Raw genomic sequence first — 57,671 nt, 5'->3', positions numbered from 1 at the left:
TAAATGTCCTGGAACAATGCTTCGCCCCTTCTAAGCTCTCTAAGCATTCGTACATTTTCTTCAGTGATAGGTAGGTTATAATATTTCAGCATTTCCTTTGCCTCATCATCATGCTTCAGAGAAAAACAGAACTTCATTCCAACGTTCGCAATCTCTCTATTTTCCGAATTATAATCCGATGCGTTTTGTGTTCCCGAATACAACCCCATGTTATGATAACGCCCTTCTCGAATGATTTTATCGGAGATACGGCCACCCTCACGATTTTTTAACATACTGGATGCTTCATCTAACATGTAAATCTTAAATACCTCACGGTCTGAATGCATCATCGATTTTGCGAATGCACCAAGCGTGACTAAAATGCTACGTGACAACTTATCTGTTACACTTTCATTTGTATGCGGGTCTCCTTTTGGAATCTGTAAGTGCTGAATCTGCACCACCTGTAACGGTCTTTCTAAGCTGATGACACGGTAATTCTGACCAGGCTTCCCAAATAATAAATCCCCAAGCTGGATACTTTCTAACGTTGCCAATCGATTTGTTAATGCATTTAATTGTTCTCGCTCAGTTGGTAATAAATTTTCATGTAATTTCATTTTTTCCAGCTCTACACGAACTAACGTTAAACATGCGTCTTTTTCCTTTGCAACAATTTCAATGGCTTTATACAAGTAATCGTACCTTGTATCATTTAAACCGACTTCTGATAAAGATGTTAAGACTTCAAGTGCCAAGCTCTTCGCATCTTCTGTTGTTGCGCTGATTCGAAATGGATCCAAACAGCCGGCATCTTCTTTTTCCTTTCCAAGTGTCCAGATTTCTAAAAATCCCATCTCTAGCTTATTAAATCCTGGTAACAACTTGCTCCATTTGCCCCTGTCCCCCTTCGGATCCACGATAAATGCTCTTCCACCGCTAAGGACAATCCAGAAGGCTAACAAGTTCATGAGAAACGACTTTCCTTTCCCGGTTTGCCCTGCAAACATGACGGATAGACTCTCAAACTCTGTAATGATGTATTCAAGTGCTTTGGCTGCCAAGTCTGGCCGAATAAAGACAGGGCGATTTAATTTTTTGGTTTTTGCAAAGTAGAAACCTTGATTGTCCCCGATTTGTGTTGTGGCACCGAACATGCCTTGTGCGAGTATGCCTGGTTCTACAAACAACTTAAAATCTTTGTTATATCGCTTGGAACCTGGTAAAAACTCATAGAAGTATGCCAGCTGATCTCCATATGGATTTACGAGTTCTATTTTCATTTTTCTATATTCCGTTTTGAGTGCTTCGATTCTCGTTTGTAATGTCTTTGCATCATGAGCATACACACAAAACAAGACGCTTAATTCATATCCTGGAGCACCTGAAGTCTCAAAACGATCTTTGACAATACGAACGCCTTTCCTTTTTCTCTCAATCGTCATATCCTTTGAGCCGCGTCCCATCATCGCTTGTTTTTGCTGATCTTCTAATTCCATTTCACTATTTGTTAATTTTTTTGTGACCATTTGATTTTCTAAGTGATGTGCACGAATACTCATTTCAACAGGGAATTTCAAAGCTTGCGATTGCAGTCTATAAATCCACTCTCCCCCTGGGAAAACAGATGCTTCTGGCATACTTTTCATAGCTAGAAAGGCTACATGCGCTGTTTCTATTTCTCCCTGTTCATTCTGCTGTTCCAGCACCAGAGAACGTCCTGGACTTTCATCAATGACACAATCTGTTAACTGGATCATCTTCTGTAAGTCTGGTCGCCTCACCCGTACTGTTTCTCCTTGTTCATTTTCCATTTCAAGTGTGGAGCCCACTTTCCATTGTTTATTGTGGACCGGTTCTGTCATACCGCGTGTAAAGTTATGTTGGAAGAGAAAACGAATAGAGGTTGGATTGGCACGTTTTGTATTTTGAAAAGCGCTACGTACTTGATGATACACAAGTTCTTCTGTTTCTAAATACGCTTCGATTTCCTCTTCTAAAATATCTGTTGCCCCTAATCCTGAAACGTTGTGCGCTGTTTGCGTGAACCCTTCTTTCATCTTTTTCAAGAATTTCACAGATTCAACAACAGGATTGATAATTTTCCGTTCCTTTTTTGCTTGGTTCATCTGAACCAGTACGTAAAAGCGGTACTCCATGCTTTCTTTTGCGAGTGATGAGTTCCGAAGGTACTTTTTCACTTGTTCAAAAAAGAAATGTCCTGTTGGTGCTGTCGGGCCTTTTAATGTTGCAATGTGCTGATCGATAATTTCATCACAATCTGTTGTCCGTGGAATGACAAGAAATTGCACATCGTATTCTTGGTGGGTAAATAAAGCGAGTTGATTGCGGTAATACGCTTTTTTTGTACTTTCATCTTTGTGATCATATCCAAATCCGTTTACTTCATATACCGAGGAACAGCGACCATCTATACTAAATGCCAAATTCTTTTCAATGTGTTTCAGTGGATTGCGTTTCATACTTTTCAACATTCTTACATTCCTCCTCTTGATTTAAAAATGTTACTGAATAGGCATGTATATCTGTATTCTTTTGATCTACTTGTTGCGTACTTTGAACATCTTCCGGTTGATACTGTATAAACGTTGTTCCTCGTACAACATGTTTGGTTAATTTGGGGATAGAAGCTAAACGACTTCTTCGATGATTTCGAAATGTAAATGTCGTACAAGATCGTACATAGGAAAAAAGGGATTTGTCATCTGTTTTGTATTGGTCCACACCCCAGATAAGAAAAATAGGGAGAACAATGTAATACACGAGATAAAATTGATCAATGAAATCGCTGAGCCACCATGTAAAAGGGGGGAGGAAGCGGAGCGCTACTAGCACCGCTTCTACCACTACAAAGTATCCCATCGCGCGCCACGTCACAGCGCGAGGAAGTCGTTTCCCCATGAGCTCATATTGTCTTCTCATGAAACTCATATAGCTTCCGAAACAATACGCTACAATTCCATTTTGTTTTGGTTCTTGCATGTTGTTTCCTCCCTTTTCTTACAGGCCGACAAGTCCACCGAGGAACGTTCCGATGGCTTTCAATGCGTCCGGTTTATTAATAAAGAACACCAATGCCCCGCCTCCTACAACTAAAGATGCGAATAATGTCCAAGCACGCTTAAATCCTAAATAAACACCAATTCCGATAAACACAATGTATAGTGCGTAAGTTCCTTGCGTTTTCGCTTCTTCAAATACGCCCTCTAAACCCATTCCTAGCATGAAATAATTCATGATATCCAACATATACATTCCCCTCTCATTTCCTTAATTTTGTAAGTCTGTCACAACAAATTGCTTACCAGTTTGCTTCACAACCAAGGTATAGGCAGCCTTCATTTTTGTTTCCGAGTGTACATCAATTAGCAATACCTCTGCTTGCACCTCATATGTTCCTTTTGTTTTTCCTGGATATACTTTGGAAGAAATGATCTTATCTAACTTCATGCTGCCTTCTAAACCTTTAATTTCTGGATTCTCAAGTACATATGCCAGTTCTTTTTGCGTTGCGGTTGTATACGATTTGAAAAATGTTGGTAAAAACTCACGAATCTCTGTTTTTGCCTTCACATCTTTCACTTCTTCTCGTTCATCTTCTGTTTCTTTTACCGTTGCTTTCTCATTGATTTTCACAATCTGTGGTAACCCATTTACGACAAATGCTTTCCCATCTGTTTGAACTGGGATGGAAACTTGTTGCATTACTTCTTTGACCTCTTCCCCACTGTTATCTGGTTTCATGCGGTGTAATTTATATTTCACTTTAAAGATTACGTTGGCTTCTTTTTGCTTCTTTTCATCTACTTTTAAAAGTGTTGCGGAAAGAAAATCTGAATCCCATTGTAAAGCATTCGTTTCTACACCAGCTTGTGAATCCACGTCTTCGGATACATATACTTTTAAACGCTCTGCACGCTTTCTAAGCTCTTCTTCTCCCCTCTTCCAGGTAAAGTACTCTTTTGTAAATAAACGTGCAAATTCAATCGATTCTGGGCGCGTCGCAAGATTTTTCTCAGGCACCACTTGTTTTGTTTCTGTTTGCGGCGTTACTTTCGCGTCTGCTTTCATCGTTTTGAAGACTGTGGTACAAGAAACGAAAAACATCCAGGATAATATCCCCCAAAAAAGCCATTTCCCTATCAATCTACCTCTATAAGAGGGAACACGTAATGCTTTACGTGATTCACCTTCTTTTCCATTTTTGGTTTTTTGAAACCAATTCCTTATCTTCTTCCACATAAACAGTTCCTCCCTTCGTCACAATTCACTTCCAAAACTCTTTCCATCACGCACTCTCCTTTTCTTTTAACAGTTCAAGAAAGCTTTCTGCCTCTTTTTTAAAACTCCACCCTTTCTCCAGTCGCGCTTGTTGAAAATTGTTGTAACAACTTAATTCGTATTCCACTTCTGAAATTGCTTTTTCTTTTGTGAGTTCTTTACAGTCACACTTCCATTCCAATTCGTCTAGATGTAGACCGATTTCTATTTCGAGTATCTTTCCATTTCCCATCACCAAAATTTTTTGTAGATACGTATCTGTCATAGATAAACAAATATCGTAGCTTTCCCCACAATCTAGTTGACTACAAATCTGATCAATAAACCGGCAATCTGCCTCTTCTACATTCCCTCGTTCGTAGGTTTCCTTATAGGTAAACATATGGTTCCATCCTTTCTTTTTACGTTTTTTGGAACATGGACAAATTCTATAAACTTTTCTTAATTTTTAAAGCCCTGAATTGATCGGACCACCTATCATTGGTCCGATATTCGCTAGTTCTTTCCCAAAAAATATTACAATGAGTAGGAATAGCCATACCCCTAAACTTAACGTACACATCCCCCATTCTTTCAGTTGAATCAAACGTACAATTGCAACGAATAGTAAAATACTTATTACAATGCTCTCCACTAGTGGATTGCCGTGCATGTAATTAGGATCCAAACCAATTATCGGCACAATCCCTCACTCCTTCATTCGTTAAGATCCACCACCAAATGCGATGGGACCACCAATATATTTTGCAACCTCTACCATTTCTTTACTAAAGAACAGGGACAAACCAACCAGACCATACCCGAAGAATTTTATGCAGCCTTCCCACTGTTTTCGCTTAATACATATCAGTACCCATACAAACGAATACAAACATATCCCTAGGCCCACACACTTTATAAGTGTAATGGGGTGTATATCCATCATACATTTCACCCCTTATCCAGTATTTTGTATAAACCAATCGCTACCACACCGAGGATTAAAACACCCTCCCACCCTTGGGTATAATAGGTTTCTATTACTTTACTTTGGATAGCTTCCCAAGCTACTCGTGATCCTGGTACTCTTTCAAAAATCCAATCTGAGAAAACGACTAATGTGATGATGCTTGCTACAAACGATATAATAAATTTGAACACATTCTTACAACCTCACTTTCTTCTCTGCATTTCGAATATTGCGATAAATGCCGCCGAATGGATCTTGTAATATCTCTTCATACCCAGTGATATACACTGGAATGTCTGGACTACTGACATCCTTCAAATAGCGAATTAATTCTTTTTCTCTACTCTCACTCCCCGCTACAAAGACTAAACGCCATAAGGGAAGTTCATATGCCATTCCTATGTGCATACGATAATCTGCTCGTTTCTCTTCTCGTTGCATAAAATCGTTGTACCGAAGAATTTTCTTTTGTAGCACCTCTTTTGAACCATACGATCGTTCCATCTCTATAAATACACACATATTTTTATCGAATTCGTTTTTCAATCCAATAAGAGCTGTTCCATCGGGCCGAATCACTTGATTCTTCCCTTTTGCATATTGAAATGTACCACGCGGCTCATTAATCCACCCTTTTAATTCAAGTTTTTCTGCTTTTTTTGAAGCGATTGTCATAGCACATTCAATATGTGATAGCATCAAACTGTGATATACAAATGACGCTGAACGTTGTGACCATTTCGATTTCCAGTGTACTTCTCCCCGTAAGCCTCTTACTACATCCACCCCTTGTGACGCTAATGTATAAACACGCTGCGGTCTTCCTGATTTCCGGGTTTGATATCGAACAGACGCACATGGTAAATGTTCGCATTTCAGATAATTCGCTTTCGTTAGTTTTCCTAAGCGATTCAAAACGGATCTCTTTTGATATCCCGTATAAATTTTCGAATGAATGTATTCGAAGTCTACATATATGTGATTGTGTATATCTACAAGTAATTGCTCATCATCTAAGTTTAATACGACATTCATACGTTTTTACTCCTTTTCCCAGCTATCAAAACCACTGATTTCATCTCCTATACCTGTTTCTGTTTTTTGATTTGCTTCTTTTGATATTTCAGGCTGCTTTTCACTTTTTATGTTCTCTATTCCATGTTTCGCTTCTACATTTGAGTTACGAAAAGGAATAACTTTTGCCATTTGCATATTTGGTTTTGTCTCTTGTATGTTTGTGTTTTGACTATTCCTTTCATCCACTTGCTGTTTCTTTTCCTGTTTTTCGCTTGTTTCCCTTACCAGCGAGGATTTCTCTTCCATTTCATCTAAACCAGATTCAATGGTTGGTTCTTCTTTTTTTAGCATCACTTTTTCAGATACAAGATATTTGCCTTTTCCGTATAAAAACGCATCAATATCTTGATCAATTTCTGAACCAGATTTTCCAGTGCTACGCTCCAATTCTTTAATTTTCGTTTTCGTCCATTCATTAGAAGCTTGAATTTCTTGCTCAATTTGATAATTGGCTACCTTTCCACTTGGTAAGTATCGTTCTAATGGCGGAACACGTATTGTACACCACACATTTTGAGCATCTCCATCTATTCGGTCCTGTGTTTGAATGGCCACCACCAGGTTGGGCAAACTTTGCAGATACTCTGTACGAAATTGTTTTTGCATAATTCCTTCTAATGTTTTAGCGGAATTAAAACCTTGCCTACATACAAAGTAATTTCCGCCTGCTTCTGTTAACATGTCTGTCAGTTCTTTGTCTAGCTGCCCTGATACTTGCTGTGTAATGACCCAAAGACCTAATCCGTGTTTCCGATCTTTCGCAATAATTTTCGGAAGAACTGGCACTTGTACGTCATGTGCTTCATCAATCACCGCTAAATGAAGTTTAGAACCATGTGGGCGCTGCTGTGCAATGCGGTGATATTGACTACTGATATAACCGACTGTAAGCTGAATATCTTCTTTACTCATTCCTGCTAAATCATAAAAAATGAGATGGCCTTGATCCATCCATTTGCGGATGTCTAATGAAAAGCCAGTTTGCCCATACATCCGTTTCAAATACAAGGTATTTCGGAATATATCTAAACGATTTAATATCGCTTGTGTGCTGTCTTCTAAAGCTTTCCCTACTTCATTTTTCCAAAAATGAGCGTAGTATTTTTTCTCTGTCCCTTGTAAATTTTGCAACACATTTGCTCGAAATAATTCATCACTAATGAATAACGGGATACTTAAAACCGTATGTTCTTGACTCCCATCACACAGTAAGGTACCAATAATCGCTCGTAATAAACGCTCTGTTTGTTGCGCTTGCCCTGGAATCATTAACTGAATCATTTCCATAATAGATTCAACAACCGTTTGGATATCTTCTCCTGGAAAGCGATGAAATAAATTGAGTGCTGGTGGATAATCTGTATCTCGAAAACGGATAAAATGAACCTTACTCCAATCAACAAGTTTCCCATCCTTTTCCGCTTTCAATAAACGATTGAGCGCCACATAAGCCAAATCTTTTGTTGGATCAAAAAGAGACTGTCCCCCGGCTTCATCTGGGTTTTCTAACCATTCATCTATGATGCTCTGCATCACTTTCATAGCAACTGTACTTTTACCAGAACCAACTTTCCCTGTAATGTAGCCATGATTCTTGAAAAACTCTTCTCGAATCTTGACTAGTCGATCTTTGATATAAGGATGCATGACATGACCAATTGTAATGCCTTCTGCTAACATATCATCTGGTATCATTGCTTCTCCTTTATCTAGGTATAAAATGTTCTTCTCTGTTTTGTTGTTTTTATCACCTGTCACATTAGGAAGATGGAGCAAGTTGAGAAGCTCCGATCCCGTCCAGACCATTTTTCCGTATACTGGATGTGGGACAATTGGCATACAACGTCTCAACCTTCTATACCGAAGCTCATTCACATCTGCCATTAAACTGGCTACCATATGACCAATATTTTTAATCACTGGTACACCTGGATGATGATTACTCGCAAAAGAAACCGAAACTTGAAAAGCCACTTCGTTCTTGGAAAAGCGTTTGTTTAATGCACGTATTTCTTCTTTCTCAAAAGCATCTAATCCATCTTTTTTCTTTTTTTTGATCGCTTTCTCTGCTCTTCTAATGCCTTTTATCAATCGATATCCATTGTCTGGAGAAAAAGCAATGTCTACCCATGTTTTTTCCTCCATCGCATTTCCCAGCATCGGTAGTACATCTCTTGTATATCGTGCTAATGACAACGTTGCCTCCAAGCGTTTTCTTTTTAATACCATTCTTCCTCCCACTGCTTTTTTCGTTGGAAATGGCATTTCTTCTTTCAGGATGGTATACACCTCACTGTTGGTATAAACGCTCTGTATGGCTTCCACAATCATCTGTAATTTATCCTCTGGCCCACCTATATAGTAACGAACACGTTCCTTACGACCTTCTGGACGGTACATGATCATACGATACCAATCCCGCCCTTTTCTAAGGCGTTCAAGTGGTTTACGTCCTGTTCCATGTACATGTCGGATCATTTGTCCTAACTTTTCTGTTGTCACTTCATCCTCGATATGTGGAATCATCATGACATAGCGATACCGTTTTTTTTCAAAATATAGATACAAGTAATGAAAGAAAATGCGAATCAAAGCATATATCATGATTCCTAGCAAAATGAGGCGACCGATCCTGTTCATTACGTCCGCTGCGATAGGTACAATTCTCATAACTTCTATGAAAATCTTATCTTTCGAAAACCAAACAAAACCTGCACCTCCTAGCATAAGAAGTGGTTTCCAGTGCTTTTCAAGTATCTGTTCAAATTCTCTATCAAACTTACTACGTGCCACCTCTTCACTTCCTTCCTATCTAGTCATTACATGACTTATGCGAGTGCTAACGTCTTTTTTTGATGTTTTTGTATTCGTTGTTCTACTGCTAGGTGAATCAATATTTGAGGCTGTATCACTGCTTGGTGAGGTTGATTGATTTGTTCTAAAAGTGCTTTATATTCGAAGAGTTCTTGCTTGATTTGTTCTATATCCATTTCTCCATTTACTGTAACTTGCTCTTTCCAAAATTCTTCCCAGCATTCATGACGATTGTTATACATACTAATTCTCCTCCCTTTTTCAGGAGGGATGCTCTCAGGAAAGAACATCCTTCCTAAACCAAATTTGTTATCATTTGTGAAAATGCTTATGGAAATTGGCTTTTGGATCTATAAGTTTCATTCCTTTTTCATTACTAGCTAATGTCATCAAAAAGCTTGAAAATGCCATCCCTCTCCCTGTAATTCCAGTCAATTCAGATGACAGTTTGGAATGATTCACGCGATTTCCCCTTAGCTGACTCAATCTACCGATATAAAAACCACGTTTGCTACGCATATGTTTAATTGGCTTCATTACATTTCTCCCTCTCATCGTTTTATTTTTTTATATCGTTAAATGGAAATGTTCTATATTTTTATAGGATAAAAAGAATAATTATTGAAAGTTGATGCTCTTGAAATCGAAATGTTTTATTGATTTTGAAAAGCATTTATAATTTTTGACTTGTATAACCAAAAAGCTACATAAACGATGATTTGAGCCCCTACAACAAGTAAAGTAGATTGATACTGTATTAGCATACTCAGTACGTCCCTCCTCATAACTCTTCTAAATTTGTAGAAAGGATTTTTATTGGTTGCTGGTGATCTTGAAACAGAACATGTTGTATATCGTTTTTCAACTGAAACCCATCTTCAGGTAATGCTAGTAAATACGATTTTTTGTATTTAATCCCATCGATCTGATAATGTACATCAAACACGCACATTGTGTCCCGCCCTCCCTTATCAGTTGAGAGTGTTCCTTATATTTCTTGTGTTGCTTTTTTACGTATTCTGTACGCGTAAACTGCTATGACACTGCCAAGGGCGACAAGTGCAGCTCCAATCCAGTACCAATATGGATTTTCTGCTTTACCGCCTGTTGTTGGTAAATGACTTTCTACTTTCTTCGGTTGTTCTTTGATTTGTTTTAATTGTTCTGGTTGTTTTTCAATAATGTGTGGTTTCTCTGGTGTTGTTACAGGCTTTTCAATCACCTGTGGTGTTTGTGGTTGCTCTGGTTGTGGGTGAGGTTGTTCTGGTTGTTCCGGTTTATGTGGTTGCCCTGGTGTTGGTGGAACTTCTTTTTTCTTGTCTTGTACTGTGTGTTTGATAATCTCGCCATCAGCTTTAATTCCAAAAGAGAAAGTCTCTTCGTTAATTAAGTAGCCGTCTGGGGCAAAAGTTTCTTTGTACGTATATGCCCCCGCTGGAAGCTTCTCAAATTTCGCAATTCCTTGCTCGTTTGTTTTTCCTTTCACGACTTCCTTGCCTTGTTCATCGTAAATTGTGAATTCTGCGCCTGGTAGCTTGTTGTTTCCGTAAGGTAAGCACCCAGCGCCTTTTTGTATTTCTACAATAGGTTTCCAAATACTCCCTCCCAAACCGTACGTACCCCTCTCGAGGTATACGGCTTTCCACCTATCCATCTAATCTTCCTGCGTGTAGGTCTCGATGGCATTTTTCACATAGAGCTAACGTTTTTCGCTGTCTGGCTATCATTTGTTGTTCCCATAGCTTTTTTCCCTTTAAGTCTTTTAACTTTCTTATGTGATGAATATGAATTTTAATTCCTTTTGACTCACACCATTCACATTTTTCAGCCAAAAGTCTTTCAGTTAGGCTAGTTCGCCATGTGTATGTTAATGTATTGGGAATTTCATCAATATTTATATTTTTATCCTTAATACTCTTGACCCATTGAAATCCATCATGATATAAGAATCGTGTTTTCATTCCGTTTTTAGTTTTATATGTAACAGCGAATTTTCCATTAATGTTATATTTTTTACGTATTTTACTGATTGATGTTTTATATTTGGCCGCGAAAGTTTTATACATGCTATATTCCATAATATATTTAAAGTTATTAAGAGTACTTACATTACAGGCTAGTTTGAAATAGTTATACAATCCTCTAATTTCAGCATTATATATACTTAAAATTTCAAGGTCGTCTTTAGTGATTAAGTAAGCCCTATGTTTAGGTTTCCATGTATTCTCTTTTGTAATAAAAAGAACATCTAAGGCTAGTAACTTCTCAAACCATATGTCTTTAGAGAGTTGTAAATGACATACTCCTAGCTGCGTTCTTCTAAGATAACCTCTTTTCGTTTTCTTTACTTGTAAGGAGCGATTTATTTTAATATCATAACTGAGAAATTTAGCTACTTTGCTACTATGCGTGATAAGAGTTTTATCTAGGGATAGCTCAAGACCAAGATGATTTCGAAGAAATTCATGTATATCTTCTTTGAGTTGTATAGCCTCTTCTTTACTACCTATTACTCCTAGAATAAAATCATCTGCATATCTGACGTACTGTAGCCTTTTATAGTTTTCATCCATTGGTTCGCCCTGAGATATAGCTCTTTTCATACTTGATATTTCTTTACATTTTTTCTTAATTTCTTGTTTCTTTTTCTCATCTAATGTATGCCAATGTTCTCTACATTTCTTTTTCAATGTCATCTCTCTGGCATGTAACGTCCCATACTGCTTTGTTTGTCGTCTTTTCTGTCCCTTATCAAAATTCCGTTTATATTTTTCAATATATGTATCTAATTCATTTAGATATATATTGGCAAGAATAGGGCTGATAATTCCACCTTGCGGAGTTCCACTATATGTATTGTGAAATACCCAATTTTCCACATACCCAGCTCTCAGAAACTTCCAGATTAGGTTAATAAATTTTTCATCCTTAATATTTCTACGCAATAGTTTAATGAGTATATGGTGATGAATATGGTCGAAAAAACTTTTAATATCTCCTTCAATAAACCATTTGACTCCATTGAAGGTATTTTTACACTGCATTAAAGCAGTGTGACAGCTTTTATTTGGACGAAATCCGTGAGAAGATGTAGAGAAATGCTTCTCGTAAATAGCTTCAAGTATGTTTTTTACTATTTCTTGTATGAGCTTATCTTCAAATGAAGGTATTCCCAATGGCCGTTTATTTCCATTTTTTTTAGGAATATATACTCGTTTAACCGGTGTAGGCTGATACGTTTGTGCTTTGAGCTGGCTAATTAACTCAGCAATTCGGTCCACATTCATTCCATCTATCGTTTTGTCATTTACTCCCGCTGTAAGATTCCCTTCTTTCGCATACATCTTCTGATAGGCCAAATAATAAAATTCTGGGTTATAGAGATTACGATATAACTTTTCAAATACGTAATGCTCTTTTGTTGCATGGGAAGATAGATTATCTAAAACTATTTTTGGATTTCTCATAGCGTCTCACACACTTTCCAATTTTGTTTTAAGATAGAATAGGCTGTTTCCCTTCGCCATGTATTAGGCTTTCCCCAACTCAGACTACTACGAAAACTCCGTTACCTTGTCAATTTTTCATGAGTCACACTTCTTGGCAGTGCCTTGAAGTCATTCTCAATAGCCTGTAATAATATTAGGCATTTTGATTTAGGTAATCCCCGTTTATCACTTTAACAACTGGCTTTCTACAATATCGGGTGTGACTTTCGCCTTTTTCCTCTTATGGAGGATGGGTGGTCCTGGATCACTAGGATTAAGAACGCGGACGGTATTCTTTTCCCTGCATAGAATTTTGTTCCAACTCTATTGAGACCATGTAACGTTTCTAACTATCTTTCGCTACTAGCGACATTATACTCCCTCGGGCTATCATTCAAGCAGTTTAGCTTTCATCCTTGTTTGTAGTATTTCACCTTGCTCTTCAGTCTTGACGGGATAGTTCGCCAACTTAGAGCTTTATCAACATGCTATTGTCCCCTTCCGATTTCTCTTTCAGGTTAGTTGATTGATGATAGGGTATACATGTGATCTTTCCCTACATTAGTGCCACCTAATGATTTGTTAAAGCGACCCTACGGGCGCACATCCGCTACATCTACTTTTGTGATTTCAAGCGTTCCTTTTGCTTGTGTATTCTTCGCAATCAGTTCTATTGTTTTACCGTTTTCCGTAATACTAAAAGGAATTGGCTCTTTCACAAGAATGTAACCAGCTGGAGACGTTTTTTCAATCCATTGATATTGGCCAAATGGTAAGTTCTCAACTTTGATGACACCATTTTTATCCGTTGTGTGCTCACTAATTGAACTTCCTTTCGCATCTGCAAGGATAAAGACCGCGCCTTCTAATTTCTTTTTACTATCTTGATCTACTTTTAGTAACTGTACATTCCCTTTGATTTGTTCATTCTTCATTTCAACAACAGCAACTTCACCCGTTTTCACTTCAAAAGACTTTGGAGTGGAATCTAGCACATATCCGACAGGTGCCTTTACTTCTTTAACAGTGTACGTCCCTAGTTCTAAGTTACCAAGTTCGGCTACACCATTCTTATCAGCTGTAATCGTTCCCATAACTTCTTGATTGCTATTTAAAACTTCAAATGCAGCACCTGGAAGTGGCTTTTTGTTTCCATCTACCTTCATGACTTTTAAGCCGCCATTCGCTTTCCAGTACACTTGTAAGTCTGTACTTACTTGCTCTTGGCCACGTTCTAACAATACCGTTGCATCCTGGATTGTATCAGTTCCCTTGTATGCAATCGCATTGTAATTTGTTAAATCTGAAACGACTTTTAAGGATAGTTCGCTACTCTTAGAGGATTTTGGTACTTGAATACGGAACTCTTCTCCTAGTTGGAATGTTTCTTTCGCTTCACCTTGTTCTGTGATAACACGCGTACCTTCTGGTGCATTGCTCATTTTCACTTTGAATGTACCCTTCTTCGCATTTGTTTGTACTGCATATGTTGTCGTTTCAAAATATTCGCCGTTTAGCTGTGCTTCTTTCTTATCTGTTGGAACTACATTCATGTATACATCTTGTGTGTCTTGACTCTGATCCGCTGCATGAATGATTGCTTTCGTTGCTTTTTCAACAGCTGCATCTTTAAATTGTAATTCTGCCGTATTGATTTGCCCCAATGAATTCCATAAGGCCAGCTGTGTTGAATAATGCGCCTGTTCCCAAGTGGACACCCCTAATTCTTCAGGACTCTTTTGTGGGTATCCATTTAACAAGACACGGTACACAATATCATTTGTTCGTCCGCTCTCAGGAAGGTCTTGACCATTAGGTGATTTCAGGCCGTATACCAGGCAATAAGCTATTTGACCACTTGCATTCTTGAGTAGTTCTGTCCGTACGTCTTTTCCATACTGTGGAGAGTATGCCCAATCCATGTTGTATTTTTCATGATTGATGACTTCCGCACTTGCTTTATTAAGCGGTATGAAGAAGCTCATGAGCAGTAAGGATACACTCATGACGAGTAGTAATGCTTGATAGGATCGTTTCAAAATCATTTTGACAGCTCCTTTAGTAGTATCAAGTTTTCAAAGAACGAAATAAACTTAATTTTCTGAAATATGAAATCGTGAAAATAAGTTAAATTTGTTTCTTTTATTGGTTGTTCATATACAATATAGATGTATAATTATTTTTTATTAAAACTTAAATCATTCTAATTTTGCTCGGTAATACGTGGAATAGAACAGCTTCTCAACTGGTTGTTCAAGTAGATTTGCAAGAAAAAAAGCTCTACTCTCAACTAGCCCTTTTTTTCCAGTCTCTATATGATACAAAGTTTTTATTGGAATATTAGAGATTCGAGAAACTTCCTTAATTGTAAGTCCTTTTGCTTCTCTAACATTACGTATTATTGTCAAAATCTCACCCCCTTAACTACATTCTATTCTCCTTAAAGTAGAATGTCAACACTGTTAGGATAAAAAAATATCCAGAAGGTGAATATATTGATCGGAGTGAAATGCATGATCCATAACTTTTTCGGAGAAAACGTTAGAATATTAAGAAATTTTAAAGGGCTAAATATGAAAGAACTAGGAGATATACTAGGTGTAGCCAGTAGTACAATTTCGAATTGGGAAAACAATAGAAAACAACCTAGTTTTGAAATGCTTCAAAAAATCTCCCTTTATTTTAATGTTAGTACAGATCGACTTTTGAATCATAAAATTGTTGATGATGATTTATTTACAGATGAACAACGCAAAGAGGTAGTAGAACGCTTAGCCCAAGACCTGTATGAAAGTTACAAAAGTATTCCCGATAGGGATAAACCTTTTTTAGAAAATGAATTACTTGAGTACGCTAAGTATTTGAAACATCGAATCGATATTAAAAATAGTATTCAAAAAAACAAATAGCCAAGATACTATTCTAAATTTCCCTGACTTGATTTAATAAACTCAATTAATTGTAATATTTCACGATAAGTGTCTAGAACTGAGTTATCCTTGTCTAATGTTTCATTAAACCAATTTTTATCTAATTGTAATTCCATATAGAAATCCCCCTATTTTTATATTGAATTTTTGAATTCACTTCCAAAATGGCACGAAATTTTTTCGCTTTTTAAAAATGTACCACCCCCAAAATGCAAGTAAGACGCCACCAAATGGTGACGTCTTACTTTTTTATATCAACTTACTTTTCACCCGCCCCCGGGGTCAACTTTCATATACATTATTTTAGAATTTTCTTGTTTTACTTCTTGTTGTGAGCTTGTTGTACCTGGTTGACAAATCGCTACCAATATCATTAAAGTATAAACAGTAGTAATGATAAATCTATTCAACAGTTCCCACCTCTTCTCTTATTAATTCACGTTTTACATATTGAGAATAGAAAATATTACCCGTGAATTCAAATGCCTCTAGAGCTTGCTTCAACCCCATTATATCACCATTTACTTTAGAATATGAGTACATTTGGAATGGAGAAAACCCATTTCCATCTTTCTTTACTTCTTCGTATAATATTTTCCCCTTTGCTTTATCTCCATGCATAGATTCATAAAAAGCTAATTCTGATTTACTAATAAACCGAAAATCAATTTTATCTAGATTAAACCCATTAGCTATATATAAATGAGCTAATGTAGTCTTAAATGCGAGATATTTTTGAGCTTTTTGTGCTACTTCAATGTTTTCACACATTGATATAGCTTTTTTTATGTACTTTTCTGCTGTTTTTATACATTCGAAAGTAAAACTCTCCCCCAAGCAACACCAAGCTGTCGCCTTAATAGTATCAATATCCATTTGAGAATTAAGAATTTCGTAGCAAGTTTTTCTACAATTTTCAATATCATTTTTCATTAAATAAATATATGCTAGTCTTTCTTTATATTTCATTTGTAAACATTTCTTTATATAAGACTGATCTATACCAACCAAGTTAACTTTAAGTTTATCTGCATATGGGATTATCGCATTATAATTCTGTTTATCATACATCGCTTCCATATAAATTATATTTAATGCAGCCTGGCAATCTGGATCTGCTGAGAAATCATTTTCATAAATTTCATCAAGAAGTTTTTGTCCTCTAGCTTCATTTTGGTTTCGTTTATTTTGTATTTGATATATAGTTATATACTTTTCTACACTTGCTGTTTTCTCATGTTTTTCTACTAATTTTTTTATTAAGTCAAATTCACCCATAGCCTGACAATAGCATAGTGCCTTGCGAATATTTAATGGCCCTGTACAAAGAAGGATATATTGGCGGATAAAATAATTTCTTTCTTCTGAATTTTCACAAATATATTGAACAAGTTCTAGAAACACTTCAAATTTAAATTCTTCTGTCTTTCTTTGTAATCCATTATTAATAGTTGTTCTACTTGTTCCAATATCTTTAGCAATTTTTCTAGTGCTCATCTTCTTTGATTCTTTAATTTTTAATAACTCTTTCATCAACCTCTCCACATGAATGCCTCCCCTTAAAGCAAAAGTTACTTCCCAGTAAGAACATTTTTTAGAAACTCATAATTTTTATGAGTTATTCTTTCTAGAGCATTAAGATAAAATTGATTCTTTATTCTAAATATGATTAATTATCATCATGGATTTTTTACTTGTGACTTAATAAAAAGTGATAGGCTATATACTGAATTGAAAAATACTTCAAACCTAATTCATTGGTCTTCTTACTATATAGATACCGTTATTTTACCATGTAACCCTTATCAATTGATGTTTATTGAGCTGTCTAAAATATTTCTCAAGTTTTTGTATATTTTCCCAATTAGCAGAACATAAGTTCTATTAATTGATAAAAAAAATAAACTTACTGTTTTTTATCATCTAATCCAACAATACATTTACAGTTAGGATAATATAACCCTCTCAAAGGGATTGATATTATCTCAATAACAATATAAAATATAACATATGAATTATAATTAAAACTTACATAGTTAATTTTGAATTAAAAAATAAATCATAAAACCCCCACAACACACCCGTTTTAGATTGGTCTATAGTTTGGCGACTCTAACCAATTTAAAACTCCAATGAAAGTAGGGGTCTTAATTCACAAATCAATATTCACTTCTATAAAAATTATAACACAAAGTGAATTTGGTGTGAATAAGAACCTCTATTTTCCTAAGATTTTTCTGTAAGTGTGTACAGAGGGAAAAATAGGAGGCCTTTTTGTGTTATTAACTAATTTTTTACTAAGTACAGCAAAACGAGAATTAAGTCCGCAATTATATCGTATCCCTAAGTGTAAGACGGGAGCTATCAATCAAGCAGTCAAAAGTGTAATCAAAGATATTGATAACATTCTTTTTGAGTGCGAGGGCAAAACTACAAAAGAATACTTCGAGAAAACGCCACGCCGATATGAAGCACTTGAAACCGTGCTTTCCTACCTTGTTCAAGAGGGATTTTCCCAAGTTAGACAAGAGCAAATTAGCCGAAAATCAGGTATTTCTGTACCTCTGATTAACTTTATTCTAAATTGGTTAGAAGATCTGGAAGTATGCCACCAAATTAAAACAAGACGCCACAATAAAATTGCGCCATCTATTTATATTTTGAGCCTACATAATAATTACTTGAAAATTATTGAGTATTTTAAGCAAAAATGGGCATTAACAATTGATGTTTTTTCTAGATTTACAGAGTTTCTGTCCAAGAAAATTAGTAAGAAAAAACATCAGGATACAGATAAAAAAGAGGATGCTCCGGTTTCTACATGCCATGGATTCGATTTATTCACTCCTGTCGAACCTGATGAAGTAGAAGTTAAGGAACAAAAAAATGGGGAGCAAGAAACGCATTCTAAAGAAGATAAAAAATTAGAACTTAGATTCCAAGAGATGGATGAACACATGAGCGATGCGCAAAAGAAGCTTTACATGTACATTCTTACCCAGGATACAAACATTTCTGAAAAAGATGCTTATATAATTGCGTTACGTATGCCACCAGATGTAGATTGGGAGGTAAAAAAGACTTTCAAAGATTGTGTGCAACATTTTGAATCGAACAAATCGCAAGTAAGTACACCTGCACACTTTATAAAAATATACACAAAGCGACTAACCGCAAATAGAGAGCGCCGAGATCGTGAAGCAAAAGAGTATCTTGCTAATACGGAATTTGGAAAGGCTTATAAGAGTACAATTGACTTTGGTCTATTTCGAGAAAGGATGGGCTTTAAGAAATAAAGTTTATTAGTTTGCTAGTTCTTAAAGCTTGTATTTACAACAAAATAAGAACCATGTAGCCTTGTTGAAAAAATTGAACCTCACAAGGCTTTTTGTCATGCAATCATGATTGCTATTTTTAAAATCTATTAATCTTATTATTTAACTTCAAGATGTTAGCGCCGTTTTCATCAAGAAAATACAAGGAATACATCATAGAATGATAGCTGAATTTCATTAGGGATTAAATAAGGAATTGAATAAGAAGAAATCTCTAAGTTCTTGTGAGAGTAAGGATAAATGCCCTAAAATAAATCCTAATGTATTTAATGTTTTTAATTCTTTTAAAACAAGATTTAATAATAAGAGTATCCTATGAAATTTTTAGATCTTTCTATCTTTGTTTCTTAATCTTATTTTTAAGTAAATAGCCGGAATTTCCACTTATATTTGTATTTCATATATAAAAGATAAACATACAATTTCATGCATCATCTTATATGAAATTCCTTTTAAAACACAAACAAACTTTCACTCACAATATGAGAGTATTCGTCTATTTTTCATACAGATCATAGTTTAGCAGATACATATATGCATGAATTTACTACAAAAGAAACTATATTTGTAAGTAAATAATACTATGAAAATGCAATGAAACTTTGATGACTATCTTGTGAATTATTAATGTTCACGGTCATCAATTATGCATCAGTTTAAAAGTATTCTCAAGCATAGAGACTATCAGGCTAATTACCATATCCAAATATAAAAGGTAAAGACTCAGCTCTCCTGTTAAGGGTATCTCGATTCAGCTATGAATCAGATTCCGTTGACAGGCAGAAAGTTTCTACAACTACATTCACGGCGCGGCGGCCCCCATTCTTTGCTTCGTGTCTTCCCTCGGATACCCACACATTATTCGTCTTTCACTTATCGTACGTGTCTATGCCTCTTGTGCCTTCTCCTGTCTAGCCCGGCCCTCATGTCTCCGCATGCGTCGCTTCTCGGTGCAGCAGAAAACCCCTCCGGCACGGCAAAAGCTGCGGTCAGCGCCACACACACAAACGAGCAGAGCTAGAATCCCCTATTGCTTGTTTGTCTGGTTTTCCGATACAATTGCGGTACACAATTTTTAGGACAAAGGAGTATATAGCCATTACATGGGATTCCACCCTTGAAGACGTGGCCGCAAGCCTTCCACAGTGAAACAATATCGGTATGATTTAACCTTGTTTACCTCTTGGGTTCAGAAACAGCTTAATTCGCCTCCAGAAGACGTGTTTCCCTCTTCCGATGTAGACGTATTGGATTGTTACTTAAAACCGCTTAGAAAGGAACGTGAGGCTTCGATTTCGAATGTGAAACGTGTCCGAGGGATTTTAATCAACTTTTTACAGTTTCGCGGTGCCGCAGATAGTTTAAAAAGCGACATAGCACCGCCCAAACTTACCTCTAAGCACTTTGCATCGGATGAGGAAATAGTGAAGTTATTACGTGTTATGCAGAGTTATAGTGGGTTAACAGAGTATCAAGCATCTGGAAGGAAGTTTATTATGGATCGTAATGTATTATTGGTTCATTTCATGTTGCATTACGGCCTATCGATTCAAGATATTATTACCCTTTCTATGCATGATATTAATTTGGGGACAAATACGATCACGCCAGGCGATTTGCATGCCTATAAGCGCTCTATTACCCTATCAAAAGAAGATATGAAGCTTGTCTTGTCGTATTACAAAAAAATCCCGAAGCTTATACGGCCACGCCAACAGACAGGGGATCCCTTCTTTGTTGCTTTTGACTTTGGACCGCAAACATTTCGCTGGGATTATGAAAAGGATCAACCAGCTGCATTGACCCGGATTGCCGTTCAACGAATGCTGCAGAAAGAAGTGAAACGTGCTGAAATTAAAGTTACACCTACTATGTTGCGAAATCGATTTATCCTAAATGCATTGCAAAATGGCATGAAACCCATTGAAATCAAAGCGTATTTAGGATTAAAAAGCGTTGAAGCATTGCATAGATACACTCAATTCTGGAATCAAGAACAAAACAAACACAATCTAATTAACTTTTAAAAGCCCTGGTGCAACCACTATATCAGGGCTTTTTGTATTGTAGAATTTATGATTCTAACAAGATGTTAACTTAATTTTAAATGTTAACATTACTTATTTTTAATCTATTTTAGTCAGGGGAAATCCCTTTATTATAAATGTTTTTGAATTAAAATACATGTTAACTTCCTAAAAAAATACTTCTAATATAAAATGAAACATGATATATTGTTAACAAAGATAACTAAAGGAGTGATTGGATAATGAAAATTTCAATGATGAATAAGGATTCTGGAAACTCTCTTGATATGAATTTAATCGATGGGTATTACATCGAAATCCCTACAAACGTTGTGGAAATCAGTAAAGAAGAAACTGAATCTCATTTCGTTGCAACAATTAACAATCCTAAAGAATTACTTTCTCGCTTATTAATTTCAACAACAATTCCTGACGAAGAGAAAGAAAGATACTTTCTAGTCGGTGATGAAGCCGCAAAACACGCGTTAGCAAACAATCATGTGAATAAACTCCACGATAAAATTACAAGTCACATTCCCTACGTTATGTTTTTATCTGTTGTTTCTTTTTATCATGCTATTAATGAACAACGTGCATCAGACGATGATACAGTTGAAATAGAATATTTCCAAACAATGCTTCCTATCTGGTTATTAAAACGCACGGCGAAATTTAGCGAAGCCCAAAATGCAATGGCTGAACGATTCGCTGGAGAACATCAAGTTACGATTCATACTCCTGGAATGGAACGAACGCTAAAAATCAACATAGAAAAGGCTGCTTGTCGAATTGAAGGTGAAATTGCACGTTTAGGTATCAAGAAAAACTTTGAATTAGAAGATCGTGAAGAAGCAAGACAGTTTGATAATAACGATACAGTATTAGTTGATATTGGCGGTGGAACAATTGACCTTGTTTTATCACCAGCTGGTTTAAAATCACCGAAAAACCGTGATTCCATGCAACCAATTGATAAATTGGCTTATCTGTCTCATATTGAAAAGTTAAGAAAAGAAAAATTCCTAGAATATTTCTCTGACTTACGTTCTTTTGAAACATTCATCGTGAATAACTTCCAAAAACCTAAAATGGAACTAGTCGATGGAAACACGGGGGAACGCTTGGATCTTACAGATAAAATTCAATCTTCTTTAAAGGAATTTGCAAAAATTCTTATTCTAAAAATTCAAGATGTCATGCCAGCTCCAGCTGATAAAGTTTATAAATACATCTATTTTGGTGGCGTTGCTCCCATTTTAGAAACGAGTATTCATGAAGTCATTGAAGAAATGTATGGAGCTGAAATTGCTCAAGCAAACCACATTTTTATGCCAGATTCCCGCAAATTAAACTTATACGGACTTGAAGTAAAAAGCCGTGGTGAAATGCTACAAAAGGCGGATAAATAAACGTAGACAGGAAGGAGGAGCCACATGGGACGTACAAAAAAAATAGAGAAACAAACGGTCTTTGGTCTTCGAACAGATCACATGAGCGAAAAGGTGTATAATCATCTAGAAAAAAAAGCTCGTTCTAAAAGACTTGCATCTTATATTATTCAATTAGTTGAACAGGACTTAACAAAACAAGAACCTTTCAATGCAAAAGATGAACTTATGGAAGTTGCACAAAACCAAGAACACATGATGAAAGCAATGGAACAACTTACACGTAAAATTTCAGCGCTCCAAGTGGCTCCAGTATCAACTGTTCTTATGTCAACTCAAGAAAATACAACAGCATCCCTTGAAAATGATCTATTAAAAGATGTAGGGCGAATGGGACAATTAATAACAAATTCCACTGTGACAGGATCACTAGAGGATGATGATTTAGAAGATCCAGACTTTTAGAATTTAAGCAAAAAAGGTTGCTCTTTATAAGAGCAACCTTTTTTGCTTTGTAAACTTAAAACAGTCCAAATAACTTTTTTCGTTTTGGTTCTTGATTAATAGTATTGGTTTTACTATTCAATTTTTTCAACTCATCCATAATATGATCAAGTTTATTCTCTAATTCTTGGTTTTTATGACGCTCCGCTTCAAGTTCATGTCTGAAAAATCGATTGCTTTGACGCTCCGTTTCAAGCTCTTCTCGAAAACTTATAAATTCTGCTTTCATACTTTCAAAATGCTTTTGAATTTCTAGCGATACGATTTGTAGTGCGTGTTGTTCCTCTCGCCCTTCAACCATTGATACAGCAACTTCTTTAGCCGCTACACTCTGTAACAGCTTCGCCTGCTGTGTCATCAACACAGCAACAGCATGACTTAAAGAAACTTTAGTTTTCTCTCTAATTTCTTTCAGTGTGTTAAACATGGTCACATCATCAGTGTGATATAGTCTTGTGTCACCATCTTTATTGAACCGATATCCCTGTTTTTCTAACTCTAAGCTATACTTTCTAATAGTACTTTCAGCTAAATTGGTGATATGGGAGACATCTATTGTTTTTAAATGCACTTCACCCACAACATCGCGTTTCTCCTCCATATAATCCCCTCCACTATGGGTATGCTACACTTGCAATATAGTTTTATTGTACTAATTCCTTACGGAAATTCATATAAGACTTTGCATTTTTTTAGTAATGGTCATATGCAACGATTTTCTTACGGATGTTTACGTGAAATCGTTGCAATATATGTATACCAGATTCCTAGTAAAAAATTAGGGAAATCGTTCGTCGGATTGATCTATGAAACTTTGATATTCCACCCATAATTAAAAAAATATTAAACTACATCGAATATAATTTGAAAATTTTGTCCAAACTTGTAATCAAATTATACAAGTTTAGGAGAGATGGAGAATGTTTTTTAAAGATAACAAAACACCCTTAAAAAAATGGCTAGATCGTCACGGAATAGAGCAACAAAAAATTGCCCGTGCTTCTGATATTTCTCTGCCAACAATTACAAAAGCTTGTCGTGACAAAACGTATATACCCACACCAATCATAATGAAAAAATTATTAAAAGCCATTCGGAAAGTGGATCCCTCCGCACAATCTCAAGACTTCTGGAAAATGTAAAAAAGCACAAGAAACTATTGTCTTGTGCTTTACATTCTTATTTGAGTAGCCACCAGCATTGATTTGTGATCTTATTCAAAGCATCTGCAATTGCTTCTAGACGTTCCAATTCTTCTTGTGTGTATTCTTGCTCATATAACTCGCGATAATCCGTAGTAATACGTTCTAGTGTGAGATACAGCCAATACGCTATCTCATGCGGTCCAATTTGATGCTCTCTAAATGTGATATTTAGTTCAGTCATTAAATGTTTCAAATGCATTCACTCCTTTATAATTGTTTTTTCGCGCATCCTACTTGTATAGAAATAGCATTTGGTTTTGGTAGTACCTGTTCAAGAAAATGTGGAATAGATACTGCTTGAAAAATCCGGAATTTTGAACTGGATATAGGATAAGGTGAATCAGTGATGATAAGGAGGGAAGGAAATACGGTAGTTCGTTTGGGTTGCCAGGGTTCTTTTTGCCATTCCATACTAGCAAAATAAGATTCATAGCGTTTTATCTTTGCTTGCATGACTGCTTTACTGTAGATTGAATTTTGCACTTCAATAAAGAATGGACTTTTCCGCCAAATGGTAAATATGTCTGGCTCCATATACCCTTTTTCATATTTTGGTTCTACCTGGAACACTTTTGGTCTTTCAACTTGTAGTAACTGTTTGTATACATCTACAATCGCTAAGAAATGCCTGATTTTTTGACTACCTTTGCGTATAGGACTTGGATAGGGAAAATAAACATACGGACGTTGGGACGTGTCTACATCGGTATACCCTTCACGACAAAGACGCTTCATGACCGTATTGCAACAAGTTACAGCATTTTTTACTTTCTTAAAATGAAGATCAATAATATCATCCCGCAACATACAACGAAATTGCTGTAAATGGCTGATAATCTGTTTGTCTCTATTCGTTAACATCATCTAACACCCCAAATACAGCTTCTTGTCTATGCTCTTCTAACTCCTTATTCATAGCATCTTGTTCTTTTGGTATACGATAGGGTTCTATGATCTCCTTCGCTTTACTTAATTCTAGAAAAGGAGCTTGCACCTTTTGTAATCCATTTAGTTTTAGAATCATTTGTCCAGATTGCTCCAAATTTTCAGATCCTGGCGTACCCATGATATTACTGTTTATAGAATCCGCACATTTAAAGCCCATTCTTACCGTCATATTGAGCTTTAATTTGCCATCTAACACTTTAGCATCCGGACGTTGCATACTCAGCATAAGAAAAATACCAAGCGATCGGCCAACTGCGGATATTTTTTCTATGATGGTGGTACATTCTTGCTCATCCTGAAGCATTGCCACTTCATCAATCGCAATTAATATATAGGGGATTTGTTCATTTGCGGTTATTTCATTGTATTCATCAATATGACCCACTTCATATTCTTCCATCAATTTTCTTCTATGCAGCACCTCTTTCCAGAGCTTTTTCAACATTGCTGTCATTTCCATTTCTTCCATACAAACATCTTTCACATGTTTCACTCTTCGTAAAAAATGAAATTCAGAGTTTTTTAAGTCACCTAAGTACAAATGTAATTTATCAGGAGACATGTTTTGAATGAATGTGGACAGAACAACACGGACCATACTACTTTTACCGCTTCCCGTTTCTCCTGCAATTAATAAATGTGGTGTGTTTGAATCAATCATGTCATACACAATCATATTACCGAACTGGTCCCGACCTACCACAACAGGAAGGCGACATTCTTTTAATAACGGCATCCATTGCTTATATCGGTACGTAAATTGCTTTAACCCCGCATCGGAAAAGAATACATGAAGTACAAATTTTTTCACACTACCTTTAATCATGAGATTCTTCCCGAGAATTTGCTGGAAGCAAAACCATTTCTTTTGAATTTGCGTTGGATCCACTCCATTCGGCAATGTAAAAGTGTACCGCACACTTTCTTTTTGTTCTAAGATGTCATGGATTTTAGGAAAAATCGGAACCTTGCCTCCTCTTGTAACATGCTCATCATATAGCTTCGCTTTTCGAAACACTGTTTCTAATTGATGTTTATACTTTCTTTTTTGTAACCACTCTTTCAAGTACATCGCCCCCTATAACATCATCAAAATACGAATGAATACATAGCCAATGAATCCAATTCCACCTATCCGTACACCGTAATACAGCCCTTCTGAAACAAGTTTTGCCGGAAACATATGATCATTACGTATCAAGTATTTTTCTAATAAAACAGCTCCAATCGTAAGCCCCCCTAATACGCCAAGTGCAAGATACGTTTGAACAAGTGGCTGTGACATATGGAAGAATGTAAGTGGACTGATAGGACCTATACTGTATATCTTTGTTTGTTTTTTCTTCTTATAGGACTGATTCATGAAGGATTGGAAAGAAATTGTCTCTTTTCGCTTAAACATATTTTTCCCTCCTAGAAAAACAAAATCGTTAATAATTGTTGTATCCAGTCCAGTGCAAAGTAAATACAATCCAAAACCATGTGAGAGGTATTTTTGATTAGCTCAAATGCATCAACAGGTACGTTTGTTAGGAAGTTCGCAAGTTCATCTGGTAATTTCCGTATTTCTCGTGCGGTACTATTCAATGGTTCTGTCACATACCAACTCATCCATCTGTACAAAAAATCCGTCGTATCCGTTGTACTCATCTCATTTTGATTAAGCGCATCCCATTGACACATGAACTCGTTCGTCGAACTCCTACACCATTCAGATATTTCTTGGCTATTCCTAAATTGCGGGCTCGGAATTTGATTCCATCCTTTCATTAGATCATTCTTCAAATAGAATTTTATTTGATTACCAATAACCTCATAAGAATTTTCCATTGTCACTTCCCCTTATTTGTTATCTAGATGTTGACAGGCTTCCGAACAATACTTCTTTCCGTAATACTCCCAATACATCCAAAGCGACAAAAAACAATGACAATACTCACACGTTTCTTTTACTGCCATTTTGTTTTCCAACGAATTCCCCCTTTATAAACAAAAACCAAAAATGCATATATACATAGTGAAAACAACGATTTCGTTTGATAGTACTATCATGATAGATTCTTTGGTTATGAACTTGGTATTCACTTTGATAATTACCTTGGTAAAGAATATTCGTTGTTGATTGTTTGATATACGTTGTCACGTGTTGTCTTTTTAAATAAACCTTGCTATCGTCCCCCCAATCTATAAAGTTTAATGATACAATATAAAAGAAAAGTTTATTCAATTCAGAAAATTAGAGAGGGGAAAACAGGTATGTCACTTTTACAGCAACATTTCGAAGAAAGACGTGAATATATTTTTAATCGTTTAAAACAACCACAATATGTGGATAAGAGCATTGAAAAAATTAGGCAAGCTCAAAAAGAAATCAAACATACAATCCGCGCAATTAAGGATCTGTTTCTTCTGGATAGAACCACAGATTCTTGTTTACCGGATATAGCTCAAGTTTCTCTTCAACACATTATCAACTCCGATTCATTTGAAAATATAAAAACTCTCGTTCCTTCATCTGTTAGAAAATTAGATGATGAAAAGCGAGCAAATATATTAGATGAGACACTCAGTATTGTAAATAAAGTTTCGAATTTAGAACGTACTGTCTTCGTTATGATGTTTAACTCAAAAGAACAACTCCTTATGGATTTTTACAAAAAAAAGCGTAGATCACAGACAGATCTTCATTTTGATGTTGCGGATAAAGAAGGATTTGACCAGGAGTTTTATCAAACACGTATTGAGGAATTGCGGAATGATATTCGTATGGTAGCATTTAAAAAATTCTGTTCTAATGAACCAAAGCCAGATGATTTAGAATCCTTTAAAGAACGTTATGAAACGGCCATATTGCCAAAAGTACAAGAGATTGTTTCTCTCATTGAACCAAGTCTCATAGGGTTAGATGTATTTTTGAACCCAGTGATTGGATACGGTACGAATCAAACTACATTAGATGAAATGGTAAAACAATTAAGTAAAAACCTTTCTTTACTTCATAAATTATCAAAAACCGAGTATTGTCCAACCGTTGAAATGACTGTAAAAGAATATGCTTTTTTAGAAGCCATGAACGATTCTAAAAAAATAAAGGAGTTGCAACCATCTAAATGATTAATATTCAAGAAGATTTGTATCAGCAAGCAATAGAGACAAAGAAAGAAGTCATGATCATTCTAATAAACGGTTTCAGAATACCTGGGCAAATTATTGCAGTAGATAAGTTCACCGTTTTAATTTCAAACAACGAGAAACAACAATTAATATATAAACAGGCTGTCTCAACGGTTATTTCATAATAAATTCATATTCATATATATATTGCATGAATGCATCTGTTTGTTATAACATAAAAAAGGGAATTGAGTGGTCCAAGACTCAATTCCTAGTAGTGGCAGCTCATTTGTCAACAGAATACCTGGTAAAGGAATCCTGCTTTAGGTAGGGGTCTTTTACTGTGCTTTGAGCATGAAATGTAGCACTGTATATGCCATTTTTCGTGCGGAACACCCTCTTTTAACGAATTCCCCGAAAGAATTCGTTAAAAATAAAATTAAAGACCGCTGGTCTGACATGAATTTACTGGATTTAGTAAAAGAAACAGATTTTCATACAGAGTTTACAAAACAACTTAAAACAACAGCGAATCGGGAGATATTAGATAGAGAAACTGTTCAAAGACGACTTCTTCTTAGTTTATTTGGTTTAGGTACCAATACAGGTTTGAAAGCCGTATCGACTGGTAGTCATAAGGATAGTTATCGCGAACTACGCTATATTCGGCAAAAATTTATACATAAAGATCATTTACGCAAAGCAAATGCAATTGTAACAAACTATATTATCTCTCATCGAATGCAAGAAGTATGGGGTTCAGCTACAACAGCTTGTGCATCAGATTCAAAAAAATTTGGTACATGGGATCAAAATTTACTTACCGAATGGCATCCTCGTTATAAGGGGCGTGGCATTATGATTTATTGGCATACAGATCGAAAATCTGTATGTATTTATTCTCAGGTTAAATCTTGTCTATCATCTGAAGTCGCTTCTATGATGGAGGGGGTTCTCCGTCATTGTACAGACATGGAAGTTGACCGTAATTATGTGGATACACATGGGCAAAGTATTGTTGCTTTTGCTTTTTGTCATTTACTTGGTTTTAAACTGATGCCACGTTTTAAAAATATCGGTTCTCAAAAGTTATATCGGCCGGAAACAGGCATGAATGAAGCGTATCCTCAACTACAAGATGTTTTAAGTAGACCAATTAACTTGGATCTCATTCGTCAACAATATGAACAGATTATTAAGTTTACAACTGCTTTACGGTTAGGAACAGCTGCTGCTGAATCAATTTTAAAAAGATTTACTAGAGATACACAACATCCAACTTATCAAGCAATCTGTGAATTAGGAAAAGCAATGAAAACGATTTTCTTGTGTGATTATTTACATTTTGAAGAAATCCGTCGAGAAATTCATGAAGGTCTAAACACCGTTGAACATTGGAATTCCGTTAATAACTATATATTTTATGGAAAAAACAGCGAAATTCGTTCTAATTCTTTAGAAGACCAAGAAATATCCGCACTATCACTTCAATTATTACAAAACTGTTTGGTATTTATGAATACATTAATGGTTCAAGAAGTCCTGTATGACAATAATAAATATTTACTTAACAAAATGACTCCTGAAGATTTCCGAGGGTTAACACCATTATTTTATAATCATATTAATCCATACGGTACTTTTAAATTAAATATGGATCAACGAATCCCTATTAAACTGAAAATAGCATAAATTTTTTATGCGATCCTTTTCAATTAAAAATTACTTTTCGTTTTTCAGTCAAATATTCACAAGTGTATCCCAATAGAGTCAAACTAATTGAAGCAAATAGTTTTGGGTTTTTAAAAGATATCCCATACAAAATAAAGTAGGAAATTTTCATTTTAGAAAAGTAATATAAATACAGAACTTCTATTTTTTAAAGATGCTGCGGTTCGATATGATAATCGTTCATCTAAGCTAAATAAATAGAAAAAACAAAAAAGCTCAAAAACAGAGGTTTCTGGGCTTTTTTATAACGTGACTTCTATTAAAAAAATCGCATATATGGTAACTATCAATACCTATTAATATATCTACTTATAAATGCTTTCTTCAAGAAAAGTTCTCTGCATTTTTGTAAAAATCTTCAGCTTCCTTTCGAATTGCACTCCAATTTTCAAATGCTAATTCAAGTTCTAGAGCAGCAATAATAGCAGGAATACTTACTAAATCTTCATTCAAATCCGCCCCTAATTCTTTTAAATCATAAGAGATAGCACTCCATATTAAATGGATTTTTCGAATTACAGGCAGAATATATGCTTCAGAAGGAATTACATTCCGGATACTCCTTAATAAATATATGTCTGTGTAAGCTATAACCTCATATTCACGATTATTATACATCGGTACTCTAAAAAGCGTATCTTGACAATTTTGATGAGTCTCTTTACAATCTCCAATTACTGTATAAAAATCGGATATATATGTGAGCATAGTTTGAGACTCTAAGTGGTATCTTAGGGCATGCTCGGATAAATCTTTACATACATTTATAAATTTAGATTTAGTATTAGGAGACAAATGCCCCTTTTGTGCTTCCAGGAGAACTTGGTTTAGGTCAGCATAATGCTTAATACAGATCAAATCGGCGTATCTTACAATATTTTGAGCGAGAGAAATAATTCCTACACGTCCCCCAGCACCCCAAAATACAGAAGCTTCTTTCACCTTTGTAGTCATTTCTATGCTTGTTGTTAATACTCGAGTATATGAACTACCTCTATTTCTAAGATCAAACAAACTCTGTTTTAATGTTCCATTTTTTACACGATTTATAGCATCTATAATACTATCTATATTTGTTGGTAAAGAAACACATTGATTTATATAATTAGAAAAAGCTCTCCATTCTTCTACTGAAAGGAGAGCTTTTACCTCCCAATTCATGTGCTGAAAAGGCTGCATAATTCATATAAACCCCTCACTATACATTTTTGATTAATGAATCATCTTATTTTAGAAATTCATCTGTACATTTTTAATTAAATTAGGGATTTTTTCTTGTAATTTGTAACGAGAGAACCCGCTAATTCCATTCTGATTTTTGTCACGGTCCATCCTGTACTTTAATTGTCTAAGTTGTAAAAGGGTTTGGAATAAAGTAATCGTAAGCAAATTCTTCAGCTATCGTGCCATCAGTAATAATTGTTGAACCTACATAGCTAAAACCTCGATTAAAGGGTTCTGTATTAAATTGAAACTTTTTATTTTTATAATCATCATAATAATGGCCCGAATTCGTAATCCGTATTTGTACTTTAGAAGTAGAGTCAACTCCATCTAACCAAATTCGCATTAATTTAAGCCGAACACGATACTCGTTTTCAAAAAATGAATCCTTTAGGTTGATTTCCCAAGAAGCTTCTCTCATCTCCTTCAGGATATGGCTACGATTCGTTTTTTTTGGCCACTTGCAAAAAAACTTGTAAATATATGATAAGACAATGACTTTAAAGTAATTAGATTTGAAGTTTTCTAGAAAATTTTCTTGAAATGTGTTCCGTAAACTGATTTTTAGCAATATTTACAGGTGTTCTGTAAACAAATCTTGTTTAATTCATCTCAAAAAGTTAACGGAAATCTAATTCTGTTAATTAAAATAATGAGTGGAACAAAAAAGTAGTAATCGTTGTCGTGCCCCTATTAAAATATCTACTTATAAATGCTTTCTTCAAGAAAAGTTCTCTGCATTTTTGTGAAAATCTTCAGCTTCCTGACGAATTACACTCCAATTTTCAAATGCTAATTCAAGCTCTAGAGCAGCAATAATATCAGGAAGACTAACTAAATCCTCACTCATGTTCTCCCCTAATTCTTTTAAATCATAAGAGATAGCACTCCATATTAGATGGATTTTTCGAATTACAGGTAAAATCTTTGTTTCAGAAGGAATTACGCTGCTAATTGCACCTAATAAAAAAGTTCCCGTATTATGTACAACGGCATATTCAAGATGATCTCTTATTGCTATGCGTGGAATCAGATTTAGGCAACTTTGATGTGTATCTTTACAATCTCCAATTACTGTATAAAAATCAGATAGATATGTCAGCATCGTTTGAGAATCTAGATGATATCTTAGGGCGTGTTTAGATAAATCCTTACATACATTTATAAACTTAGTTTTAGTACTTGGAGACATATTTCCATTATGTGCTTCCAATAGAACTTGATTAAGATCATCACGGTGTTTAATACAAATCAGATCTGCATAAGCTACAATATTTTGAGCGAGAGCAATTATTGCTGCACGTCCTCCAGTGCCCCAAAATCCAGAGGCTTCTTTTACCCTAGTAGTCATTTCTGTACCTTTTAATAGGTTCTGGTGCAAAAATAGTGGGGTATGAAAAAAGCAAAAGATTCCTAGCGGAATTGAACTTTATGCTGTTAAACCAAAGAGATCATTGATAAGATATATCTGCCTTTGGACAGACTTCTCCCCTTGGAGAGTTTGTCCTTTTTTGACCATATGCATAGCTTCTATTCCAGCAATCATTTTTTTAGCTGTTTGCAATGATTTCAATCCAAGCATATTCCAAATACGTTTTTTGATAAACCTGTGGTCTTGTTCAATGATATTGTTTAAATATTTTTTCACACGAAGTGGCGTACTGTGTGGTATACACTTTTCTTTTTTTAGTTCACGTATCGCAACAGGATAGGCTTTATCTCCATCAGCAGTTATCGAACGAGGTTTTGTGGCATGACAAGAAGCCAAGGCTTTCTTTAGAAAACACTTGGCAGCCTTCGCATCTCGTTTACGACTTAAATAAAAATCAATTGTGTTTCCTTCGGAATCGATCGCACGATATAAATACATTTTCTCCCCTTTAATCTTGATGTATGTTTCATCAACTCTCCAAGAATCATTCGTGGCTTTCAAATGTTTTCGAACTCGCTCATTTAATTCTGGTCCATATTGATGAACCCAACGCATAATGGTTGTATGGGCCACGGATAAACCTCGTTCCTCCATCATTTCTACTAAATCACGAAAACTTAAGTTGTACCGCAGGTACCAACGTACCGTTAATAAAATAATATCTGGTTGATAATGTTTCCACTTAAATAAGTTTTCTTTTTCCATACTGATCACACACCTTTTAAAGTAGTAGTACCAGTATGGCCAAGCTTGAAAAAAACATTTCAAGCATTTTGGGATTTTTGCACCAGAACCTTTTAATCTCCTTTTCCAATTGACGCTCAGAACGAATACCATAAAAATATCCAATAAACATCATCTTAAATAAAACGATAGGATGGATGGAAGGACGTCCATTGTTTTCACAGTAATAAGGGCGTAACTTCTCCTCAATAAAATCAAAACTGATTGTCGCTTCAATCGTACGAAGGAAGTGATCTTGTGGAACCAACTCTTCTACAGAAACAGATACACGCTCATCACGATGATTTTTTAAAGCACCCATCATAAAAAATCTCTCCTTTTCCTCTTTTTTATCAGTGTTGACACATAAAAAGAGGTTCAGACACAAAAACAGGCTGTGAAGAAGACTTTCTCCACAGCCTGAAGACTATTCGTTATTAATAATGAATAGTCTTTTTTTACTTACAAAATAAAATCCTACTTTAACATTTACTAATACCTACTCAATTTTACTTTGGAGTTAAAGTTAAAAAATTGCATTACAAAATTATCTACGAATTTTATTTAAACACATAAAACAAAAACTAAACATCAATATGGTGATATATGCAAAATTACATAAAATTACATAAAATTACATGGAATATCCTTAGAGCCTGTTTATAGTCTTATCTTTTTATTAAAATAGCGAGAAATCCTAGGACAACCATTTGTTTACTTGTTTCTAGTTTTCTCTCTACATTTTTGAACAATCGTCTGTATTTTTCTAACCAAGCAAATGAGCGCTCTACGATCCATCTTTTAGGGATCACTTGAAATTGATGCAATTCGGACCGCTTGGCAACTTGTACTTCAGCATTCAATAGCTTTTGAATTTCTTTTTGAAACTTTTCTCCTGTGTACCCACCATCCGTGAGGATGGCTTCTATGGTTTCTTTCAATTCAGGATATTGCTCGTACATTTCGAGTGCGCCTTTTCGATCTGTGACATTGGCAGTGGTAACATGGATTGCATGGGGAAATCCAAGAATATCTACACTGATATGTCGTTTAATACCAGAAACTTTCTTACCACCATCATAACCTTTTTGTTCAGCCGTATCTGCATTCTTAACACTTTGGGCATCGACAATATTAAAGCTAGAGCTTTTGGGGCGATTCACTGCTTCCCTTATTTGCCCAACAATTTTTTAATAAGGTCTCTAATAGACTACTACCTTCGGCATTGGATTTACTCCATTTTGCATAGTAGCGGTAAACATTTTGCCATTTGGGATAATCTTTTGGTAAAGCACGCCACTGGCAGCCTGTACTCAGAACATAGAGTAGTGCATTGAACACATCATAAAGGTCATACTTTCGCGGACTTGTGCGTTTGCTAAACGTTTCTAGTTCCTCACGAATGATCTCGAATTTTTCACGGCTGATATCACTTGGATAAGACATACACTCATCTCCTGTTTTTGCATACATCCTAACATATTTATAAGACTATAAACAGGCTCTTAAATAATATCATTGAACAAGATCATCGGTTTATTAAAAAACATATTCGGAATAAGCTTGGATTGAAATCTTTGCAAACAGCTAAAAAAATGATTGCTGGGATAGAAGTTATGCATATGATCAAAAAAGGACAAACTCTCCAAGAGAAGAAGTCTGTCCAAAAACAGATATATCCTATCCATGATCTTTTCGGTTTAACATCGTAAAGTTCAATTTCGCTAGGAATCTTTTGTTCTTTTTTCAATATCCAACTATTTTTGCACCAGAACCCAAATCTATGACCTGTTTTTACACGTATCTCGGTCGAACCCCAATATGAATTCCTCTCTATCATTTGTTTCGCTAGTTAACCTTTTAAAATAACAAAAAGCTCCTTTCATCAAATGTGAAAGGAGCTTTCATATTTTGAAAAATATTATGTAAGTACAATTATTATACAGATTTTTTTAATCAAACGTTTGTTTAAAGTTCTTTATTCATAGGCAGAGTATGATTTTGTTGTAACAATTGAGTAGTATTCCAAATTTAGATACATTACCATGTGGCCATTCACTTTTCTATTTATACATATAAAATTCTTTATATCGTTCAAACTTCGATTTTTTTGTTTGTGGTGGTATGATGGGGGACTTTACTGATTTAGACGGCGCTACTTGCTTTGGCATTTGTAATACACCACGCTTCTTGAGCTCTCTATACAAATGGCTCACATTGCATCCTACTTCTTTTGCAATAGTTGGATATTCTTTTCCTTGATTAAATAATTGTACTGCTTGTTTACATTTTTCATCCCATTTTTCTTCTGGCGTTTGTACTTTTTGGGATCGTTTTTTAGCTGTATTTTTTTCTAGTTTGATACACTCTCTTTCTATTTTGCACTGTTCGGCACAATCTGTTTCTGTATTTTCCTCACACTTATTTTGCTTCTCCTGTAAGCGTATCATTTGTACTTTTTTCGCAACTACCCTCATGTTGCATTCACCTCATTTTAATTGATATATTTACACTCCACGTTGATTGAGCTGTTTACGTAAACTACTCGCATGACATCCTAATTGGTTTGCAATTTTTTGATAGGTATATCCTTTACTTCTTAACACGAGCGCCTGTTGACAAATAGAATACCACTTTAGTTTTACTTTCCGTTTCGAGTCCTTTTCATCAAAAATCAATCCTGTTCCTAATTGATATATTTCTTTTCCAATTTTACAATCGTCAATACAATATGTTCGTACCCCATTATAGTGCTTGCACCCCGTGCAATGTTGGTCCTGCAAATCTAAAATACGAATTCTCGTTTCTCTTTTATTCATAATTCCTATCTCCTCAGTATAATCGTTATTTTTATTATACTAAATGTGATAGCGCTTTCGAAGAACAGTAGATTACATTTATCCCATTTGGCTCAGTCTATCCTTTTTGGAACCTACGCCCAAACAATCCTACATTTTTTCTCATCAAAACGAGTTGTTTCGTCTGAATTTTCAGGATTAATTTCCGTACAAATGTTGGCAATGTGTTAAAATAAGAAATGAAAAAGAGTAGGGATTCAAAAGAAGCCAATTTGGATAGAAATTGGCTTCCTTCTTGATGATGACTAAAACAAAATTTTCTTTAAATCTTTATTAGGAGTAAGTTTTAAAGAGATATTCATCTTGGTTCTAGTTTTACATAATTGGAATCTACAGTAAATTGATATTATGGATTCTGAACATTCGGAACTTTAATTCTCTCTATACTCATCAACAAACAATGTGTTTTTTGTTCTTAGCAAAATCAAGAGAAATGAAGCCTATATCCCTTACCATTTCCTGCAACAAAGCAGATGTGGTAAGGGATTTTCATGTTTATTCCATTGTAACAACTATCTACGATTTAAATTTTTTTATATAAGATGATAAAAGAAGCATCCAAAATCGAAAATTTTCTCAATCTCTGGAAAAGAGATGTGAATTTACTAAACTATGACATTTTTCAAAATGATAAAAACTTTACATGCAGGGGTCACCATACATGCCCATCAACTTAAGGATGGATACAAAATTAACTTTTGTTCAATTGAACTAAAATCTCCCAAAATGGGGACAAGTTATTAAAAATAAGCACACGAAATAAACCCTAACGGGTTTCATTTTTTTCTTATGCAGCTTTCTTTTGCTTGCTACATCCACTATACTCATAGATAACACCCATGATATCAAAGACAGTTTTCTTCTCATATCGATGAGATTTCCGCCCGTTTTTCTCTAGAAGGTGGAACAGGCGGATCAGAAGCTTTGTTATCTCTTGGGTGCTTTTCCCTATGGCTTGATAGAGGAGAAACAGATGATCTTGGATCATTCCAATCGCTTTATATTCACTTAATTCTTTTTGCTTCTTTTGTAACACAAGTTGGCGCATTTTAAACATCGTAGAAGAACATAAAAAAATAGCGATGAGTTTCCCGTATAAATGGCACTCTATTCTTTCTTGTTTGACGGTACGACAATGATTAATATCAAACAATGATTTCCACGTTTTAAAAACAATTTCTATCTGCCAACGCAATGTATATAATTCATGTACTTGTTCCATCGGAACCCATTCCCAAGGTGCATTTGTCACATATACATTTAATCCCGCTGCTAATTTACTTTTATCTGAATAGGTTTTGTGTTTTGACTTTTCTTTTTCTGCAATTTTCTCTAGACGTTTTTTTAATTGTGCCTCTGTTAAACGATGAAAAATGAGACGTGAAAATAGCTGCTGTTTATCCCCAATATAAGCTTGCTGATATTCTATCGTTTCGCCTGGTTGGAGTTGATTCAAAATCTGTATGACATTGATTTGTATGTATTCTGATTGTTTTTTAATGGAACCATTTTTAAAATATTCCGGATTTGGATTTTTTACATATACGTTCGTATTTAACTTTAACCTCGAAATATAATACGTACCACGTTGATCCATTTGATCTAAATCCTCTAATGAAAAATACCCTAAATCACGAATACATAAATCGCCTGGCCGTAACGTATCTAAACATTCTGTTCCGAATGTTTTATCATTATTTTTTCCAGGTCCCACTTGAAAATTAAGAAATTGCCCACTATGTAAATCATATTCTAATTGAATTTTGATCCCAGCTGTTTGAGCGCAGCCACCTGAACCAGGATATATATGTTCCAAAGTATGGGGTACTTGAAACATAGTGGCATCCATGATGCGAATGCGTTTAAAATGAGCAAAAAGTTGGTTAGAAATGTGAGTCTGCTCACAGATTTTTTGTTGTAACAATAACGAAAAGACATGCTTTAAAAATAACACTGATTTTGCAGTAAATCGTTTATTTAAGCCCTCTGGGCTGAGTAAAGTACCTGTAGCTGCATGAAGTCTACTACATAATCGGACTAAAGGATCACTGGCCACCCGTTGGCTAATCCAAATACAAATGGTAGCTAAATCTGATCCTGAAAACTTGCGTTTTCGCTTTATAAACTTAATCTCTCTTGCTAGTTCTTCCAAAAATCCAGGTGTGATATAGCGCTGTAATTCTTCTGCAAATGGTTGTAACTCCTCTTGAATCGAGAGATTCATAAAAAACGTCACCCTTTCTCATAGATTATTAAGAAAGAATAACGTTTTTTTGTACTTGGGGGTAGTAAAAAGTCTTAAGTTGATGGGCATGGGGTCACCATATCAAAAAAAGAAAATTGTACGTTTAGACACAATTCGGACACAAATTAAGATGTTTGGTGTACGTTAAGACTATTTTCCGACTAAATAGGGACTATTTGGCACTGGAAAGTCGGTGTTTTCTAAAATATCAACGGGAATATTACTTCCACTAATGAGAAAAAAGCGATCGTAGTTTGTAAAGGTATACCTTTACGAACTGCTAGATTTATTCTTTGCTTAAGAGACACATGACCGTAAAAAAAAATTGTACGCTAAGGAAGCTTTTCACATGAAAAAGATGATTTTTTTATATTGGGTTTCTTTACCCTAACTAGAAATTATTTATCAATATCTATCTATATAAGTTGAATTAAAAGATTACAATCGAATGCATAATCGATCGATCACTTTTTCAGGTGTGCGATTTAATTCCTGAATAAAAGCCTGTACATTTTTTTGAATTTCATAAATCGATGAATAAAAAACATTATGAATGATGTCTGATTTGAGCCATTTCCATACCCCTTCAATTAAATTTAAATCGGGACTGTAGGGAGGTAAAAACACTAATTCTAAGCGATGACAGTGTTTCCTTAAAAGTGGTTGGATGAGCTTCGCATGATGAATACGCGCATTATCTAGAATAAGAGCTATTTTCCCGTTGGGATACAGTTCAAGTACATGCTGAAGAAAACGAAGAAATGCTTCGGCATCATACCGCTCCTCTTCTACACAAACTAACTCACCTGTTTCATAATTAAGTGTACCAATAAGTTTAACACCTTGGTGTTTCCCATAAGTAGGAATACTGCGTTGTTTTCCTTTTAAAAACCATGTATGCTGCAGTGCTTGGTAATCGCGGATCATGGACTCATCTTGAAACAGAAGATGGTCAATCTCCTCGTTTAAAAGTTTTTTTTTTATAGGCGGGGAAGGTAACTTCCCTAAACTCTTGTTGTTTCACCGGGTCTGCTTTCGCTAATGTATACGTCGGTTTTGTGTAACTAAGCCCTAAATCATGTAAAAGTCGAGACACCCCGCGAAGTGTGTAACTTACGTTCCATTCTCTTTTAATGAAAGAAGCGATAATGGATAAAGTCCAATTATGTTTAGCTGGAAATCCAACATCAACGGGTAGATGAGATGCAATCACTTGAACTAACTCCTGTTCTTGTTCAGGGGCTAATTTACGTGGTGCTCCTGTTGATTGTCCCATGAGTAAGCCATGCAATCCTTTTTCTTTGTAAGCATTCACATAATTATAGATTGTTTTTTCAGAACGACCAATCATGTTCATTATTTCTTTTATAGAAAAGCCTTGTACATAGAAATAGATCGTTTGATAACGTTCATACATTCGTTTCGTTTTAGTCGTTTTCATTGCTACAAGTAGGCTTTCTTTTTCGTTTTGGTGTACATGTGTCATTTTGCTCCGCTCCATTTGTCAATATATGTTACTTATTATATTTCGACAAACAGTAGCTGTAACCTTTTAATTCAACTTATATAGGAAGAAATTTGGAGGTATTTGTAAAAAGAAAACGAATGTTTATAATTGCTAGATAAAAAAATGTAGGAGGATGTTAAAATGGAAAAAACAATGATGGTAGGTACAACAAATATGATGATGTCTATGGAAAAAATGATGTGTGAAATGAAGTGTATGAAGATGATGATGAACAACATGATGCACATGAATGTAAACATGGATAAAGCTATGATTAATACAATGCATGAATGTGATGAAATGATGACTTCTACTATGTCTATGATGAAAGCTATGAAAGAGAAATGCTGTTAAAACATATTGGTATTTCATTCAGTATGGCACATGGTCTTCTATATGGTTTTTAGCTGTCATATATGAATGTACATTTGCATTTTATTTCTTAGAAGACGGGTCAATATTGACCCGTCTTCTAAGAAATGAAAAAATAAAAGAGGAAATAAAAAAAGAACGGTTCTATTGGCATAGCCCGTCCTTTTAAAAGGGAATAATGACAGTTATTCTTCTTTATTATACCTAAAAATACTGAAAATTCAATCTATGTAACATTGAGAAAATGGAACAAAAAAATAATCAAATAGATCAAAAAAAGCAGAAATCAATTCCTGACAGGAAAGATAAACAAGGTTGGAAATATCCAGCTAAAATGAAATAATAAATTGAAAAGTTGATCCATACAGTTATATAATAAAAATACATCTTTTTGAAATTCAGTCGAGGAAGTTTGGGAATTAAGTATAATCATGTCCCTAACTATCTATTATCTACTACCATATTGCACATGAAATACAAAAGGAAGTGCTATGTACATGATTTTCTTATATCGATTTGATTTAAAGGAGAATGGAATCGATTTTGTTTTAAATGAACAAATAGCTGCGGATATGATTCCAGTATATGAAGAAAAGTTACGACCATTGGTAGCATCTTTAGCTGAAACGCTATGTTTATATCGTTCACTGAGTAAATATCCGACCATTTTAACGGGCGAAATACTAGATAATGGTGAAATAGAAGTGATGTTAAGTGAAGGATTAGGGCAATATATAGATGCATATACAAAGAAACAAATTATTTTTGAAAGTGGAAAATGTATTGCGGATATCTTAATGCAAGTCATGGATTATCATACGAGTACAACATTGAAAAGAACTCATTGATGAGATAGACTGCTATAAAAGAAAGAAGTTAATTATTTTACTTATATTTCCATATAAAAAGAATAAAATGGTATACCCTTACTCCCTTCTTTTAATAGCAAGTAACTGTATACAAACAAATAGCCAAAACCACAAACTGTGTTTTTGGTCAACCACTTCTTGTATAGGAGTCTACTGATAAAAAGACCGTAGAGCATGATACATACGAAAAACTCCCAAACTTGTTATACAAATCAGGGAGCGGAAGGTAGTACAGTATCGGTTACGCTAAGTATAGCATAGACGGCTTCATTTGCGTTATCACTTTTCTGAATATTCATTTTCAAATATTGCTTCTTCAGGTTCAGATGGTCCTGAAGAAGCATCTAGCCTTTTGAAAAAGTGTACCGTACACTTTACTTGTCTAAAATATTGCGTATTTCCGATATATCCATATTCGTAAATTTCGCAATATCTTCTATATCCATGCCGTTTTTATGCATACCCTGGATTAGTTGGATTTTTCCTTCTTCTATACCAACCTCACGAGCATGTGCTAATTTCGCTTGTTCATCAAATAATACTTTTTCCCGCGCTTCATATGCTAAACGGAAAGAACTACTCTGACTCATATTTTCCCATTTGTGGATTGCCTTCTGTAACATAGGGTCTTGTTTCATGGCGATATCCTCCAGCGTGTGGGTTAAATGTTCATCTTCATGTGCTGGTAACAAGAGTAACCAACGAGCAAATTCATTTTCCCACGGATTAATTTTTTCTTCTCTCCATTGCTGTAGCAATTTTGGAATTTCAATGAAATGAATTTCTAAATCATCGAGTAACACTTCCTTGTGCTGTTGACTCCAAAACTGTCCGACTGTATGCATATCTTCATAATGAGGAAAAAGATGAAAATCTAATAAGTTAATCGCAATCGTTTTCCGTAAAGAACGGTAGGGCATCCATTGCTCTAATTGAGATGTATACAATTTACTCCAATAATAAAGGGAACGTTTTACTATCTCTTGTGTATTTTGCAACTGGATTTCCACATTTACCTTGGTCTCATCTTGAAGTGTCGCTAATATATCTAGTATGGATAATTTATCCTCTTCATATTTTTTATGTAAATGTGGGTCTTCAATTTTTAAGGATACAATCGGTGTAGATAAAGATTCATGTAAGATTGCATTAAAAAAAGAATTAACCGTAATAAACTGTTCCATGTTTAATTTGAACAAGTTGACCTGATTGGTTCTGGTGCAAAAATAGTGGGGTATGAAAAAAGCAAAAGATTCCTAGCGGAATTGAACTTTATGCCGTTAAACCAAAGAGATCATTGATAAGATATATCTGCCTTTGGACAGACTTCTCCCCTTGGAGAGTTTGTCCTTTTTTGACCATATGCATAGCTTCTATTCCAGCAATCATTTTTTTAGCTGTTTGCAATGAGTTCAATCCAATCATATTCCAAATACGTTTTTTGATAAACCTGTGGTCTTGTTCAATGATATTGTTTAAATATTTTTTCACACGAAGTGGCGTACTGTGTGGTATACACTTTTCTTTTTTTAGTTCACGTATCGCAACAGGATAGGCTTTATCTCCATCAGCAGTTATCGAACGAGGTTTTGTGGCATGACAAGAAGCCAAGGCTTTCTTTAGAAAACACTTGGCAGCCTTCGCATCTCGTTTACGACTTAAATAAAAATCAATTGTGTTTCCTTCGGAATCGATCGCACGATATAAATACATTTTCTCCCCTTTAATCTTGATGTATGTTTCATCAACTCTCCAAGAATCATTCGTGGCTTTCAAATGTTTTCGAACTCGCTCATTTAATTCTGGTCCATATTGATGAACCCAACGCATAATGGTTGTATGGGCCACGGATAAACCTCGTTCCTCCATCATTTCTACTAAATCACGAAAACTTAAGTTGTACCGCAGGTACCAACGTACCGTTAATAAAATAATATCTGGTTGATAATGTTTCCACTTAAATAAGTTTTCTTTTTCCATACTGATCACACACCTTTTAAAGTAGTAGTACCAGTATGGCCAAGCTTAAAAAAAACATTTCAAGCATTTTGGGATTTTTGCACCAGAACCATAAATAACCATAATAATAAAATTCTTCACTTTGTATGGAGTTTTTTTCAAGTTGGCATAAATACAAGGTTTGTTTATCTGGTGGATTCATAACTACCTTATTGAATTTACCAATTTTTTTGCGCCAGAACCTTTGCATTTGATATGATAGAGGTATCCAACACGTAGAAGAAAGAGAGGAATATTCATGACAAACCGGGTCAATTTACGGATTGATTTTGCCTTTAAACAACTCTTTGGCACCAAAGGAAATGAAGACATTTTGATGAGCTTTCTCAATGCGGTCTTACAAAAATCATTAGTGTCACCGATTACAAGTCTATGGCTTGACGATCCACATCTTCATAAAGAATACAAAGAGGATAAGCTATCGATTGTAGATGTGCGGGCAACACTTGGGACAGGCGAACAAATCAATGTGGAAATTCAATTATCGGATAAACATGATATGCGGAAGCGTTCTCTGTACTATTGGGCCAAGTTGTATACTTCACAGATGAACGAGGGCATGCCCTACAGTCAGCTGCAAAAAGCGATTACAATTAATGTGTTAGACTTTGTGCTGTTTCAAACGCAAGAAAGTTTTCGAACAATGGGGACATTGTGGGATGTTGAAAAAGAATTCCGCATTAGTGATGAGATTGAAATCCATTATATTGAGTTACCAAAACTCGTCGCCCAGTGGCGAGATGCACAAGTCAATCCTTGGCATGATTCGTTAGTTCGTTGGTTGTTACTGTTATCCGCAAATGAAGATCAGAATCTAACGGATACCTTGGAGGCGATTGGGATGGAACAAGATGAAACGTTGCAAAAAGCGATTCAGAATTGGGACAACATGAGCCATAATAAGGAATTTCGCCGTGCGTATGAAGCAAGAGAAAAGCTCTTGTTAGATGAAAAAGCGGCAGTTGCACATGCGAGAGAACAAGGACTAGAACAAGGTAGAGAAAAAGAACGCGCTCAAATTATTAAACAGATGCATGACAGTGGTATGACTGCCGAAGTTATTGCTACTATCTTAAAAATGTCTGTAGAAGACGTACATGACATCCTTCTTTTATCGTAAGCAAACAGAGGGCAGAAAAGGCATCCTTTGTTGGACTTTTTAAGTGTCCACGATTCGGGATACAGTCCAAAACAAAAGGTCTGTAATTTGCGCTCATTCTCTTTTGACCACACCATCAAAATATAGTAATGTGCATCTATGACCTTTACCTGCTAATTAGATAAAGCAGGTTTTTCTCCTTTCCTCATTGTGTAATCTAAAAACAAATGGTTTATTCGTTCTCTTATTCACTCACCTAAACGGTTACAATCCGCACTTCATAATCACATGAAAAGATTCTAGCGTGAGAAATCTATGTCTTTTTTCGGTTCTGTTGCAAAGTTTGAAAAAACATAAACCCATTTACAAAATACGGTTATCGTTTAAGCAGTTCTGAATAATTGCTGTAATTCATTGTACGTCGAAAAAACGAAGTTTGGTTGCTGCAAACTTCGTTTTTTCTTATATAAAGCCTGAATCATTTCGATTCCTTTTATGGTACGTGAAGCATGACGGATGCTTTGAAATCCCTAAGATTTGACTAAACGTCGTTTTACATGCCTATGATCCTGTTCAATGAGATTATTGAAATGTTTGACGGTACAATGCTTCGTATGTGTGTAAAAATCATCTTTTTGTAATTTTTTGAATGCACAAAGTAAAGCAGGTGCCTTGTCTGTTGTAAGAACCGTTGGTTCTCCAAAATATTTTATCAGTCTTTTCATAAAGGTATAAGCAGCTTGATGATTACGTGTTTTACGGAGTTGTAAGTCCAGTGTATGTCCATCACTATCAATGGCACGGTTATAGGTAACACCATTCTCCTTTGACCTTGATATACGTCTCATCTAAATGCCAAACAGGGTGTGCTGATTTGTTTTTCTTCTTCCAAATTTGATAGATCAGATTGCCATATTCATGGACCCAACGCATGATGGTTGTTGGATGAACGGAAACACCACGTTCTTTCAAGATTTCAGATACATCCCGATAACTTAAAGAAAAACGACAGTAATAGCCAACGGCTACTAAAATAATGTCTTTCTTGAACTGTTTTCCTTTAAAATATCTCATGTATCATTCTCCTCAGCACATTTTCCCTACAGTTTATCCTCATTTAAAAAACTTTGCAACAGAACCATTTGTTGATATTGGTAGTTTACGAGTATCTTGTTTTCGAGCTAATAAATCTTGATCAATATATTTTTTGACTGTATTCCGTGACATACCAAGTTCTTTTGCAATGGTACGTTGGCTTTTTCCGTTTTGATGAAAATCAATTAAAACTTTTTGTTTCTTCTCCAAACTGATCACTTCTATATCCTCCTAACTCTATGAAATTAGGATTATTCTGATATAAAAGTGGCTCACATTTCAACTGCGATTGTGGCTCAGTTTTAGATTAACAAAAGCACATTTAAAATCCACTGGTTTTGTCATCATCCTACACGTCCCTTATTTATGAATATTACTAGTGTACACAATAACAGTATTTTTTGCACCAGAACCTATATATGCCAATTATGAAGTGCCATAAAATCATTCCTCCGATAAATTTTAATTATTTCTTATATATAGAACGCATTAAAGATTTTTGAGATATTTTGTCGAATTTTATTAGATATTCAAACTGAATATTGTTAAATTGATAGGAACAAAAGTTCATTTGAGTTCCATTCTTAAGTTGAGGAGCATGTGTGTTTTTCTTTAGTCCCTTTCTCTTTTAAATTCCTCACATATTCAACTTTCACAAGATCTGAAAAGGACACATATTTTCCTGTTGCAGAAGACCCTACAAATGTCTCCTCAATTGGATGCCAAATGATAATATATGTCCTTTCTTGGTAGTACACTTCATCAAATTGTCTTAACCCAATACCATTCTTATCATGCTGATTGATAGATATGGCTCCTTGACTTAATTTTTGTTGAAATTCACTTATATTCATTCCCATATTATGTACCCCTTTCGTGTGTCCTGCCTTACATATATTTGACATCGCAGGCATCCCCCCTTTTTTGTAACAGGTATAAATTTGATGTTTTTTCAAAAATACTTTACTTTCTTGTTATATTTCTCAATCATATATTCGCACAGTTGATAAAAATGGTTCTGATGCAAGAAGTATAAATCACTTAAAAACAAAGGATAGAATATGGAATTTCAGAATTCATCTTGTTATATATGTGGCATATTGTATTCTTGATTCAGTTTGTTAGCTATATTTTCTTTTTGCACCAGAATGTATCACAATAATTGAGGAACTTCAAAAGATGAACGATTTATGCTTAAACCTACACTTTTATTTTTTATCTATTATTTTTTGAATATTTAGTTTTTTATACTTATAACATATAACAATCACACGTCCACAAGTACCCCGCTATTTCTATATGGATTTTGTAGTGAGTAGATATATATGAGTTATAATTATGCATATTTTAAAAATGCAGTAAAATCCTGTCGAATAATATGTGTGTACGTTTTCTATGCGTAGAAGATAGACTCTGAACTGTAAGAGTTTCTTACATAAATAAACGAGGAGGTTAGAGCCTGTTTATAGTCTTATCTTTTTATTAAAATAGCGAGAAATCCTAGGACAACCATTTGTTTACTTGTTTCTAGTTTTCTCTCTACATTTTTGAACAATCGTCTGTATTTTTCTAACCAAGCAAATGAGCGCTCTACGATCCATCTTTTAGGGATCACTTGAAATTGATGCAATTCGGACCGCTTGGCAACTTGTACTTCAGCATTCAATAGCTTTTGAATTTCTTTTTGAAACTTTTCTCCTGTGTACCCACCATCCGTGAGGATGGCTTCTATGGTTTCTTTCAATTCAGGATATTGCTCGTACATTTCGAGTGCGCCTTTTCGATCTGTGACATTGGCAGTGGTAACATGGATTGCATGGGGAAATCCAAGAATATCTACACTGATATGTCGTTTAATACCAGAAACTTTCTTACCACCATCATAACCTTTTTGTTCAGCCGTATCTGCATTCTTAACACTTTGGGCATCGACAATATTAAAGCTAGAGCTTTTGGGGCGATTCACTGCTTCCCTTATTTGCCCAACAATTTTTTTAATAAGGTCTCTAATAGACTACTACCTTCGGCATTGGATTTACTCCATTTTGCATAGTAGCGGTAAACATTTTGCCATTTGGGATAATCTTTTGGTAAAGCACGCCACTGGCAGCCTGTACTCAGAACATAGAGTAGTGCATTGAACACATCATAAAGGTCATACTTTCGCGGACTTGTGCGTTTGCTAAACGTTTCTAGTTCCTCACGAATGATCTCGAATTTTTCACGGCTGATATCACTTGGATAAGACATACACTCATCTCCTGTTTTTGCATACATCCTAACATATTTATAAGACTATAAACAGGCTCTTAGAAACATGAAACAAACGAAACTAGTAGCAGGGATTGTATTAGCGACCACAATTGGTTTAGGTGCTTTTTCTACAACGAATGTAAGCGCTGCTGAAGTAGAGAAAACAAAAATGGAGAATGTGGGTGTACAAGTAGATGGTCATGTCATGCAAAGTACGATGAAAGTGAATCAGTCGTATCTGTTAAGTGGTGAAGTTGTAACCGTCATTCATGGTAATTCTCAACATATCAAGTTAAAGAGAAAAGAAATTCGTTTTACTCAACCAGGGACGTATGTGATTCAAGCAAAAGGTTGCTTAGGTACCATTGATACGTATCTATTTAAAATCACAAAATAAAGCAATTATTTAGGGACATTGTTTTTTATTCTACAGTCGATTTTTAATTGGCCTATTGTGATCAATTAAAAATCGACCTTCTGTAATCATTAAGGGATGCTTGATATAAGAATCTTTTTCAGCATACAGAATAGAGGAGGCAAGTATTTTGAAGAAATTCACGTTACTTTTTGTTAGGAAGAAAAATGTTGATGATAATTGGTATACAAGTAGGATTTAGTCAAAATCATAGAAGAGATAGCTGATACTATTTTTATCCATAGAAAGATTTATACAGTAGAAAAACAACAACCTTGGGCAGAGGCGGTTGCTATTTCAAAAGGGAAAATTATAAATGTAGGGAATAATAAAAGTGTATATTCCTATGAAGGGAACAAGACAAAAGTGATTGATTTGAAAGGAAAGGTAACTATTTAGTTTACTAAAAAACGCAAGACAAAGAAAGGAATTTTTTCGTTATGAAATTCCTCTCTAATTAGTTGATACATGTAAAATCCATGCTTCCTTCACGAATGAATTGTTCTAGTGTGTGGAATACAGGTTTTCCTTGTTTTTGTGCGGTTTGAATGAAACTTCTTGTTAAACAAAAGATACGCGCACCTTCTTTGGTACGAAACGTACCAGATACTTTTTGTTTTACTTTTGCCATCCGAATATCTCGCTCCGCTTCATTATTATCAAATGGAATATCAGCATGCGTGAGAAAGCCTAAAATTGCATCTTTATCACGCGCAAAGCGATCCAATAGGTTTTTGGAAGGAGATTGCTTTGAACGCTTTTTGGATGTGCTTTTTTCTATCGAGTGAGGATGACACTGGGCCCCATCCTGCAGGATGGCTTCATACCGGTACTCAATTTCGAGAAGGTCCCACAATGAAAGCTTTCCCTCTTTCTGTTCTTTGACTTGTTTCGCATCAACCAATAGCTCTTTCATGTCTTTTGCCCATTTTTCAGCAGTTTGCTCATAAATACCTTGTAAATCCCGCAAAAGATGAGCGTTACATAAAACATGTTGGCACTGTTCATATCCAGAATAGGCCGCAAGACCATCATGAACCGCGATTCCTGAAAATGTGGGTAGGACACCAATCTCATTCGTGGCCTCTCTTCCACGTTTTGCATGTGTTACTTGAAGGTTTATCTCTTTTGTACTCATGGTATGTATCCACTGTAATTTTCGGTTCACACGAACTCCCGTTTCATCAAAATGAACAATGCGGGATTGTAACAAATGCGTTTTCGCTTTTTCTTCAAAAATATTCAAGCGCTTCCCGAATGTACGGTTCATATGAACCAGTGTTCCCTCGCTGATGGTATGGCCAAATTGATCACGGATATAGGCAGCTGTACGGGAATAAGAAAGCATCTGGTAATTGATGAGGTATACCACTAATGCTTGTATACGAGGACCATATTATACGGATTTGGTTACATGAGGTGAAAACTGTCCTTCTTCGAAAGACAGGCAATGGGAACAAACTTTTCCTTCCGCTTCTAATTGTTGTATGTATACGGTTGATTTGAGATGTTCCTCCATAAAAAGGTTTTTTACCGCTTCCAGACCCATGTGATAAGAATGAGAAATTTGTTCTGTATGCATAAACAGCATGCCTCCTTTCATTTTTATTATTAGTATGAGCGAAGACATTGAATGCTAAACTATGAATTCATAAATATCAATAATACTAACGGACTAAGCAGTTACGTCTATAGACATGAGTATTTATTATAAAACCTGTATCGTTCACATATGTATAATAAAAAAGAGTATGATATAATCTCGTGCAAATTTTTGTAGAAAGATATAGGGGGGAGCACGCATGAATATTTTTTCATTTCGATATATTCTGTTAGTTAGTACTTTTGTTCTATACTTAAGTATACTATGTTCGGTTTTACCTGTAACAGTTTCAGCAGAAGAATCTGTTCCTGTAGATGCCTTAGATGTTAAAAACTTAGGAGTTATGGGTAATGGGATCACCGATGATACTCTGAACATCCAATCAGCTATTGATACTGCTTATAGTCTGGGAAAGAACTTATATTTTCCCACTGGAACATATAAAATTACTGGAAATTTAATTCCTAAGAATGGTGTTAGTTTCCTTGGGAGTAAAAATGATATAACAATTTTCGATGCGAGTAGTCAATCCTACTTTGTCAAAATAATGGATACTGTAAATGAAGTTAAAAAAGTACAATTCAAAAATATTGTATTCATAAATATGGGAATTCATTTTTCGGGAAAACTTAAAGGAGAGGATGATGTCCTCTATTGTGCTTTTATAGATGGAAAACCATCGTCTTCGAATGGATTAGAATATTATCTTAACTTTCAACATGGAAATTACAAGATTCATTCAAATGTTTTTTTGAGAGGAAATAATTATCCTGGTTTCGGAATTACTTTTTATAAATCTATTAATAGTGAGGTTAAAAACAACTATTTTGGTGGAATTGATAAATGGGATTATGCCAATCCGATGCTTACCAGTGATGTGAAAAGTGTATTACAAAAACTCTACATATTATATGCAAGGAAGAATCTTGATCCCGCAGAAGAGCAGGGAAATTTCAAGACAGCAATAAATGGAATTAATTATGATCAAAACTTAAAAATACAAAACAATTTTATTTGGGGAAACAAGGGTGGACTCTGTAACTCTGCCGAAACTAGAGATCATTCGCTGTATATCAAAGGATATACAGGTCTAGAAATCGTGGGAAATTACATCCGAGGTTGGGAAACAGACCCATCAGGAGGAATTAAAATAAGAAATGGGAAAAAAGCAACGGTAGTTTCCAACTATTTGGATGACCATGCATTACTTCTGTACGTATATAATAATCATGAAACGCTAGAATTATCTAATACATTTATTTACAATAATTATTATAATAGTAAAACCAATTATGGAAAATGGGGAAGTGGCATGTCTTATGGTCAGAATTTTCCGGATTCACCAAATCAAAAAGCAACTCTTAAAAATAATATCTTTTATAGAAATAAATTTTCCAATCAAAATGATCAAATACTGTTCTGGAATCAGATACCTAATCAATTTCAATATAGGCAAAACGTTTATACGCAGACTAATCAATTAGTTAAAGTAATAGGTAATCCTGGAGAAACAGATGAACAAAGCATCTTGAGGCAAGCCCCTGAGAATTTTAGTGAATTACAATACATCCCTATTCCATTATATTCTGAAGGAGTACTTGCACCTTAGATTTGCATCTATTCATTTTGTTTTCGTAAACGACGAGCATAAATACCCAGTCCTAAAAAAGTGGGTTTTCGGATTTTTTTGATTGCTTACGCTCTCTTGAAAGCGGCGTGATAAAAAAGATATCAAATTTTGATATTATCCCCTTAAGGTAGACAGTGTAAAAAAAACATGAACAAACATGGATGTTACACTTCTACTTGGAGGGGATTTTATTATGGTTAAAAAAGGGCTACATTTCAAACTTATTCAGATAAATTAAAGATACAAGTTGTAGAAAGCTTTTTAAATGGTGAGAGTAGCCAATCAGCTATATCGAAGAAATATGAGCTTAAAAGTAGAACACAGTTAATGGATTGGGTCCGGAAATATCAAGAAATAGGCGGTATTTCCGATTCACGAGGAAAAAGCAGTGGTAATAAGAACTTTCCCTCCCTTGAAAGGTCGTCCGCGTACGAAATTCGATAGTATGGAGGAAGAATCGGAATACACAAGGTACAGATGGCTTACTTAAAAAAGCAGAAGCCAATTCCAAAACCGCAAACAAAATGAGGTACTTGTCACAGACATCACTTACTTGCCATTCAAAGGTAATTCCCTCTATTTATCGGTCATCCAAGACATTTACAATAATGAAATCGTTGCTTGGAAACTCTTACATCGCAATGAGTTACCACTTGTTCTAGAAACACTTGATTTAGCAATACAAAAAAGAGATGTGTATGGAATCATCATCCACTCAAATTAAAGATTCCAATACACATCTCATGCTTATCATCGTACGTTTCAACAGCTAGGTGCCATCGGCAGCCACTCTCGCAAAGGAAACTGCCATGACAATGCTTCATACATCTATCATTATAACAACACACGATTCTAAAAACGTCTCAACCGTCGAGCTCCGATTGAATATCGAATCTCGATGGCTGCATAGTCTTTTTTAGCGTCTGTCTACTTGACAGGGATAAGACCAAACTAAGAATTCTGCCAACACCAGATAAAACTTATCCATCATCTCTTCAGTCTTTTCGCATAAAATCGGATTCTTTTAGAATTCTGTCGATTTCTTTTCAACTGTGACTATGTTTGCACTAGAACCAAACTTTCCAACAGAGCCCAACCAGACCTGTTGTTGGAACAGGTCTGGTCTTCTTCTTTAACTATTGTATGCTTACGTCATCGAAATATGTCGTTGTTATGTTCTCATCAGCCCAAAAATCTCCAAGTCGAATACTGTTAAAACTTGTAACCCCTGTAGTCGAAGCTATGAGCGTCCCGTCGATATACATATTAACTCTGGCTCCTGAAGTATAATCCCACTTAAATTCATGCCAGCCGGTAGTCCGCTTCACATTAATCGCCGTATAGGTACTTCCTAGACGATAGAAGTAGTTCGTCGCTGAAGTCAACGTTTTTACCCCGATGCCTCGTAAGGAAGCACCGTCGTCGACAAAGCCGACCACCTGCATCTTTGTCACTGTAGCTGTGTCGTAGAACCACATGGAGACGACTTTGTTATAGGAAGAATTGAAGGTTTGTTGGATTGCATCCATTTCCTCGTTAATGAAGTAGCTGTTCGTTCCGGAATGCGTTTTGACGGAGCTGAACGATGGCGTGCCTTTATCCGGTACCGATACCCAGTTACCCAGACCGGACTCAAAGCCGTCGAACGCATACATCTACTGGTAGATTGTCGAATCCAGAATGAGCCCTGCGTCATCGCCATAAGCTTCCCCTGTCGCGGACGTTTTTTTGAAATAAATTGTGGCGCTTGTGTTCGTAGACCCGGTCTTAAATGAGACTTTGACAAATGTCCAGGTGGAGCTGGAGGAGGAAGTGGAAACGTCCGTGCCGCCGTAATCCCTTACACCGATCGCAGCCGTTTCTCCCGCCGGCGATCGCAGCCAACCTCCAGCAAAATAATTCGTATTTGGCTGGAGACCCGTAATCGTTTGTTCAACGCCATCGACGCCTCCACTTAGTTTTACACCATATGCTTGAGATCTGGACATCCCTGCATTCTCCGCTTTCCCCCAGTGGTTGTCGTGAACGACAACAGCGTTTCCTGAGTCCGTCGCAGTCCAGCTCGACAGGTTTCCGTATTCGAAACCACCATTCACAGCCAAGTTCATGTTCGGCGTCGATGGCCTTGAGTAGGTAGAGTTTGGCGGGCTTGAAAAATTGTGGCCTACAGTCCAATCCGTTCCTCCGTACTCATAGGCTCCGATGTCCGGCGCGCTCCCCGCATACCCATCCGTAATGCCCGGGATGACAATCCCTGTATCCTTTGCCGGCGAGGTCGACAGTAAATGGTAGTTATGGTTTGTTTCATCGACAAAGCCTGGCAAGTGCGTCACATCGCTCCCATGTGTGGTATATGCCGTCACCTCCGGGTCATAGCCTTTGATAATATTGTTGAAAAGCCGATCGCCGTACATATCCGTTGTAAATGTATTTCCCCAAGCCTGTACGGCAACCGCATTCGTGTAGGCTGTGTTGTTATAAACCAGATTATATTCTGAAGGAATATTGAGCTGCATGCCTGAATTATTCCACATGACATTATGATGAACAATAAAATTATTCGTGTAATTATCCAAATAGATGCCCGGATTAGTGGAGGTTGCTTTGTTATCATGGACATAGTTATGATGAATCTCCGTGTTCTGTCCGTCCACATTCGGTCCGTAAAGCATACCCAGGTCATTCGTCATCCATCCCGCATTATAAATGTTGTTATATTGTATTTCATTTGTGCTCATCCCTGTGCTAAAATAAACCGTTACGCGTCCCGCATCTGACACCGTATTATGACTGATCAGACTGTTTGCACCCTGCAGATTCACTAGACCTTCCCAGTTCGGCACATAGCCCCCGTCGTGAATGTAGCTGTTGATCACGTTATTATGGGATCCTTTGACGGTAACAAGACTTCCGGAGCTGTATGCAAGCTCGCTGTTCCTAAGTTCATTGTAGCTTCCGTTCAGAATGAAACCGAGATTCGATTGCTCGCTAGCCGAAGTGTTCAGCTTGTTATGCGACACGTACTTCGCCACGATTCCATTTAGAACGATATGGTTCGATGAACTGTCTGTCAAAATCGTTGCAGCAGTTGTTTGAATCCCATTGATCATTATAAAAGATTTACCGGAAAGATCAATGGCAGTGCTGCGACGTTTGGCTTCAACTATATGGCTGGAAGGATTGTCACCTCCTGGTGTCCAAAGATACAGCTGGGAATTGGAGGAGTCATACCACCACTCGTTCTTGGTATCAAGCGCCGCTTTGATACCGGACAAATAATATTTGTTTCCTGATTTTGAGTTATATGAAGAGCCGGTTCTATATAACGATCCAAATGTAAGTTTCTTATTGACCGAGTCGTAAGCGGTGACTGTGGACGTTTGAGCAATCCAGCCGCTGCCACTAGTGATCCAAATCGTTGCTCCATTCCAGAAATTGTCGCCGCCAGGGAGGGTCGTATCTACAACGTGGGTAGCATCTGACCCTGATTGTGCAGATGACCGTGTTGGATTTAGTAGCGTCCCAGTTTGATTAGGCCACCTAGCCTCATCCATCATCACTCCATCTACAAACACTTGATTGCCTGCTTTGAGGCTCCAACTCATTGGCGCTTTGTAAATGCTACCGTTGTCCAGCGACCAACCCGTTACAACATCGTTGCCGCTTACGATAACCGTTTCACCGTTATAACTTTGGTAAGTGATCGGGTTTCCAGATGTGCCAGAATTGGCTGGTATGGCGGTTTCCCTATAAGTACCGCCGCGAATATATACGGTATCACCCGCTGAAGCAACGGAAGCTGCATGTTGAATCGTTTGGAATGGTGTACTGAGCGACGTGCCGTTATTAGAATCACTTCCCGTTGTGGCGACATAATAAGTTGTCCCGGTAGCTTTCACGATTTTCCCAGGAGGTGCAACAAATAAAAACGAGATAATCGAAACACTTAGCATCATTTTCATCAACCTCAAATTCCATGCTTTTGCGAATTTGCTCATTTATTCCCACTCCTCGATTGAATGTTACATAATAGAAATTAAGATATTAGGTGAATAAAGTTAGCTTGGTCCTTCGGAATGTTATAACTTCTCCCTTTCTTTCATCTTCACGGCTCCACGGGTCGTTCCTGGATAGTAGTTGAAAGTCTGTTCATGTTTTGGTAGCATTACCAGAAGCTCAGCGTACACGTAATATCTCTTTTTGTAGCATATCTCCAATATCTTTTACTATCTTTGCGGATTCACTATCTTTTGGAACTTTTTCGTTTATGTGAATGTCGAAATGCAGAGTGTGTTCGTTTTCTTTTGGGAAAATAATTTGACCAATTTCTCCTAAAGTTTCATGGTAGAATATGTACTGAAAGCTCGAGTCACTTAATTCTTTCCGCACCGATATTCCGTCGGGTAATAAAAGCTTCTCACCATAAATCGTATTTGATTTTTCGGTGGTAGCTTTCTCACAAAATAGCTCTGTGATTTTTTGATTTATCCCTATCATTATTTCTTCCATAAGAAGTACATCCATGCCTTGTGAATGGGATTGATAAAATAAAATAACTTCTTTTAAATCTTCATATACAGTTATAATTTCTTTTTTTGTAACCATTTCAATTTCTTCCTCATAGTCCATCATCATCATAACAAGCATTTGAACATCTTCATAGATACCGACTACAAGTGTATCTAGTACATTTTGTGAAATAGTTGTCATTGTATTAACCACCTTTGTTTTTTGTGAATATACTCTTTTTTAGTTATTGGTGAGTGAACCAGCTGCTATTACATCCTCATAATTGTTTTATAAAATGCCTCCGCTTGTTCTTCTCCATGCTCTAATAAATTCATATATTCATTAAAAAAATCATGAATAAGGGAAACTTGATGTTCTTTCAATTTCATATGATTAAATACATACGCAAGTCCTTCTGCAGCACTATCATCATCGTTAGGACACTTACCCATCCACTTTTCCCACATGACCAATGCACGTTCAATACACTGTTTATCCGCTGCAAAACGTTCGTATTCCCATTTCATTAACATATACTTGCCCCCTTATTCTTCTAGCATCTCTTCATAGGTACTCTTATAAAAATCAAAGAGTCCCTTGTCATCTAAATCTTGAAGCAATCCTTTCATTTCTTTCATTGTTAATTTTGGAGAAAATCCAGTCACAATAGCTGTTAACTCTACTCTCTCCGAATAGTAGCAAATATAAGCAAGTTCATATTCAGTGAGTTTTTGCATACATTCTCCTTTCTACGCATACCACTGCTTCAAATATTTTAGTTGCACTATTGTGTTAATTTTACAATGATAGCGCTATATTGAACATCCTTAATAGGATTTATGCATTTGATAAACATATTGACCCTACAGTCATAAGGATATGGGTTCTGTTGCAAAGTTTTTCAAATAAAGCTAAGCTGTAGGGAAACTGTGTTGAGGAGAATGATACATGAGATACTTTAAAGGAAAACAATTCAAAAAAATATTATATTGGTAGCCGTCGGCTACTATTGTCGTTTTTCTTTAAGTTATCGAGATGTATCGGAGCTCCTGAAAGAGCGAGGGATTTCTGTTCACCCAACAACAATCATGCGCTGGGTTCATGAATATGGTAATTTGATTTATCAAATTTGGAAGAAGAAAAATAAATCAGCACACCATGTTTGGCATATAGATGAGACTTACATCAAAGTGAAAGGAGAATGGCGCTATCTGTATCGTGCAATTGATGGAGATGGGTATACTCTAGACATTCAACTTCGTAAAACACGTGATCATCAAGTTGCCTATATGTTTATGAAACGACTCATTCAAGCTTTTGGAGAACCAACGGTTCTCACAACAGACAAAGCTCCTGCCCTACTTTGTGCGTTCAAAAAACTGAAACATAACGGTTTTTATGTGCATACGAAACATTGCACCGTTAAGCATTTGAATAATCGCATTGAACAAGATCATAGACATATCAAGCGACGTTTTGTTAAATCCGCAGGATTTCAAAGTCTTCGCCGTGCTTCACGTACCTTGAAAGGAATCGAAACGATTCATGCTATATACAAACAAAAGAGAAGTCACATTCCAGACTTCTCTTTTTCGACATACAAGGAATTACAGCAATTATTCATAGCTGCGTAAACGATAACCGTATTTTGTAAGCGGGCGTATACCTTTTTTGAACTTTGCAACAAAACCATTTTTTCTTTATATTCCCGATTGTTTTTGGATAAATCCTTGATAATATCTCTAATCGTGGAAGAGTGAACGATAGGATATAATGTATCTTGAATGATTCCATCGGGATGATCAATGGTTGCTTGCAACAAGTTTAAAATATGTTTATTTTTCCCTTGCACCTTTTCTAATTCCGCTACTGCTTCTTTACGTGTAGTATTCATCGCTTTATTTTCAAATTTATGTGTAATTTCATCTAATAAATCTGCTAAATTATCAATAATTTCAGACTGACGATAAGAAAATAAGATAGCCAGTAGGGTATAACGAATAGGTGCAGGATTCGCACGTAAT

Annotated in this window: 58 protein-coding genes and 11 pseudogenes (2 of these 69 cut by a window edge); 18 read left to right on the top strand and 51 right to left on the bottom strand. The window is 35.8% G+C overall.

Annotated elements, in window-relative coordinates; genetic code table 11:
* From ACP6L7_RS34775 to ACP6L7_RS34695, 17 genes and pseudogenes are all read right to left on the bottom strand, one after another.
* Positions 1-2,477: the 5' portion of an ATP-binding protein gene (locus tag ACP6L7_RS34775; RefSeq protein WP_430529814.1), read on the bottom strand. Its footprint begins 106 nt before the window's first position; 2,477 of the gene's 2,583 nt are visible here — the first part of the coding sequence; the start codon lies at positions 2,475-2,477; its stop codon lies beyond the left edge, outside the window.
* Positions 2,437-2,985 carry a TcpE family conjugal transfer membrane protein gene (locus ACP6L7_RS34770; protein ID WP_430529813.1) on the bottom strand — a complete coding sequence of 183 codons (549 nt, stop codon included), beginning with the start codon at positions 2,983-2,985 and terminating at the stop codon, positions 2,437-2,439. The genes ACP6L7_RS34775 and ACP6L7_RS34770 overlap by 41 nt, the downstream gene beginning before the upstream one ends.
* Before the next feature lie 18 nt (positions 2,986-3,003).
* Positions 3,004-3,258, bottom strand: coding sequence for a TcpD family membrane protein (locus tag ACP6L7_RS34765; RefSeq protein ID WP_371410145.1), 255 nt, complete (start codon positions 3,256-3,258; stop codon positions 3,004-3,006).
* A 15-nt stretch (positions 3,259-3,273) separates the two neighbouring features.
* Positions 3,274-4,245, bottom strand: a complete 972-nt coding sequence (locus tag ACP6L7_RS34760; RefSeq protein ID WP_430529812.1) for a conjugal transfer protein — start codon at positions 4,243-4,245, stop codon at positions 3,274-3,276.
* A 46-nt stretch (positions 4,246-4,291) separates the two neighbouring features.
* The gene (locus ACP6L7_RS34755) at positions 4,292-4,666 is read right to left on the bottom strand and encodes a hypothetical protein (RefSeq protein WP_305927988.1); all 375 of its coding nucleotides are present in this window, start codon (positions 4,664-4,666) and stop codon (positions 4,292-4,294) included.
* Positions 4,667-4,732: 66 nt separating this feature from the next.
* Positions 4,733-4,966: a hypothetical protein gene (locus ACP6L7_RS34750; RefSeq protein WP_002187750.1), complete on the bottom strand. Its 234-nt coding sequence runs from the start codon at positions 4,964-4,966 to the stop codon at positions 4,733-4,735.
* Between the two features lie 21 nt (positions 4,967-4,987).
* On the bottom strand, positions 4,988-5,209 hold the full coding sequence (locus tag ACP6L7_RS34745; RefSeq protein ID WP_430529811.1) for a hypothetical protein: 222 nt from the start codon (positions 5,207-5,209) through the stop codon (positions 4,988-4,990).
* Between the two features lie 5 nt (positions 5,210-5,214).
* On the bottom strand, positions 5,215-5,424 hold the full coding sequence (locus tag ACP6L7_RS34740) for a hypothetical protein (RefSeq protein ID WP_085313355.1): 210 nt from the start codon (positions 5,422-5,424) through the stop codon (positions 5,215-5,217).
* Between the two features lie 4 nt (positions 5,425-5,428).
* The gene (locus tag ACP6L7_RS34735) at positions 5,429-6,268 is read right to left on the bottom strand and encodes a replication-relaxation family protein (protein WP_430529810.1); all 840 of its coding nucleotides are present in this window, start codon (positions 6,266-6,268) and stop codon (positions 5,429-5,431) included.
* Positions 6,269-6,274: 6 nt separating this feature from the next.
* On the bottom strand, positions 6,275-9,103 hold the full coding sequence (locus ACP6L7_RS34730; RefSeq protein ID WP_430529809.1) for an ATP-binding protein: 2,829 nt from the start codon (positions 9,101-9,103) through the stop codon (positions 6,275-6,277).
* Positions 9,104-9,138: 35 nt separating this feature from the next.
* Positions 9,139-9,366, bottom strand: coding sequence for a hypothetical protein (locus ACP6L7_RS34725; protein ID WP_430529808.1), 228 nt, complete (start codon positions 9,364-9,366; stop codon positions 9,139-9,141).
* Between the two features lie 70 nt (positions 9,367-9,436).
* Entirely contained in the window at positions 9,437-9,661 is a 225-nt protein-coding gene (locus ACP6L7_RS34720; protein ID WP_430529807.1) for a hypothetical protein, read from the bottom strand.
* A 244-nt stretch (positions 9,662-9,905) separates the two neighbouring features.
* A complete protein-coding gene (locus ACP6L7_RS34715) occupies positions 9,906-10,076 on the bottom strand; it encodes a hypothetical protein (protein WP_430529806.1) in 171 nt (56 codons plus the stop codon).
* A 36-nt stretch (positions 10,077-10,112) separates the two neighbouring features.
* Positions 10,113-10,727, bottom strand: a pseudogene (locus tag ACP6L7_RS34710) (prealbumin-like fold domain-containing protein); the annotation flags it as partial.
* 43 nt (positions 10,728-10,770) lie between these two features.
* The gene (locus tag ACP6L7_RS34705) at positions 10,771-12,591 is read right to left on the bottom strand and encodes a reverse transcriptase/maturase family protein (RefSeq protein ID WP_430529805.1); all 1,821 of its coding nucleotides are present in this window, start codon (positions 12,589-12,591) and stop codon (positions 10,771-10,773) included.
* A gap of 626 nt (positions 12,592-13,217) precedes the next feature.
* Positions 13,218-14,657, bottom strand: a pseudogene (locus ACP6L7_RS34700) (SpaA isopeptide-forming pilin-related protein); the annotation flags it as partial.
* Between the two features lie 153 nt (positions 14,658-14,810).
* Positions 14,811-15,020, bottom strand: a complete 210-nt coding sequence (locus tag ACP6L7_RS34695; protein WP_097847928.1) for a helix-turn-helix domain-containing protein — start codon at positions 15,018-15,020, stop codon at positions 14,811-14,813.
* A 105-nt stretch (positions 15,021-15,125) separates the two neighbouring features.
* Between ACP6L7_RS34695 and ACP6L7_RS34690 the strand changes: the two genes are divergently transcribed.
* On the top strand, positions 15,126-15,521 hold the full coding sequence (locus ACP6L7_RS34690; RefSeq protein WP_430529804.1) for a helix-turn-helix domain-containing protein: 396 nt from the start codon (positions 15,126-15,128) through the stop codon (positions 15,519-15,521).
* A gap of 8 nt (positions 15,522-15,529) precedes the next feature.
* Here ACP6L7_RS34690 and ACP6L7_RS34685 read toward each other — a convergent pair whose 3' ends face one another.
* From ACP6L7_RS34685 to ACP6L7_RS34675, 3 genes are all read right to left on the bottom strand, one after another.
* Positions 15,530-15,658: a hypothetical protein gene (locus ACP6L7_RS34685; protein WP_277680432.1), complete on the bottom strand. Its 129-nt coding sequence runs from the start codon at positions 15,656-15,658 to the stop codon at positions 15,530-15,532.
* A gap of 150 nt (positions 15,659-15,808) precedes the next feature.
* A complete protein-coding gene (locus ACP6L7_RS34680; RefSeq protein WP_430529803.1) occupies positions 15,809-15,952 on the bottom strand; it encodes a hypothetical protein in 144 nt (47 codons plus the stop codon).
* Positions 15,945-17,075, bottom strand: a complete 1,131-nt coding sequence (locus tag ACP6L7_RS34675; RefSeq protein ID WP_430529845.1) for an AimR family lysis-lysogeny pheromone receptor — start codon at positions 17,073-17,075, stop codon at positions 15,945-15,947. The genes ACP6L7_RS34680 and ACP6L7_RS34675 overlap by 8 nt, the downstream gene beginning before the upstream one ends.
* A 743-nt stretch (positions 17,076-17,818) precedes the next feature.
* Here ACP6L7_RS34675 and ACP6L7_RS34670 point away from each other — a divergent pair.
* From ACP6L7_RS34670 to ACP6L7_RS34655, 4 genes are all read left to right on the top strand, one after another.
* A complete protein-coding gene (locus ACP6L7_RS34670; protein ID WP_430529802.1) occupies positions 17,819-18,838 on the top strand; it encodes a Replicase RepFR55 in 1,020 nt (339 codons plus the stop codon).
* Positions 18,839-20,022: 1,184 nt separating this feature from the next.
* Complete coding sequence (locus ACP6L7_RS34665) at positions 20,023-20,904, top strand: tyrosine-type recombinase/integrase (RefSeq protein WP_430529801.1); 882 nt, start codon at positions 20,023-20,025, stop codon at positions 20,902-20,904.
* A 242-nt stretch (positions 20,905-21,146) separates the two neighbouring features.
* Positions 21,147-22,313 (top strand): Alp7A family actin-like protein, encoded by a 1,167-nt coding sequence (locus ACP6L7_RS34660; RefSeq protein ID WP_430529800.1) that lies wholly within the window; start codon positions 21,147-21,149, stop codon positions 22,311-22,313.
* Positions 22,314-22,337: 24 nt separating this feature from the next.
* Positions 22,338-22,757: a hypothetical protein gene (locus ACP6L7_RS34655; RefSeq protein ID WP_430529799.1), complete on the top strand. Its 420-nt coding sequence runs from the start codon at positions 22,338-22,340 to the stop codon at positions 22,755-22,757.
* A gap of 55 nt (positions 22,758-22,812) precedes the next feature.
* On the opposite strand, the gene ACP6L7_RS34650 is transcribed toward ACP6L7_RS34655, so the two are convergent.
* Entirely contained in the window at positions 22,813-23,397 is a 585-nt protein-coding gene (locus ACP6L7_RS34650) for a hypothetical protein (protein WP_430529798.1), read from the bottom strand.
* A gap of 319 nt (positions 23,398-23,716) precedes the next feature.
* Here ACP6L7_RS34650 and ACP6L7_RS34645 point away from each other — a divergent pair, with 319 nt between their 5' ends.
* Positions 23,717-23,938, top strand: coding sequence for a helix-turn-helix domain-containing protein (locus ACP6L7_RS34645; protein WP_430529797.1), 222 nt, complete (start codon positions 23,717-23,719; stop codon positions 23,936-23,938).
* Positions 23,939-23,975: 37 nt separating this feature from the next.
* Here ACP6L7_RS34645 and ACP6L7_RS34640 read toward each other — a convergent pair whose 3' ends face one another.
* From ACP6L7_RS34640 to ACP6L7_RS34615, 6 genes are read right to left on the bottom strand one after another with little or no spacing between them, the layout of a single operon-like run.
* Positions 23,976-24,194, bottom strand: coding sequence for a hypothetical protein (locus ACP6L7_RS34640; protein ID WP_430529796.1), 219 nt, complete (start codon positions 24,192-24,194; stop codon positions 23,976-23,978).
* Between the two features lie 14 nt (positions 24,195-24,208).
* On the bottom strand, positions 24,209-24,865 hold the full coding sequence (locus tag ACP6L7_RS34635; RefSeq protein ID WP_430529795.1) for a replication-relaxation family protein: 657 nt from the start codon (positions 24,863-24,865) through the stop codon (positions 24,209-24,211).
* Positions 24,849-26,015 (bottom strand): FtsK/SpoIIIE domain-containing protein, encoded by a 1,167-nt coding sequence (locus ACP6L7_RS34630; RefSeq protein WP_430529192.1) that lies wholly within the window; start codon positions 26,013-26,015, stop codon positions 24,849-24,851. Before ACP6L7_RS34630 ends, ACP6L7_RS34635 begins: the two co-directional genes overlap by 17 nt.
* A gap of 12 nt (positions 26,016-26,027) precedes the next feature.
* Positions 26,028-26,351, bottom strand: a complete 324-nt coding sequence (locus tag ACP6L7_RS34625) for a hypothetical protein (RefSeq protein WP_430529193.1) — start codon at positions 26,349-26,351, stop codon at positions 26,028-26,030.
* Between the two features lie 11 nt (positions 26,352-26,362).
* Positions 26,363-26,779 carry a hypothetical protein gene (locus ACP6L7_RS34620; protein ID WP_430529194.1) on the bottom strand — a complete coding sequence of 139 codons (417 nt, stop codon included), beginning with the start codon at positions 26,777-26,779 and terminating at the stop codon, positions 26,363-26,365.
* A 12-nt stretch (positions 26,780-26,791) separates the two neighbouring features.
* Entirely contained in the window at positions 26,792-26,920 is a 129-nt protein-coding gene (locus ACP6L7_RS34615; protein WP_430529195.1) for a hypothetical protein, read from the bottom strand.
* 285 nt (positions 26,921-27,205) lie between these two features.
* On the opposite strand from ACP6L7_RS34615, the gene ACP6L7_RS34610 reads away from it, so the two are divergent.
* From ACP6L7_RS34610 to ACP6L7_RS34600, 3 genes and pseudogenes are all read left to right on the top strand, one after another.
* On the top strand, positions 27,206-28,063 hold the full coding sequence (locus ACP6L7_RS34610; RefSeq protein ID WP_430529794.1) for a hypothetical protein: 858 nt from the start codon (positions 27,206-27,208) through the stop codon (positions 28,061-28,063).
* Entirely contained in the window at positions 28,060-28,248 is a 189-nt protein-coding gene (gene hfq / locus ACP6L7_RS34605; protein WP_430529793.1) for an RNA chaperone Hfq, read from the top strand. The genes ACP6L7_RS34610 and hfq overlap by 4 nt, the downstream gene beginning before the upstream one ends.
* A 241-nt stretch (positions 28,249-28,489) precedes the next feature.
* Positions 28,490-29,755: pseudogene (locus ACP6L7_RS34600) on the top strand (transposase); the annotation flags it as partial.
* Positions 29,756-30,118: 363 nt separating this feature from the next.
* On the opposite strand, the gene ACP6L7_RS34595 reads toward ACP6L7_RS34600, so the two are convergent.
* The 6 genes and pseudogenes from ACP6L7_RS34595 to ACP6L7_RS34570 all read right to left on the bottom strand — a co-directional run bounded on the left by ACP6L7_RS34595 (position 30,119) and on the right by ACP6L7_RS34570 (position 34,619).
* Positions 30,119-30,973, bottom strand: a complete 855-nt coding sequence (locus ACP6L7_RS34595) for a hypothetical protein (protein WP_430529792.1) — start codon at positions 30,971-30,973, stop codon at positions 30,119-30,121.
* A gap of 77 nt (positions 30,974-31,050) precedes the next feature.
* A pseudogene (locus ACP6L7_RS34590) lies at positions 31,051-31,451 on the bottom strand (hypothetical protein); the annotation flags it as partial.
* Positions 31,452-31,739: 288 nt separating this feature from the next.
* Complete coding sequence (locus ACP6L7_RS34585; RefSeq protein WP_430529791.1) at positions 31,740-32,369, bottom strand: hypothetical protein; 630 nt, start codon at positions 32,367-32,369, stop codon at positions 31,740-31,742.
* A gap of 78 nt (positions 32,370-32,447) precedes the next feature.
* Positions 32,448-33,155 carry an IS6 family transposase gene (locus ACP6L7_RS34580; RefSeq protein ID WP_430529790.1) on the bottom strand — a complete coding sequence of 236 codons (708 nt, stop codon included), beginning with the start codon at positions 33,153-33,155 and terminating at the stop codon, positions 32,448-32,450.
* Between the two features lie 91 nt (positions 33,156-33,246).
* Positions 33,247-33,498: pseudogene (locus ACP6L7_RS34575) on the bottom strand (transposase); the annotation flags it as partial.
* A 343-nt stretch (positions 33,499-33,841) separates the two neighbouring features.
* Positions 33,842-34,619 (bottom strand): IS5 family transposase gene (locus tag ACP6L7_RS34570; RefSeq protein ID WP_430529017.1). Its coding sequence is split into 2 segments (ribosomal slippage): positions 33,842-34,358 and positions 34,357-34,619, totalling 780 coding nucleotides; the frame shifts between segments, so codons are not numbered across the junction.
* Between the two features lie 53 nt (positions 34,620-34,672).
* Between ACP6L7_RS34570 and ACP6L7_RS34565 the strand changes: the two are divergent.
* Positions 34,673-34,885 (top strand): annotated as a pseudogene (locus ACP6L7_RS34565) (DDE-type integrase/transposase/recombinase); the annotation flags it as partial.
* 351 nt (positions 34,886-35,236) lie between these two features.
* Here ACP6L7_RS34565 and ACP6L7_RS34560 read toward each other — a convergent pair.
* The 4 genes and pseudogenes from ACP6L7_RS34560 to ACP6L7_RS34545 form a co-directional block, all read right to left on the bottom strand.
* Positions 35,237-35,650 (bottom strand): hypothetical protein, encoded by a 414-nt coding sequence (locus ACP6L7_RS34560; protein ID WP_430529789.1) that lies wholly within the window; start codon positions 35,648-35,650, stop codon positions 35,237-35,239.
* Between the two features lie 30 nt (positions 35,651-35,680).
* Positions 35,681-35,992, bottom strand: coding sequence for a zinc-finger domain-containing protein (locus ACP6L7_RS34555; protein ID WP_430529788.1), 312 nt, complete (start codon positions 35,990-35,992; stop codon positions 35,681-35,683).
* 826 nt (positions 35,993-36,818) lie between these two features.
* Positions 36,819-38,255: an IS4 family transposase gene (locus ACP6L7_RS34550; protein ID WP_430529099.1), complete on the bottom strand. Its 1,437-nt coding sequence runs from the start codon at positions 38,253-38,255 to the stop codon at positions 36,819-36,821.
* Between the two features lie 459 nt (positions 38,256-38,714).
* A pseudogene (locus ACP6L7_RS34545) lies at positions 38,715-39,762 on the bottom strand (IS630 family transposase).
* A gap of 162 nt (positions 39,763-39,924) precedes the next feature.
* Between ACP6L7_RS34545 and ACP6L7_RS34540 the strand changes: the two are divergent.
* Both ACP6L7_RS34540 and ACP6L7_RS34535 read left to right on the top strand, forming a co-directional pair.
* A complete protein-coding gene (locus ACP6L7_RS34540; protein ID WP_219304107.1) occupies positions 39,925-40,137 on the top strand; it encodes a hypothetical protein in 213 nt (70 codons plus the stop codon).
* A gap of 515 nt (positions 40,138-40,652) precedes the next feature.
* Entirely contained in the window at positions 40,653-41,003 is a 351-nt protein-coding gene (locus ACP6L7_RS34535) for a hypothetical protein (RefSeq protein WP_430529787.1), read from the top strand.
* Positions 41,004-41,398: 395 nt separating this feature from the next.
* Here the strand turns inward: ACP6L7_RS34535 and ACP6L7_RS34530 are convergent, their stop codons facing one another.
* Together ACP6L7_RS34530 and ACP6L7_RS34525 are read right to left on the bottom strand one after the other, a co-directional pair.
* Positions 41,399-42,208, bottom strand: coding sequence for an Rpn family recombination-promoting nuclease/putative transposase (locus ACP6L7_RS34530; RefSeq protein ID WP_430529844.1), 810 nt, complete (start codon positions 42,206-42,208; stop codon positions 41,399-41,401).
* A gap of 88 nt (positions 42,209-42,296) precedes the next feature.
* A complete protein-coding gene (locus tag ACP6L7_RS34525; RefSeq protein ID WP_430529770.1) occupies positions 42,297-43,004 on the bottom strand; it encodes an IS6 family transposase in 708 nt (235 codons plus the stop codon).
* Between the two features lie 277 nt (positions 43,005-43,281).
* Between ACP6L7_RS34525 and ACP6L7_RS34520 the strand changes: the two genes are divergently transcribed.
* Entirely contained in the window at positions 43,282-44,163 is an 882-nt protein-coding gene (locus ACP6L7_RS34520) for an Rpn family recombination-promoting nuclease/putative transposase (protein WP_430529786.1), read from the top strand.
* A gap of 362 nt (positions 44,164-44,525) precedes the next feature.
* On the opposite strand, the pseudogene ACP6L7_RS34515 reads toward ACP6L7_RS34520, so the two are convergent.
* The 4 genes and pseudogenes from ACP6L7_RS34515 to ACP6L7_RS34500 all read right to left on the bottom strand — a co-directional run bounded on the left by ACP6L7_RS34515 (position 44,526) and on the right by ACP6L7_RS34500 (position 47,487).
* Positions 44,526-45,216: pseudogene (locus ACP6L7_RS34515) on the bottom strand (IS6 family transposase).
* A 42-nt stretch (positions 45,217-45,258) separates the two neighbouring features.
* Positions 45,259-45,456 (bottom strand): annotated as a pseudogene (locus tag ACP6L7_RS34510) (helix-turn-helix domain-containing protein); the annotation flags it as partial.
* 365 nt (positions 45,457-45,821) lie between these two features.
* Complete coding sequence (locus ACP6L7_RS34505; protein WP_430529785.1) at positions 45,822-46,142, bottom strand: hypothetical protein; 321 nt, start codon at positions 46,140-46,142, stop codon at positions 45,822-45,824.
* A gap of 566 nt (positions 46,143-46,708) precedes the next feature.
* A protein-coding gene (locus ACP6L7_RS34500) for an IS5 family transposase (RefSeq protein ID WP_430528891.1) occupies positions 46,709-47,487 on the bottom strand; the annotation gives its coding sequence in 2 pieces (ribosomal slippage) (positions 46,709-47,226 and positions 47,226-47,487; 780 coding nt in all).
* Between the two features lie 67 nt (positions 47,488-47,554).
* Between ACP6L7_RS34500 and ACP6L7_RS34495 the strand changes: the two genes are divergently transcribed.
* Positions 47,555-47,887, top strand: coding sequence for a hypothetical protein (locus ACP6L7_RS34495; protein WP_430529784.1), 333 nt, complete (start codon positions 47,555-47,557; stop codon positions 47,885-47,887).
* A gap of 475 nt (positions 47,888-48,362) precedes the next feature.
* Here the strand turns inward: ACP6L7_RS34495 and tnpC are convergent, their stop codons facing one another.
* Positions 48,363-49,289 carry an IS66 family transposase gene (gene tnpC, locus ACP6L7_RS34490; RefSeq protein WP_430529843.1) on the bottom strand — a complete coding sequence of 309 codons (927 nt, stop codon included), beginning with the start codon at positions 49,287-49,289 and terminating at the stop codon, positions 48,363-48,365.
* Between the two features lie 12 nt (positions 49,290-49,301).
* Entirely contained in the window at positions 49,302-49,487 is a 186-nt protein-coding gene (locus tag ACP6L7_RS34485) for a hypothetical protein (protein WP_430529783.1), read from the bottom strand.
* 220 nt (positions 49,488-49,707) lie between these two features.
* On the opposite strand from ACP6L7_RS34485, the gene ACP6L7_RS34480 reads away from it, so the two are divergent.
* The 3 genes and pseudogenes from ACP6L7_RS34480 to ACP6L7_RS34470 form a co-directional block, all read left to right on the top strand.
* Complete coding sequence (locus tag ACP6L7_RS34480; RefSeq protein WP_430529782.1) at positions 49,708-51,117, top strand: glycosyl hydrolase family 28-related protein; 1,410 nt, start codon at positions 49,708-49,710, stop codon at positions 51,115-51,117.
* Between the two features lie 261 nt (positions 51,118-51,378).
* Positions 51,379-51,582 carry a helix-turn-helix domain-containing protein gene (locus ACP6L7_RS34475; RefSeq protein WP_430529842.1) on the top strand — a complete coding sequence of 68 codons (204 nt, stop codon included), beginning with the start codon at positions 51,379-51,381 and terminating at the stop codon, positions 51,580-51,582.
* Between the two features lie 82 nt (positions 51,583-51,664).
* Positions 51,665-51,862, top strand: a pseudogene (locus tag ACP6L7_RS34470) (DDE-type integrase/transposase/recombinase); the annotation flags it as partial.
* A 412-nt stretch (positions 51,863-52,274) separates the two neighbouring features.
* Here the strand turns inward: ACP6L7_RS34470 and ACP6L7_RS34465 are convergent.
* The 5 genes from ACP6L7_RS34465 to ACP6L7_RS34445 all read right to left on the bottom strand — a co-directional run bounded on the left by ACP6L7_RS34465 (position 52,275) and on the right by ACP6L7_RS34445 (position 56,384).
* Positions 52,275-52,523, bottom strand: coding sequence for a polysaccharide lyase family protein (locus ACP6L7_RS34465; RefSeq protein WP_430529781.1), 249 nt, complete (start codon positions 52,521-52,523; stop codon positions 52,275-52,277).
* 270 nt (positions 52,524-52,793) lie between these two features.
* Positions 52,794-55,136: a right-handed parallel beta-helix repeat-containing protein gene (locus tag ACP6L7_RS34460; protein ID WP_430529780.1), complete on the bottom strand. Its 2,343-nt coding sequence runs from the start codon at positions 55,134-55,136 to the stop codon at positions 52,794-52,796.
* A 178-nt stretch (positions 55,137-55,314) separates the two neighbouring features.
* On the bottom strand, positions 55,315-55,848 hold the full coding sequence (locus ACP6L7_RS34455) for a hypothetical protein (protein WP_430529779.1): 534 nt from the start codon (positions 55,846-55,848) through the stop codon (positions 55,315-55,317).
* Positions 55,849-55,916: 68 nt separating this feature from the next.
* Positions 55,917-56,180 (bottom strand): hypothetical protein, encoded by a 264-nt coding sequence (locus ACP6L7_RS34450; RefSeq protein ID WP_430529778.1) that lies wholly within the window; start codon positions 56,178-56,180, stop codon positions 55,917-55,919.
* Between the two features lie 12 nt (positions 56,181-56,192).
* The gene (locus tag ACP6L7_RS34445) at positions 56,193-56,384 is read right to left on the bottom strand and encodes a hypothetical protein (RefSeq protein ID WP_430529777.1); all 192 of its coding nucleotides are present in this window, start codon (positions 56,382-56,384) and stop codon (positions 56,193-56,195) included.
* A 211-nt stretch (positions 56,385-56,595) separates the two neighbouring features.
* Here ACP6L7_RS34445 and ACP6L7_RS34440 point away from each other — a divergent pair.
* Positions 56,596-57,281 (top strand): IS6 family transposase gene (locus tag ACP6L7_RS34440; RefSeq protein WP_430529776.1). Its coding sequence is split into 2 segments (ribosomal slippage): positions 56,596-56,623 and positions 56,623-57,281, totalling 687 coding nucleotides; the frame shifts between segments, so codons are not numbered across the junction.
* Positions 57,282-57,331: 50 nt separating this feature from the next.
* Here ACP6L7_RS34440 and ACP6L7_RS34435 read toward each other — a convergent pair.
* A pseudogene (locus ACP6L7_RS34435) lies at positions 57,332-57,671 on the bottom strand (DUF4158 domain-containing protein); its annotated part runs 773 nt beyond the window's last position; the annotation flags it as partial.

This window comes from Bacillus silvicola, from assembly GCF_050524305.1.
Lineage (GTDB): Bacteria > Bacillota > Bacilli > Bacillales > Bacillaceae_G > Bacillus_A > Bacillus_A cereus_AT.
The sequence above is the reverse complement of the archived record's forward strand: the minus strand, read 5'-3'. Positions and strand labels throughout refer to the sequence as shown.

Bases quoted from the DNA above. Each gene is read 5' to 3' on its own strand.
- ACP6L7_RS34770 (WP_430529813.1), bottom strand. From the start codon at position 2,985: ATGCAAGAACCAAAACAAAATGGAATTGTAGCGTATTGTTTCGGAAGC.
- ACP6L7_RS34765 (WP_371410145.1), bottom strand. From the start codon at position 3,258: ATGTATATGTTGGATATCATGAATTATTTCATGCTAGGAATGGGTTTA.
- ACP6L7_RS34760 (WP_430529812.1), bottom strand. From the start codon at position 4,245: ATGTGGAAGAAGATAAGGAATTGGTTTCAAAAAACCAAAAATGGAAAA.
- ACP6L7_RS34755 (WP_305927988.1), bottom strand. From the start codon at position 4,666: ATGTTTACCTATAAGGAAACCTACGAACGAGGGAATGTAGAAGAGGCA.
- ACP6L7_RS34745 (WP_430529811.1), bottom strand. From the start codon at position 5,209: ATGATGGATATACACCCCATTACACTTATAAAGTGTGTGGGCCTAGGG.
- ACP6L7_RS34735 (WP_430529810.1), bottom strand. From the start codon at position 6,268: ATGAATGTCGTATTAAACTTAGATGATGAGCAATTACTTGTAGATATA.
- ACP6L7_RS34725 (WP_430529808.1), bottom strand. From the start codon at position 9,366: ATGTATAACAATCGTCATGAATGCTGGGAAGAATTTTGGAAAGAGCAA.
- ACP6L7_RS34720 (WP_430529807.1), bottom strand. From the start codon at position 9,661: ATGAAGCCAATTAAACATATGCGTAGCAAACGTGGTTTTTATATCGGT.
- ACP6L7_RS34715 (WP_430529806.1), bottom strand. From the start codon at position 10,076: ATGTGCGTGTTTGATGTACATTATCAGATCGATGGGATTAAATACAAA.
- ACP6L7_RS34705 (WP_430529805.1), bottom strand. From the start codon at position 12,591: ATGAGAAATCCAAAAATAGTTTTAGATAATCTATCTTCCCATGCAACA.
- ACP6L7_RS34690 (WP_430529804.1), top strand. From the start codon at position 15,126: ATGATCCATAACTTTTTCGGAGAAAACGTTAGAATATTAAGAAATTTT.
- ACP6L7_RS34685 (WP_277680432.1), bottom strand. From the start codon at position 15,658: ATGGAATTACAATTAGATAAAAATTGGTTTAATGAAACATTAGACAAG.
- ACP6L7_RS34675 (WP_430529845.1), bottom strand. From the start codon at position 17,075: ATGAAAGAGTTATTAAAAATTAAAGAATCAAAGAAGATGAGCACTAGA.
- ACP6L7_RS34660 (WP_430529800.1), top strand. From the start codon at position 21,147: ATGAAAATTTCAATGATGAATAAGGATTCTGGAAACTCTCTTGATATG.
- ACP6L7_RS34655 (WP_430529799.1), top strand. From the start codon at position 22,338: ATGGGACGTACAAAAAAAATAGAGAAACAAACGGTCTTTGGTCTTCGA.
- ACP6L7_RS34650 (WP_430529798.1), bottom strand. From the start codon at position 23,397: ATGGAGGAGAAACGCGATGTTGTGGGTGAAGTGCATTTAAAAACAATA.
- ACP6L7_RS34645 (WP_430529797.1), top strand. From the start codon at position 23,717: ATGTTTTTTAAAGATAACAAAACACCCTTAAAAAAATGGCTAGATCGT.
- ACP6L7_RS34635 (WP_430529795.1), bottom strand. From the start codon at position 24,865: ATGATGTTAACGAATAGAGACAAACAGATTATCAGCCATTTACAGCAA.
- ACP6L7_RS34625 (WP_430529193.1), bottom strand. From the start codon at position 26,351: ATGTTTAAGCGAAAAGAGACAATTTCTTTCCAATCCTTCATGAATCAG.
- ACP6L7_RS34620 (WP_430529194.1), bottom strand. From the start codon at position 26,779: ATGGAAAATTCTTATGAGGTTATTGGTAATCAAATAAAATTCTATTTG.
- ACP6L7_RS34610 (WP_430529794.1), top strand. From the start codon at position 27,206: ATGTCACTTTTACAGCAACATTTCGAAGAAAGACGTGAATATATTTTT.
- hfq (WP_430529793.1), top strand. From the start codon at position 28,060: ATGATTAATATTCAAGAAGATTTGTATCAGCAAGCAATAGAGACAAAG.
- ACP6L7_RS34595 (WP_430529792.1), bottom strand. From the start codon at position 30,973: ATGCAGCCTTTTCAGCACATGAATTGGGAGGTAAAAGCTCTCCTTTCA.
- ACP6L7_RS34585 (WP_430529791.1), bottom strand. From the start codon at position 32,369: ATGACTACTAGGGTAAAAGAAGCCTCTGGATTTTGGGGCACTGGAGGA.
- ACP6L7_RS34580 (WP_430529790.1), bottom strand. From the start codon at position 33,155: ATGGAAAAAGAAAACTTATTTAAGTGGAAACATTATCAACCAGATATT.
- ACP6L7_RS34560 (WP_430529789.1), bottom strand. From the start codon at position 35,650: ATGAGGGTAGTTGCGAAAAAAGTACAAATGATACGCTTACAGGAGAAG.
- ACP6L7_RS34555 (WP_430529788.1), bottom strand. From the start codon at position 35,992: ATGAATAAAAGAGAAACGAGAATTCGTATTTTAGATTTGCAGGACCAA.
- ACP6L7_RS34550 (WP_430529099.1), bottom strand. From the start codon at position 38,255: ATGAATCTCTCGATTCAAGAGGAGTTACAACCATTTGCAGAAGAATTA.
- ACP6L7_RS34540 (WP_219304107.1), top strand. From the start codon at position 39,925: ATGGAAAAAACAATGATGGTAGGTACAACAAATATGATGATGTCTATG.
- ACP6L7_RS34535 (WP_430529787.1), top strand. From the start codon at position 40,653: ATGATTTTCTTATATCGATTTGATTTAAAGGAGAATGGAATCGATTTT.
- ACP6L7_RS34530 (WP_430529844.1), bottom strand. From the start codon at position 42,208: ATGGAACAGTTTATTACGGTTAATTCTTTTTTTAATGCAATCTTACAT.
- ACP6L7_RS34525 (WP_430529770.1), bottom strand. From the start codon at position 43,004: ATGGAAAAAGAAAACTTATTTAAGTGGAAACATTATCAACCAGATATT.
- ACP6L7_RS34520 (WP_430529786.1), top strand. From the start codon at position 43,282: ATGACAAACCGGGTCAATTTACGGATTGATTTTGCCTTTAAACAACTC.
- ACP6L7_RS34505 (WP_430529785.1), bottom strand. From the start codon at position 46,142: ATGTCAAATATATGTAAGGCAGGACACACGAAAGGGGTACATAATATG.
- ACP6L7_RS34495 (WP_430529784.1), top strand. From the start codon at position 47,555: ATGAAACAAACGAAACTAGTAGCAGGGATTGTATTAGCGACCACAATT.
- ACP6L7_RS34485 (WP_430529783.1), bottom strand. From the start codon at position 49,487: ATGCATACAGAACAAATTTCTCATTCTTATCACATGGGTCTGGAAGCG.
- ACP6L7_RS34480 (WP_430529782.1), top strand. From the start codon at position 49,708: ATGAATATTTTTTCATTTCGATATATTCTGTTAGTTAGTACTTTTGTT.
- ACP6L7_RS34460 (WP_430529780.1), bottom strand. From the start codon at position 55,136: ATGAGCAAATTCGCAAAAGCATGGAATTTGAGGTTGATGAAAATGATG.
- ACP6L7_RS34455 (WP_430529779.1), bottom strand. From the start codon at position 55,848: ATGACAACTATTTCACAAAATGTACTAGATACACTTGTAGTCGGTATC.
- ACP6L7_RS34450 (WP_430529778.1), bottom strand. From the start codon at position 56,180: ATGTTAATGAAATGGGAATACGAACGTTTTGCAGCGGATAAACAGTGT.
- ACP6L7_RS34445 (WP_430529777.1), bottom strand. From the start codon at position 56,384: ATGCAAAAACTCACTGAATATGAACTTGCTTATATTTGCTACTATTCG.